Source organism: Amycolatopsis nivea (genome assembly GCF_004522235.1).
GTDB classification, from domain to species: domain Bacteria; phylum Actinomycetota; class Actinomycetes; order Mycobacteriales; family Pseudonocardiaceae; genus Amycolatopsis; species Amycolatopsis nivea.
Map to the genome: position 1 here is coordinate 112,994 of NZ_SDLT01000015.1, position 57,171 is coordinate 170,164.

The 57,171-nt window shown below is 70.5% G+C and carries 46 protein-coding genes (2 of these 46 only partly in view); 20 read left to right on the top strand and 26 right to left on the bottom strand.

From position 1 onward, the window contains the following. The 3 genes from EIZ44_RS19590 to def form a co-directional block, all read left to right on the top strand. Positions 1-367: the 3' end of a putative hexosyltransferase gene (locus EIZ44_RS19590; protein ID WP_134730298.1), read on the top strand. It extends 839 nt beyond the left edge of the window; only the last 367 of its 1,206 coding nucleotides appear in the window; its start codon lies beyond the left edge, outside the window; its stop codon occupies positions 365-367. 78 nt (positions 368-445) lie between these two features. Further along, positions 446-5,107 carry an ATP-dependent helicase gene (locus tag EIZ44_RS19595; RefSeq protein ID WP_134730300.1) on the top strand — a complete coding sequence of 1,554 codons (4,662 nt, stop codon included), beginning with the start codon at positions 446-448 and terminating at the stop codon, positions 5,105-5,107. Positions 5,108-5,266: 159 nt separating this feature from the next. Next, positions 5,267-5,767: a peptide deformylase gene (gene def / locus EIZ44_RS19600; protein ID WP_037809726.1), complete on the top strand. Its 501-nt coding sequence runs from the start codon at positions 5,267-5,269 to the stop codon at positions 5,765-5,767. On the opposite strand, the gene EIZ44_RS46090 is transcribed toward def, so the two are convergent. From EIZ44_RS46090 to EIZ44_RS45570, 4 genes are all read right to left on the bottom strand, one after another. Beyond that, complete coding sequence (locus EIZ44_RS46090; RefSeq protein WP_338081081.1) at positions 5,700-7,610, bottom strand: GNAT family N-acetyltransferase; 1,911 nt, start codon at positions 7,608-7,610, stop codon at positions 5,700-5,702. The two genes, def and EIZ44_RS46090, sit on opposite strands and share 68 nt — an antisense overlap. A 104-nt stretch (positions 7,611-7,714) precedes the next feature. After that, positions 7,715-8,431: a VOC family protein gene (locus EIZ44_RS19615; protein ID WP_134730302.1), complete on the bottom strand. Its 717-nt coding sequence runs from the start codon at positions 8,429-8,431 to the stop codon at positions 7,715-7,717. A gap of 168 nt (positions 8,432-8,599) precedes the next feature. Next, positions 8,600-9,364, bottom strand: a complete 765-nt coding sequence (locus EIZ44_RS19620; protein ID WP_134730304.1) for a maleylpyruvate isomerase family mycothiol-dependent enzyme — start codon at positions 9,362-9,364, stop codon at positions 8,600-8,602. Then, positions 9,354-9,902, bottom strand: a complete 549-nt coding sequence (locus EIZ44_RS45570; protein ID WP_134730306.1) for an SAV_6107 family HEPN domain-containing protein — start codon at positions 9,900-9,902, stop codon at positions 9,354-9,356. Before EIZ44_RS45570 ends, EIZ44_RS19620 begins: the two co-directional genes overlap by 11 nt. A 913-nt stretch (positions 9,903-10,815) precedes the next feature. On the opposite strand from EIZ44_RS45570, the gene EIZ44_RS19630 reads away from it, so the two are divergent. Beyond that, positions 10,816-11,340 (top strand): YbaK/EbsC family protein, encoded by a 525-nt coding sequence (locus EIZ44_RS19630; RefSeq protein ID WP_134730308.1) that lies wholly within the window; start codon positions 10,816-10,818, stop codon positions 11,338-11,340. Further along, on the top strand, positions 11,337-11,912 hold the full coding sequence (locus EIZ44_RS19635; RefSeq protein WP_037809718.1) for a GNAT family N-acetyltransferase: 576 nt from the start codon (positions 11,337-11,339) through the stop codon (positions 11,910-11,912). Before EIZ44_RS19630 ends, EIZ44_RS19635 begins: the two co-directional genes overlap by 4 nt. 92 nt (positions 11,913-12,004) lie before the next feature. On the opposite strand, the gene EIZ44_RS19640 is transcribed toward EIZ44_RS19635, so the two are convergent. From EIZ44_RS19640 to EIZ44_RS19660, 5 genes are all read right to left on the bottom strand, one after another. Further along, complete coding sequence (locus tag EIZ44_RS19640; RefSeq protein WP_205670084.1) at positions 12,005-12,994, bottom strand: DUF3558 family protein; 990 nt, start codon at positions 12,992-12,994, stop codon at positions 12,005-12,007. Between the two features lie 99 nt (positions 12,995-13,093). Next, the gene (locus EIZ44_RS19645) at positions 13,094-13,990 is read right to left on the bottom strand and encodes a DMT family transporter (protein ID WP_037809716.1); all 897 of its coding nucleotides are present in this window, start codon (positions 13,988-13,990) and stop codon (positions 13,094-13,096) included. Between the two features lie 203 nt (positions 13,991-14,193). Continuing rightward, positions 14,194-14,694 (bottom strand): GNAT family N-acetyltransferase, encoded by a 501-nt coding sequence (locus EIZ44_RS19650; protein WP_037809715.1) that lies wholly within the window; start codon positions 14,692-14,694, stop codon positions 14,194-14,196. Positions 14,695-14,745: 51 nt separating this feature from the next. After that, positions 14,746-16,425, bottom strand: coding sequence for a DUF885 domain-containing protein (locus EIZ44_RS19655; protein ID WP_205673232.1), 1,680 nt, complete (start codon positions 16,423-16,425; stop codon positions 14,746-14,748). Positions 16,426-16,467: 42 nt separating this feature from the next. Continuing rightward, a complete protein-coding gene (locus tag EIZ44_RS19660; RefSeq protein WP_037809712.1) occupies positions 16,468-17,352 on the bottom strand; it encodes a methylenetetrahydrofolate reductase in 885 nt (294 codons plus the stop codon). A gap of 204 nt (positions 17,353-17,556) precedes the next feature. Between EIZ44_RS19660 and merB the strand changes: the two genes are divergently transcribed. The 4 genes from merB to EIZ44_RS19680 all read left to right on the top strand — a co-directional run bounded on the left by merB (position 17,557) and on the right by EIZ44_RS19680 (position 21,762). Then, the gene (merB, locus tag EIZ44_RS19665) at positions 17,557-18,201 is read left to right on the top strand and encodes an organomercurial lyase (RefSeq protein ID WP_037809711.1); all 645 of its coding nucleotides are present in this window, start codon (positions 17,557-17,559) and stop codon (positions 18,199-18,201) included. A 71-nt stretch (positions 18,202-18,272) separates the two neighbouring features. Next, entirely contained in the window at positions 18,273-19,364 is a 1,092-nt protein-coding gene (locus EIZ44_RS19670) for a polyprenyl synthetase family protein (protein WP_043828988.1), read from the top strand. After that, a complete protein-coding gene (crtI, locus tag EIZ44_RS19675) occupies positions 19,364-20,839 on the top strand; it encodes a phytoene desaturase family protein (RefSeq protein WP_134730312.1) in 1,476 nt (491 codons plus the stop codon). Before EIZ44_RS19670 ends, crtI begins: the two co-directional genes overlap by 1 nt. Next, positions 20,836-21,762 carry a phytoene/squalene synthase family protein gene (locus EIZ44_RS19680; RefSeq protein WP_134730314.1) on the top strand — a complete coding sequence of 309 codons (927 nt, stop codon included), beginning with the start codon at positions 20,836-20,838 and terminating at the stop codon, positions 21,760-21,762. The genes crtI and EIZ44_RS19680 overlap by 4 nt, the downstream gene beginning before the upstream one ends. Here EIZ44_RS19680 and EIZ44_RS19685 read toward each other — a convergent pair. Beyond that, positions 21,734-22,162 carry a pyridoxamine 5'-phosphate oxidase family protein gene (locus tag EIZ44_RS19685; protein ID WP_134730316.1) on the bottom strand — a complete coding sequence of 143 codons (429 nt, stop codon included), beginning with the start codon at positions 22,160-22,162 and terminating at the stop codon, positions 21,734-21,736. The genes EIZ44_RS19680 and EIZ44_RS19685 overlap by 29 nt on opposite strands. Positions 22,163-22,167: 5 nt before the next feature. Then, positions 22,168-22,716 carry a CGNR zinc finger domain-containing protein gene (locus tag EIZ44_RS19690; protein ID WP_134730318.1) on the bottom strand — a complete coding sequence of 183 codons (549 nt, stop codon included), beginning with the start codon at positions 22,714-22,716 and terminating at the stop codon, positions 22,168-22,170. Between the two features lie 19 nt (positions 22,717-22,735). Between EIZ44_RS19690 and EIZ44_RS19695 the strand changes: the two genes are divergently transcribed. Next, a complete protein-coding gene (locus EIZ44_RS19695) occupies positions 22,736-23,890 on the top strand; it encodes an MFS transporter (protein WP_134730320.1) in 1,155 nt (384 codons plus the stop codon). Here EIZ44_RS19695 and EIZ44_RS19700 read toward each other — a convergent pair. From EIZ44_RS19700 to EIZ44_RS19710, 3 genes are all read right to left on the bottom strand, one after another. Then, positions 23,868-24,983 (bottom strand): S53 family peptidase, encoded by a 1,116-nt coding sequence (locus EIZ44_RS19700; RefSeq protein WP_134730322.1) that lies wholly within the window; start codon positions 24,981-24,983, stop codon positions 23,868-23,870. The genes EIZ44_RS19695 and EIZ44_RS19700 overlap by 23 nt on opposite strands. Beyond that, complete coding sequence (locus tag EIZ44_RS19705) at positions 24,980-27,148, bottom strand: hypothetical protein (RefSeq protein ID WP_134730324.1); 2,169 nt, start codon at positions 27,146-27,148, stop codon at positions 24,980-24,982. Before EIZ44_RS19705 ends, EIZ44_RS19700 begins: the two co-directional genes overlap by 4 nt. A 151-nt stretch (positions 27,149-27,299) precedes the next feature. Then, entirely contained in the window at positions 27,300-27,668 is a 369-nt protein-coding gene (locus EIZ44_RS19710) for an Rv2175c family DNA-binding protein (protein ID WP_037809697.1), read from the bottom strand. Positions 27,669-27,760: 92 nt separating this feature from the next. Here EIZ44_RS19710 and pknB point away from each other — a divergent pair, with 92 nt between their 5' ends. The 5 genes from pknB (at position 27,761) to EIZ44_RS19735 (ending at position 33,598) form a co-directional block, all read left to right on the top strand. Then, positions 27,761-29,779, top strand: a complete 2,019-nt coding sequence (gene pknB, locus EIZ44_RS19715; RefSeq protein WP_134730326.1) for a Stk1 family PASTA domain-containing Ser/Thr kinase — start codon at positions 27,761-27,763, stop codon at positions 29,777-29,779. After that, the gene (locus EIZ44_RS19720) at positions 29,776-29,985 is read left to right on the top strand and encodes an NfeD C-terminal domain-containing protein (protein ID WP_037809693.1); all 210 of its coding nucleotides are present in this window, start codon (positions 29,776-29,778) and stop codon (positions 29,983-29,985) included. Before pknB ends, EIZ44_RS19720 begins: the two co-directional genes overlap by 4 nt. A 66-nt stretch (positions 29,986-30,051) precedes the next feature. Beyond that, positions 30,052-31,527: an SPFH domain-containing protein gene (locus EIZ44_RS19725; protein WP_037809691.1), complete on the top strand. Its 1,476-nt coding sequence runs from the start codon at positions 30,052-30,054 to the stop codon at positions 31,525-31,527. After that, complete coding sequence (locus EIZ44_RS19730) at positions 31,527-32,222, top strand: hypothetical protein (protein WP_134730328.1); 696 nt, start codon at positions 31,527-31,529, stop codon at positions 32,220-32,222. The genes EIZ44_RS19725 and EIZ44_RS19730 overlap by 1 nt, the downstream gene beginning before the upstream one ends. 104 nt (positions 32,223-32,326) lie before the next feature. Beyond that, the gene (locus tag EIZ44_RS19735) at positions 32,327-33,598 is read left to right on the top strand and encodes a wax ester/triacylglycerol synthase domain-containing protein (protein ID WP_134730330.1); all 1,272 of its coding nucleotides are present in this window, start codon (positions 32,327-32,329) and stop codon (positions 33,596-33,598) included. Between the two features lie 45 nt (positions 33,599-33,643). Here EIZ44_RS19735 and EIZ44_RS19740 read toward each other — a convergent pair whose 3' ends face one another. Next, positions 33,644-35,035, bottom strand: a complete 1,392-nt coding sequence (locus tag EIZ44_RS19740) for a class II 3-deoxy-7-phosphoheptulonate synthase (RefSeq protein WP_037809686.1) — start codon at positions 35,033-35,035, stop codon at positions 33,644-33,646. Positions 35,036-35,087: 52 nt separating this feature from the next. Beyond that, positions 35,088-38,258 (bottom strand): ATP-binding protein, encoded by a 3,171-nt coding sequence (locus EIZ44_RS19745; RefSeq protein ID WP_134730332.1) that lies wholly within the window; start codon positions 38,256-38,258, stop codon positions 35,088-35,090. A gap of 133 nt (positions 38,259-38,391) precedes the next feature. On the opposite strand from EIZ44_RS19745, the gene EIZ44_RS19750 reads away from it, so the two are divergent. Then, the gene (locus EIZ44_RS19750; protein WP_134730334.1) at positions 38,392-39,279 is read left to right on the top strand and encodes an NADP-dependent oxidoreductase; all 888 of its coding nucleotides are present in this window, start codon (positions 38,392-38,394) and stop codon (positions 39,277-39,279) included. Here EIZ44_RS19750 and EIZ44_RS19755 read toward each other — a convergent pair. The 3 genes from EIZ44_RS19755 to gltB form a co-directional block, all read right to left on the bottom strand. Then, a complete protein-coding gene (locus EIZ44_RS19755; protein ID WP_134665847.1) occupies positions 39,276-39,647 on the bottom strand; it encodes a MerR family transcriptional regulator in 372 nt (123 codons plus the stop codon). The two genes, EIZ44_RS19750 and EIZ44_RS19755, sit on opposite strands and share 4 nt — an antisense overlap. Before the next feature lie 63 nt (positions 39,648-39,710). After that, entirely contained in the window at positions 39,711-41,219 is a 1,509-nt protein-coding gene (locus tag EIZ44_RS19760) for a glutamate synthase subunit beta (protein ID WP_134730336.1), read from the bottom strand. Next, positions 41,212-45,753 carry a glutamate synthase large subunit gene (gene gltB / locus EIZ44_RS19765; protein WP_134730338.1) on the bottom strand — a complete coding sequence of 1,514 codons (4,542 nt, stop codon included), beginning with the start codon at positions 45,751-45,753 and terminating at the stop codon, positions 41,212-41,214. The genes EIZ44_RS19760 and gltB overlap by 8 nt, the downstream gene beginning before the upstream one ends. Before the next feature lie 398 nt (positions 45,754-46,151). On the opposite strand from gltB, the gene EIZ44_RS19770 reads away from it, so the two are divergent. From EIZ44_RS19770 to EIZ44_RS19785, 3 genes are read left to right on the top strand one after another with little or no spacing between them, the layout of a single operon-like run. Continuing rightward, the gene (locus EIZ44_RS19770) at positions 46,152-46,493 is read left to right on the top strand and encodes a hypothetical protein (protein ID WP_037809678.1); all 342 of its coding nucleotides are present in this window, start codon (positions 46,152-46,154) and stop codon (positions 46,491-46,493) included. Between the two features lie 41 nt (positions 46,494-46,534). Next, complete coding sequence (locus tag EIZ44_RS44780) at positions 46,535-48,292, top strand: hypothetical protein (RefSeq protein ID WP_167754210.1); 1,758 nt, start codon at positions 46,535-46,537, stop codon at positions 48,290-48,292. A gap of 15 nt (positions 48,293-48,307) precedes the next feature. Further along, positions 48,308-49,108 carry a hypothetical protein gene (locus EIZ44_RS19785; RefSeq protein ID WP_134730342.1) on the top strand — a complete coding sequence of 267 codons (801 nt, stop codon included), beginning with the start codon at positions 48,308-48,310 and terminating at the stop codon, positions 49,106-49,108. 67 nt (positions 49,109-49,175) lie between these two features. On the opposite strand, the gene lgt is transcribed toward EIZ44_RS19785, so the two are convergent. From lgt to EIZ44_RS19805, 4 genes are all read right to left on the bottom strand, one after another. After that, entirely contained in the window at positions 49,176-50,192 is a 1,017-nt protein-coding gene (gene lgt / locus EIZ44_RS19790; RefSeq protein WP_134730344.1) for a prolipoprotein diacylglyceryl transferase, read from the bottom strand. Between the two features lie 68 nt (positions 50,193-50,260). Next, positions 50,261-51,451 carry a M20 metallopeptidase family protein gene (locus EIZ44_RS19795; RefSeq protein ID WP_037809673.1) on the bottom strand — a complete coding sequence of 397 codons (1,191 nt, stop codon included), beginning with the start codon at positions 51,449-51,451 and terminating at the stop codon, positions 50,261-50,263. Then, positions 51,448-52,584 carry an amidohydrolase family protein gene (locus EIZ44_RS19800; protein ID WP_134730346.1) on the bottom strand — a complete coding sequence of 379 codons (1,137 nt, stop codon included), beginning with the start codon at positions 52,582-52,584 and terminating at the stop codon, positions 51,448-51,450. The genes EIZ44_RS19795 and EIZ44_RS19800 overlap by 4 nt, the downstream gene beginning before the upstream one ends. Further along, positions 52,581-53,996: an APC family permease gene (locus EIZ44_RS19805; protein ID WP_134730348.1), complete on the bottom strand. Its 1,416-nt coding sequence runs from the start codon at positions 53,994-53,996 to the stop codon at positions 52,581-52,583. The genes EIZ44_RS19800 and EIZ44_RS19805 overlap by 4 nt, the downstream gene beginning before the upstream one ends. A gap of 171 nt (positions 53,997-54,167) precedes the next feature. Between EIZ44_RS19805 and EIZ44_RS19810 the strand changes: the two genes are divergently transcribed. Continuing rightward, on the top strand, positions 54,168-55,475 hold the full coding sequence (locus EIZ44_RS19810) for a type I glutamate--ammonia ligase (protein WP_205673235.1): 1,308 nt from the start codon (positions 54,168-54,170) through the stop codon (positions 55,473-55,475). A 6-nt stretch (positions 55,476-55,481) separates the two neighbouring features. Here the strand turns inward: EIZ44_RS19810 and EIZ44_RS19815 are convergent, their stop codons facing one another. The 3 genes from EIZ44_RS19815 to trpA all read right to left on the bottom strand — a co-directional run. Continuing rightward, positions 55,482-56,141: a peptidoglycan recognition protein family protein gene (locus EIZ44_RS19815; RefSeq protein ID WP_037809668.1), complete on the bottom strand. Its 660-nt coding sequence runs from the start codon at positions 56,139-56,141 to the stop codon at positions 55,482-55,484. A 48-nt stretch (positions 56,142-56,189) separates the two neighbouring features. Beyond that, complete coding sequence (locus EIZ44_RS19820; protein WP_037809666.1) at positions 56,190-56,741, bottom strand: Uma2 family endonuclease; 552 nt, start codon at positions 56,739-56,741, stop codon at positions 56,190-56,192. Between the two features lie 135 nt (positions 56,742-56,876). Further along, positions 56,877-57,171, bottom strand: partial view of a tryptophan synthase subunit alpha gene (gene trpA, locus EIZ44_RS19825; protein ID WP_037809663.1) — the 3' end only. It continues 497 nt past the right edge of the window; only the last 295 of its 792 coding nucleotides appear in the window; its start codon lies off the right edge, out of view — the gene reads right to left on this strand; its stop codon occupies positions 56,877-56,879.

Sequence of the window (57,171 nt, forward strand, 5' to 3'; positions counted from 1 at the left end):
CGCCGGGGCCGAAGCCTGGCAGTGGATCACGCAGACGCTTTTCACCTCGGGCAACGCGTGGGAAACGCTCGTCGTGCTGGTGATGGTCGCGGCGATCGCGCTCGCGGTCGTCTGCGTCACCGGCCGCCGGATGCCGTGGCCGCTGGCCGCGTACGCGGTGGGTGTCCTGGTGCTGGTCCTCTGCAGTGCCGGGCTGCCTGCCCTGAAGTCGAGGTTCGTGCTCCCCGACTTCGCGCTCCTGCTGCCCGTCGCGATGGGGCTGGCCGGTCGCAAGAAGTCCACGATGATCGCCGCGGCGACCGTGTTCGTGCTGGTCGGGGCCTGGTATTCGGCTTATTCGCTGACCGTGTGGAAGTACGCGATCTAAGCCGATCGGTCACCCACACGAGGGGATCCGGCACGGGGTCCGCTGCCGGGGCCCCGGAAATTGTCGGGGGCGCCGCGCATGATGGATCCCGTGGCAAACGACGTCCTCGACCTCTTCTCCCCGGCGACCAGCACCTGGTTCGCCGGAGCCTTCGCCGCCCCGACGGCCGCGCAGGAAGGGGCCTGGCGGGCCGCACACGCCGGGCAGCACGCCCTGGTCGTGGCGCCCACCGGGTCCGGCAAGACGCTGTCCGCGTTCCTGTGGGCACTCGACCGGCTGGCGGCGGAACCGCCGCCGGCGAACCCGCGCGAGCGGTGCCGGATCCTGTACGTCTCGCCGCTGAAGGCGCTGGCGGTCGACGTGCAGCGCAACCTGCGCGCGCCGCTGGCGGGCATCTCCCAGGCCGCGCACCGGCTCGGCCTGCCCGTGCCGGAGATCGAGGTCGGCATGCGCACCGGCGACACCACGGCGGCGGAGCGCCGGTCGTTCGGGAAAACCCCACCGGACGTGCTGGTCACCACGCCGGAGTCGCTGTTTCTCATCCTCACGTCCTCGGCGCGGGAATCGCTGAAGGGCGTCGAGACGGTCATCGTCGACGAGGTGCACGCCGTCGCGGGCGGCAAACGCGGCGCGCACCTGGCGTTGTCGCTGGAACGGCTCGACGCGCTGCTGCCCAAACCGGCTCAGCGCATCGGATTGTCGGCCACCGTGCGACCGGTCGACGAGGTCAGCGCGTTCCTCGCCGGCGGTCGTCCGGTCACGGTCGTGCAGCCGAAGCTCGCGAAGACGATCCAGGTCCGGGTGGAGGTGCCCGTCGAGGACATGGCGAACCTCGACGGCCCGGCGCCTTCGCCGCTGGAGCGGCTCGACGACCTCACGTCGCTGTCGCAGTTGCCGTCCGACGGCGGGATCGGCACCCAGGAAGAGGTGGCCGGCGCGGCGGTGCAGCGGCCGTCGATCTGGCCCGCGGTCGAGGAACGGGTGCTGGAGCTGATCCGCGCGCACCGCTCCACCATCGTGTTCGGCAACTCGCGGCGGCTCACCGAACGGCTCACCGCGCGGCTCAACGAACTCGCGTCCGAGCAGACCGGTCTGTCCCGGAGCGACGCGTTCCCGGCGGAGGCGGTCGGGCAGTCCGGCGTCACGACGGGTGCGGAGCCGGTCATCGCGCGGGCGCACCACGGGTCGATGTCCCGCGAGCAGCGCACCCATGTCGAAGAAGAACTGAAGTCCGGGCGGCTGCCGTGCGTGGTGGCCACGTCGTCGCTCGAACTCGGCATCGACATGGGCGCGGTGGACCTGGTCGTGCAGATCGAGGCTCCGCCCACGGTGGCCTCCGGGCTGCAGCGCGTCGGCCGGGCCGGGCACCAGGTCGGCGCGGTGTCGTCCGGCGTGATGTTCCCGAAGTTCCGCGGCGATCTGGTGTCGTGCGCCGTCGTCGCGGAGCGGATGGCGACCGGGGCGATCGAGGCGGTGCGGTACCCGCGCAACCCGCTCGACGTGCTGGCCCAGCACGTCGTCGCGATGGTGGCGCTCGAGCCGTGGACGGTGCCGGAGCTGGCGGCGCTCGTCCGGCGGGCGGCTCCGTTCAGCTCGCTGCCGGACGACGCGCTGCACGCGGTGCTCGACATGCTCGCCGGCCGTTACCCGAGCGAGGAGTTCGGCGAGCTGCGGGCGCGCATCACGTGGGACCGGGTCGGCGGCGAACTGCGCGGGCGGCCGGGTTCGCAGCGGCTGGCGGTCACGTCCGGCGGCACGATCCCCGACCGCGGGCTGTTCACCGTGATGACGCCGGGCGACGAGGGCAAACCCGGCTCGCGCGTGGGCGAGTTCGACGAGGAGATGGTGTACGAATCGCGGGTCGGCGACACGATCCTGCTCGGCACCTCGTCGTGGCGGATCACCGACATCACCCATGACCGGGTGATCGTCGTGCCCGCTCCGGGCCAGCCCGCCCGGATGCCGTTCTGGAAGGGCGACGCCGCCGGACGCCCGCTGGAACTGGGGCGGGCACTCGGCGCGTTCGTCCGCGAACTGTCCACTTCGGACACCGCAACGGCGCGGGACCGGGCCGCCGCGGCCGGGCTCGACCAGCGCGCCTGCGACAACCTGCTGGCGTATCTGGAAGAACAGAAGTCGGCGACCCGGCACGTGCCCAACGACCGCGTCATCCTGCTCGAGCGCTACCGCGACGAACTGGGCGACTGGCGGATCGTGCTGCACTCGCCGTTCGGCGCGCAGGTGAACGCTCCGTGGGCGCTCGCGATCGCCGCCCGGCTGCGGGAAAACCGCGGCGTCGACGCCCAGGTGGCGCACTCCGACGACGGCATCGTGCTGCGGCTGCCCGACGCGCTCGACGCCGACGGCGGCGAGGTCACCATCACCGCCGACGACGTCCTGCTGGATCCGGAGGAGGTCGAGCAGCTGATCGTGGCGGAGGTCGGCGGCTCGGCGGTCTTCGCGGCGCGGTTCCGGGAGTGCGCGGCACGCTCGCTCTTGCTGCCGCGCCGAGACCCGCGGCGGCGCACACCGTTGTGGCAGCAACGGCAACGGGCGTCGCAACTGTTGTCGGTGGCGGCGAAGTACGAGCGGTTCCCGGTCGTGCTGGAGGCGATGCGCGAGGTTCTGCAGGACGTCTACGACGTCGGCGGACTGCGGGAGCTGATGTCGGACGTCCGGGCGCGCAAGGTGCGGCTGGTCGAGGTGGAGACGCCCGCCGCGTCGCCGTTCGCCCGAAGCCTGTTGTTCGGGTACGTCGGTATGTTCCTGTACGAGACGGACGCTCCGCTGGCCGAACGGCGAGCCGCTGCGCTGTCGCTGGATTCCGCGCTGCTGGCCGAATTGCTGGGCACGGAAGCAATTCGCGAGCTGCTCGATCCGGAGGCCGTGGCCGAGGTCGAACGGTCGTTGCAGCGGCTCGAACCAGATAGGCACGCTCGGTCGGCGGAGGACGCGGCCGACCTGCTGCGGTTCCTCGGCGATCTGTCCATCGCCGAAGCCGCGGAACGCGGGATTCAGCCGGAGTGGCTGGAAGAACTCGCCTCGGCACGGCGTGCGATCCAGGTGCGCATCGGCGGCGAGGAGCGGTATCTGGCCATCGAGGACGCCGGGCGGGTGCGGGACGCGCTGGGCGTCGCGCTTCCGGTCGGCGTGCCCGAGGCGTTCACCGAGCCGGTGGCGGATCCGCTGGGCGACCTGCTCGGCCGCTATGCGCGGACCCGCGGCCCGTTCTCCGCGACGGCCGCGGCGGATCGGTTCGGGTTGGGTTCAGCGGTCGTCACCGGTGTGCTCGACCGGCTCACCGGTGAAGGCAGGCTGGTCCGCGGCGAGCTGAGTCCAGTCGGCCATCCGGAAACCCATGGCGTGGGCGTCGAATACTGCGACGCGGCCGTGCTGCGGCGGTTGCGGCGTGCGTCGCTCGCCCGGCTGCGGGCAGAGGTCGAGCCCGTGGAGCCGGCTGCGCTGGGCCGGTTCTTGCCCTCGTGGCACGGAATCGGCGCGCGGCTGCGGTCCGCGCCGACGGCCGACGACGTGCTGTCGGTGGTCGAACAGCTTGCCGGTGCGCCGTTGCCGGCGAGCGCGGTCGAATCGCTGATCCTGCCGAGCCGGTTGCCGGGCTACTCCCCCGCGCTGCTCGACGAACTCACCACCGCGGGCGAGGTCACGTGGGCAGGCTGCGGTTCGCTCTCCGGCGGGGACGGGTGGCTGGCGCTCGCTCCGTCGGACGTCGCGGATCTGCTGCTGCCCGAGGTCGAGGAGAATCCGCCGACGAGTCCGCTGCACGACGCCATCGTGACGGCGCTGGAAGGCGGAGCGTTGTTCTTCCGCCAGCTCGTCGACCGGGTCACGCCGGGTCTGGAGCAGTCGCCGGACGACGGTGCCGTGGTGGCCGCGCTGTGGGATCTGGTGTGGGCCGGGCTGGTCACCGGCGACACGCTCGCGCCGCTGCGCGCGCAGGTCGCCGGGCACGGCGCGCACAAACCCCGGCGGCAGGCGCCACGCGGCCGCTACGCCCGTATGCGCGCCGGCCGTCCGGCGATGCCGTCGCGCACCGGGCCGCCGACCGCGGCCGGCCGTTGGGCGCTGACCCCGCCTCGCGAAGCCGACCCGACCCGACGCGCACATGCCCGCACCGAGGCATTTCTGGAACGGCACGGCGTGCTCACCCGAGGCGCGCTCGACACCGAACGGGTCACCGGCGGGTTTTCCGGGATCTACAAGGTGCTGCGCGGCATGGAGGACACCGGGCAGGTCATCCGCGGCTATGTCGTCGAAGGTCTCGGTGCCGCACAGTTCGCCGCGAAGGGCGCGGTCGACCGGCTGCGGGCGCTCTCCAGCACCGCGCCCGCCTCAGCAGCCCGGAATGACAACGCGCGTGCCGTGGTGCTCGCCGCCGCGGATCCAGCACAGCCGTACGGCGCGGCTCTGTCCTGGCCTGCCGCGACAGGCGACACAAAACACCGCCCGGCGCGCAAAGCCGGAGCGCTGGCGGTGCTGGTCGACGGAATCCCAGCCCTGTACGTCGAACGCGGCGGCCGCTCGTTGCTGAGCTTCACCGAGGAACGCAGCTCACTGCAAGCCGCCGCTGCCGCGTTGTCGACCGCGGTTCGAGAAGGCTGGCTGGGTCAGTTGGCCGTCCAGCGCGCGGACGGAGAACACGCGCTGACCTCGGAGCTAGCCGAAATCCTGCAGGAAGCCGGCTTCCGCGCGACGCCGAAGGGACTCCGTTTGAGAGCTTGATCCTTGCCCCGTGCTGCTCGGCCAAGACGCGAGCGGGTTCGGCCTGTGGCTCGCCATGCGGGCGGTGCCGTCGGGCTTGCCTGGTGGACCCGCGTCGGCGAAGCAGGTGGTGTCACTAGACTTCTCGTGGCCCCTCGGTGGACAAAAGGACGTTCGATCATGGCGATGCGCGAGTTGCGCTACTTCGGTGACCCGGTGCTCAAGTCCGTGTGCGACCCGGTGACCACGTTCGACAGCAAGATCGAGGCGCTGGTGAAGGACCTCCTCGACAGCGTGCAGCCGGAGGGCCGGGCAGGGCTCGCCGCGCCGCAGATCGGGGTCGGGCTGCGGGTGTTCAGCTACGACGTCGGCGGGCTGACGGGGTACGTCATCAACCCGGAGATCGCCCACCTGTCCGAGGAAACGCACGAAATCGGCGAGGGCTGCCTGTCGGTGCCGGAACTGTGGTTCCCGACGGTCCGCGCGAAGCACGCCGTGGTGCGCGGCGTCGACCTGCGCAACGAGCCGATCGAGGTCGAGGGCGTCGACGTGCTGGCCCAGTGTCTCCAGCACGAAACCGACCACCTCGACGGCAAGCTCTACCTCGACCGGCTCACTCCCGACCGGAAGAAGCAGGCGCTGCGCGAGGCGCGGGGCAAAGACTGGTTCTGGAACCGCTGACCGTCCGCGGCGTCCGGTCGGCGACGAGCCGCAGCACCGTGCCGTCGTCCGGGCTGGTTTCGACCCGCAGTCCGGCGCGAACAGCGGTCCGGGACATCGCGTCGTTGCCCGGAAGACGGACCGCGGTCAATTCCGTGATCCCGTCGGCTCCGGCGAGGGCGACCAGCCGAGCGAGCAACGCCGTGCCGATTCCCTGGCGCTGCCATGCATCCTCGACGAGAAGCGATACCTCGGCCGTACCGTCGCGCTGGGAAATCAACTGCCCGAACCCGATCACGTCCCGGCCGCACACCGCGAGCAAGCTGGTTCCGCGCGGAGGCATGAGCAAGCGGTGCAGCCATTTCCGGGGAACCGTGCGCAGCCCTGTGTGGTAGCGGTTGAACAACGTCTTCGCCGAACAGCGAAGATGCACCGCACCGATCGCGTCGGTGTCGCGCGGAGTACCGAGGCGCAGAACGACCGCCGCCCCGTCCGGACGGTTGAGCACCGCCGGACCGGCCAGATTCTGCTCCGCCGCGGCGAGCAGTTCCAGGAAGGCTGCGGCCTGGGCAAGTTCGGGTTCAGCGAATGCCACCCATCGCCGCCGGGCGACAAACGCCTGCCCCTCCCCAAAGGCGAAAACGGCGCGGTGCCCGCCTTCGGTGCGCCCTGGGTTGGCCTCGCTCGTCGGGACGAGCGTCACGAGATCCGCGGACAACACCATTCGCAACATCGGAGCGCGGCAATCCGGATCAACGATCGCCCGCCGAGCGGCGACGAGCGCTGTCGCGGCTGAATCGCGAAGTCCTCGAACGGTAGTTTCGGCAATCGCCGCTCGCCCGACGGCATTGGCAATTGCTCCGGTGACCGGCGTGTCGTCGGCGGTGCTGGAAGTCGCTGCCGGAGTGGGCAATTCCCGGGCGTCGGCCCCGATGCACAACTCGCCCGCGATGGGAAGCGCAGTGGTCGCCGGAACACGGCGTGCTCCGGCATCGAGTGCAGAAGCAGTTTCTTGATCAATGGCCGTCGCGGCTGAAGGAGCGCGGAGTTCGCGCACGGAAGCCTCGGTGGGCAGCTTTCTGCCGGTGTGGGACGCAGATGCCGCCTGAGCATCGCGTTGCCCGGTGTCGGAGGTGGCCTCCCGATCAGCAGTTGCCGGTGCGTCGAGTGGCCATGAAGACGGCTCAACGCGTGCCACGGGAGCATCGAATCTTCCGACATCAGCTCTAGAAGTTGCCTGTTGATCAGTCGCTGCCGGAGCGTCGAGTGGCCCCTTCGCGGCGCGGGCTGCCGAAGCGTTGCGGCGTCCGGTATTGGTGCCAGAGGTCGTCTCCGTATCAACAGTTGCTGGGGCATCGAATGGCGGCGAAGAAGGCTTGAGGCGTGTCGCCGGGGCAGGGAGTTTTCGGATGTCAGCGGTTGTCGGCAGTTCGGGGGCTGGTGATTCCGCGATGGGGGTGAGGAGTTCTCGGGCGGCGTCGGCGATCGGATCCTCGGCGGCGAGCGTGGTGGCAGCTGAGGCGCGGACGTCGGGGATGGTGGTTTCGGTCATCCCCAGGCAATCGCCGCCTTCGTCGCGGAGGGCGTCTATCAGGAGGTGCTGGGGCAAACCTGCTGCTGGGCGCAGGACAAATTCGTCCAGGACGCCGCCGGGGGCTGGGTGTCTGGTCAGGCCGAGGATGCTGCATTCGAGGTCGGCCAGGCGGATTGCGAAGCGGGCCAGGGTGCCGGGGTGGGCGTCGGAGCGGACGCGTACTCGCCAGGCTTGTGCTGGCGCGAGGTTTTCGTTGGGGTGGCGGTGGTTTGACGGGTGCGCGGGGATTGTGTTCGCGAGAAGGGTGCGGGGTGTCGAGGGCATGTCCATGGACGTACGGTCGCCGACGTACGTAACCGGGGGCGTCTTGTGGTGTTTCGGGTCTGTCAGAGGGTGGCCGGGAATGTGTGATCTGCGGGAAACAATGGTGCGGGTCAGCTTGGGAACATGAGGCGGAATTCGTTGTCTTCCGGGTCGGTGAAGTCGGCCTGAGGGGCGTTGGGCTGAGCGGTACCGATTGGGCGGGCACCGGCGGCTTGGATGCGGTCGGTTTCAGCGGGGTCGTCGCCGGATAGGTCTAGGTGGAGGCGGTTTTTCCCGTGTTTCGGGGTGTTCACGCGCAGGAATTCGAGAGTGGGGCCGCGGCCGGTGGGGTTGCGCAGGGTGGTGATGGCGGGCTCGTCCGCGGTGATCGGCCACGCGGTGAGCGGGGACCAGAAGCGGGCCAGGCGCGCGGGGTCTTGTGCGTCGACGACGATCGCTGCGATGGCACCGGAATCGGCGTATTCCTCGCGAGGCTCGAGTACGCAGAACTCATTGTCTTCGGGGTCGGCCAGAACGATCCACGGGACGTTGCGCTGGCCGATGTCGATCGGGCGTGCTCCGGAAGAAACGGCTCGGGAGACTGTTTCGCGCTGGTTCTCGCCGGAGGTGCTGGAGAGGTCCAGGTGGAGGCGGTTTTTGGTGGTCTTCGGGCGGGAGGTCGCGGTGAAGACCAGGGTGAGGTCGCAGCCGTCGCCGGGTGGGGGCTGGATTGCTGCCTCGGCTGGGGATTTCGTGGTGAGTTGCCAGCCTAGGAGGTCGGACCAGAAGCGGGCCAGGCGTGCTGGTTCTTCGGCGGCGGTGACCAGGCTGGCCAGACGTGTTGCCATGTCGCCACGGTAGCGGGCAGGGCCGACAAAAACGGCGGGTCGCGGGGCGGGGAAAGAACTGTGCCGGCAAGCGCGGGGGTATCACGCTTGCCGGCACAGCCGGATCGCCACGGTGGTCGAGGAAACAGCGCAGAACCGGGAAGCTTCCCCGCTTTCGGTTCTCGAACGCTATCTGGTGGCCAGTCGCAGCAGGGCCCAGGTTTGGGCGGACAGCTCGTGGTCTCCGTCGGTGTGGACCATGGTCACCGGGACTCTCCCCCACAGCCAGAGGTACACGTTCGCGGGCGAGCCGGTGACGATCGCGTCCGCGGCGTCGGCTTCTCGGGGAGAGCAGCGCCAGGCCTCCGTTTCGCCGGGGCCTGCTCTCGCGATCCAGCTGTGGCCGCCGGTGTGGAAACCCACTGTGCCGTTTCGGGTTCCCGAGATGCCCATGGTGGTGAGCTTGTGTCCAAAGTAGAGAGTGAGGGCCTCGTCGACGCCGTCGGCGGCCAGGTCGTCGGGCACCGTCGAATCGCCGATTCCGGCTGCGTTCTCGGCGTCCACTCGGTGCACGAGGGTTTCGTGGAGCATGCGGCGGCGCCAGAAACCGTGGGTCGGGTCGGCGGACCACCAGGTGGTGGTCCGGGTGGCCGGGTCGTGGTTGGCCAGTTCGACTTCGAGTTCGGTGCGGGCGACGGAGTAGAAGTCGGCCACCGGCTGGCCGGGCAGGGGCTCGCGCCACGGTTCGGGGCGGCGGCCTTCGCGGATCCAGCCGAGGACCTGCCAGTAGACGGAGCCAACGTGCTTGAGCAGCTCGTTCAACGTCCAGCCGGGGGCGGTGGGCACCGGCGAATCGGGTGACGCCGAGTGCGCCACCTCCCCCAGCAGGTGCGCCTCCGCGGAGAACGCCTCGAGCAGCCGGCCGTGGTCGACCGTGCCGAGTTCACGCGACATGGGCTTCCCCGGACATCGGCAGGCCGTGCACGACCCGGCGGACCAGTTCGAGGAACTGGGCGGTCGCCTGCAGCAGACTCTCGGCCAGCTCGGCGGTGACGCGACCGCTGATGCCGGCTTCGGCGGCGGCCCGGGTTTCCGAGTGGTCGGCGAAGAACGCTGACCACTCGCGCAGCTCGGGGGCGACGGCGTCGAGCAGCACCCACCCGCTGGCCGGACGGCCCCGACCCCGGCGCGGACGGCCCCGGACGGCGAGCACCGCACCCGCACCGCGCAGGGCGGCCAGGTAGGCGCCGATGAAGCGTTCAGCTGGGTCGCGTTCGTTGTCCGCGTGGTCGAGTCCGCGGTTGGCCTGGGCGAGGAGGGTGACCGCCTCGGGCGGGGCCGGCGGACGCAGGGACAGCGGAAGTTGCGGCTGGACCTTGCCGCCGGAGCGGCGGGCGGACGGTTCGGAGGGCCGGACCGCGGCCCGGGTGCGGTGGACGACCTGCCTCGGGGGCGGGGCGCTGGGCACGGTGTTTTCGGGGACGTGGTGCACGGTGGGCTTGAGGGATGAGGGGCGTTCGGGATCGGGGGCCGGGGTGTTTTCCGATGCGAAGGGCAGTGCGGGGGTGGTTGCCGGAGCAGAGGGGTTGGCTACGGACGACGATGGCTCGGACGGCGAGTCGAGGCTCGGCTCCGCGGAAGCGGGCTGAGCGGGACCAGCCGCCGAAGCGGGTTCGTCGGAACCGGACGGCGAAGGGGACAAGGCGGGCGGCAAGCCAGACTCGGCCGCTGGAACACCAGACTGGCCAGAGTCGCTCACCGAAACGGACGACGCCGCAGAGTCGCTTCCCGGCGCGGGGGTCAGGCCCGGGCCAGTTTCCGAAGCAGCGGACCGGGCGGGGGTGGTTGCCGGAATGGTGGTGGCCTTCGCGGCGTCAGCTGCCGAAGCGGAGGACGCGGACTCGGACGACGAGCCGAAGCCCGGTTCCGCGGACGACGACTGAGCGGGACCAGCTGCCGAAGCGGCAGCACTGTTCTCCGCCGCGGGCCAAAGATCGAGGCCAGGCTGGGCAGCACCAGTCACCGGAGCGGCCGACGGAGCCGAACCAGCAGACACGACCCCCGAACCCGACCCATGAGCAGCACCGGCAGCACCTGGCCGTTCCACCGGCGCGCCGAACGTCAGCTGTTCGCCCACCGCGCCAGGTCGGTGTGCCTCGGGGGCACGGTCCGCGGGGGACACGACCGAGACGGACATGGCGACCCTCCTCCTGCTCGGGTGGGGCCGGCCGGAGGCCCGAGGTGCTTCCCCCACCCCGGGACCGGCCGGTGCGTTCCCACCGGGTATCGAACGTCTGTTCGATCTGTTTCCAGAGTAGCCGCGCCGGCGAGTCCGCTCAACCCCGCCGGTGGAATCCGGGCACGTGGTGCGGGACACGGCTGCACTGGCGTGGTCTCATAACCGGGTGAGCACCCACGACCATCCCGCTGTCGCCAAGGTCACCGCCGCGCTGGGCGAGGCCGGGCTGCACGCTGCCGCTGCCGGAGTGCGGGTGTTGCCCGCTGAAGTGCGCACTGCCGCGCAGGCCGCGGAGGCGCTCGGGGTGCCGGTCGGCGCTATCGCGAACAGTTTGGTCTTCCGGGGCCGCGCGGCTGACGGGGCCGAGGTCGCGGTGCTTGCCCTCACCTCGGGGGCGCATCGGGCCGAAGAGTCCCGGCTGGCGGAACTCGCCGGGGTCGCCGAAGCCGGCAAGGCGGACGCGGCGTTCGTCCGGGAGCACACGGGGCAGCCGATCGGGGGCGTCGCGCCGGTCGGGCATCCGGAGAGGCTCGTGACGCTCGTGGACACGGCGTTGCGCGGGTACTCCGAGGTGTGGGCCGCGGCGGGGCATCCGAAATCGGTCTTCCCGACGACGTTCGACGAACTCGTCACCCTCACCGGGGGCACCCCCGGCGATCTCGCGGGCGAAGGGGAGGATGGTCGACTGTGACCGCGATGTCCTCCTCCGGGTGCTCCCGGTACGTGCAGCTCTCCGCCGACGAGTTCCGGTCCCGGCTGCCGGAAGCGCTGGCGATCTACGTGAACGCCATGCGCTACCCCGAGGGCACGGCGGAGCAGCGCGCGCCCATGTGGCTCACGCACGCGTTGCGCGAGGGCTGGCGCTGCATGGCCGCCCTCGACGACAACGGCGTCCTGCTCGGCATCGCGTACGGCTACAAGGGCCGCGCCGGGCAGTGGTGGCACGAGCAGGTCCGGCACGGTCTCACCCGCCGCTCCGGAACGGCGGAAGCCGAACGCTGGCTGACGGACTACTTCGAGCTCACCGAGATCCACGTGCGCCCGGAGAACCAGGGCAAGCAGATCGGCGAGGACCTGCTGCGCCGGCTGCTCGACGGCGTGCCCAGCGCGAACGTCCTGCTCTCCACTCCGGAGGGCACCAGCCGGGCGTGGAAGCTGTACCGGCGCATGGGGTTCGTCGACGTTCTGCGCGACTACCAGTTCACCGGCGACCCGCGGCCGTTCGCGATTCTCGGGCGGGCGCTGCCGCTCGAAACGCAGTAGGACCGCCGCGCGCCCGATGTCGGACCGGGCGCACGGCGCGCTCGCCTACCGCGTTAACCGGCCCCCAGAAGGCCCGCGCGATTCGCGAGTGATCAGGCGTGGCCCAGCGACGGTGCCACTGTCTTGGCCACGGCGACCGCCTTCGTGCAGGCGGTGGCGGAGTCGAGTCCGCTGGTGGGCTCGCCGCTGAACTCCACGGAGACGATCTCGCCGTACCCGTGCGCTTCGTCGTCCTTCGGGGTTTCGATCTTGCGCCAGGTCGCGTCGCAGCTCACTACGCTGCTGTCCTCGTCCTTTTTCTGGATGGCCGTGACGCCGTTGCCAAGGTCGGCGGGCGGGCCGTCCTCGGCATCGGCGGGCAGGCCCTGGTAGAGGTGCACCGAGACCTGCGGGTAGTGGGTGTCGTCGCCGGACCAGAAGTCGCATTCGTGCAGGCTCTTGGGCTCCACAAAGGACTTCTGCCCCAACGCGGTCTCCACGGCCTGCTTGCCGGCCACCGCGCACGGGTCGGTGGTCAGCACGGAACCGGTTGCCTGCTTGTACTGCGGAGGAGCGCTGTGCAGGGCCTGCACGACCTTCGTCAGCGCCGCGCGGCCGGGCGCGCAGGCGTCGCCGCCCGGGGCCTTGGTCTGGAAGGTGATCCCCAGCGACTGTTCGAACGACGTCACGACCGAGACCCAGCACGACCCGGGCTTGTCGTCGTCGACGACCAGCGGCAGGCCTTCGAGCTTCTCGACCGGGTCCTTCGACATGATCAGCTGGTCGCCGACGCGCAGCACCAGTTCGACGGTCTTGCCGCCGGAGTCCTTGACGTTGACGCTGCACTCGCCCCATTCGGACGACGAAAGGCTCGACTGGTCCGGAGTGCCGAGGCCGCCGAGAGTCTTGGCGTCCAGCAGCGCGCACGGATCCACGGTCCGCAGGGCCGCCGCCTGGACCGCGGGGTCGGTGATCGGGGGTTTCGCACTGGCAGGCGGTGCGGTGCCTGCGGCCGAGCCACCGCCGCAGCCCGCGAGCAAGGCCAGCAGCGCCGCCCCCGTGACCAGCGCCGATGTTCGGAATATTCGGTTTTCGGTGAACATAGGCGGCACCGTAGCGGAATCCGTCACCCGTTCGTGGCGAAATCTCCAAGAATGCGGACAGTCCGTGAAAGTTGCGCAACCAGCAGCGCGCGGGCGTCGTCATCGGGGCTCCGGCCGCCAGTAGCCGACCGCGAGCGCCGCGACGAGCAGCACCGCACCGCCCCACGCGAACGCACTCAGCCGTTCGTGCAGGAAAATGACCGAAAGCACGGTCCCGGTAAGCGGTTCCAGCAGCGCGGACAGCGCGCCCAGCACTGGGTGGGCACCGCCGAGGCCGCGGAAGTACGCGGCATACGCGACAGCTGTCGGGACAACGCCGAAGTACCCGGCCAGCAGCAGCACGTCGGCGTGGGCGGGCAGGCTCATGCCGAACCACAGCGCGGCGGGGGTCAGCAGCAAACCGCCGGTCAGGCAGCCAAATGCCGTGGTAGCCAACGGTTCCAGGCCGGCGACGGGCTCCGCTGTGACGAGCGTCAGCACGGCGAAACCGGTCGCCGCGAGCAGCGCGAAGGCTAGGCCGCCGACCAATCGTGCGGGTGACGTCGCGGTCTCCGGCGACCACCGCAACAGCACCAGCCCCGCGACGGAACCGCCGACGGACACCAGCGTCCACAACCGCGGCGCGCGGCGGTGCTGTACCGCGGAGACCACCGTGAGCACAACGGGTGCGGCACCGATCGTGGTCATGGTCGCGACGCTGACCGAACTGAGCGCGACGGCAGCGAAGTAGCTGGTTTGGAAAAGTGCGAAGAGGGCGCCGACAAGGAGGAGACGACGCCAGGTTTCCTTGGCGGGAAGGCGAAGTCCGCCGGTGAGAGCGACGAAGGCGGCGCTCGCGGCGCCGCCGATGAGCAGGCGGTAGGCGGCGACGGCAAGCGGGTGCAGGCCGGCTTGCTGGCCGAGAAGCGACCCGGACAGGCCGCCGGTTCCCCAGAGCACGCCGGCGACGACTAGGGCGGCCGACGAGCGGGCGCGCGAAGGTACGGCAACAGACATTCGGAAGTGGGCTCCTGCGTCGAAGGAATCGGAAATCGACGACGCGGGGCAGCGTGTGCCGGCCGGTTCAGGACGTCATCCAATGGCCGCGGGCCCGGTTCGGGCGCACGCGGCGAAAACTGCCCCGCTCAGGAGGCTGGTGGTGGGATGACGACGAGGAGCCACTGCACGGGCGGGAGCTTAACCAGAGGCCGGGGAGCCGATCAACGGGTTTGTGGCGTGCGGCGCCAGCGGATCTCGCCGTCCTGCCACTCGTCGGTGGCCGTGAGCCCGACAGCGGCGGCGACCGCGGCGGAGGCCCGGTTCTCCGGGTGGATGTGGGCGACGATCGCGTCCACCGGCTGCCGGTCGAGCCACGCGACAAGCCCGCGCGCGGCTTCGGTGGCGATGCCCCGGCCCTGCCACGGAGTCCCCACCACCCAGGCGATTTCGGCGACCGAGCCGCTGACCGTCGCCTGGACAGTGCCCGCCAGGCCGGAATCGCGCGGCCGGATCACCCAGTTCAGCCAGGACACCGCCGGATCGGGCGAGCCCGCGGTCATCCGCTGGTAGCGCGAGCGGAGGGCGGCCAAGGAATCCGGAGCGCCGCCGATGTAGGTGTGCAGGGCCGGATCCGACAGCACGACGGCCATCTCCTCGGCGTGCGAGACGGACAGCGGCAGCAGGTCCAGCCGGGCCGTTTCGATGAGCTGAGCGGTAACCATGCGGGAAAGACACCCGGGCCGGTGCGGGAACACCGGCCCGGGAAAGCAGTCTCAGTCCAGCTGCGCCAGCTGCTCGCGCAGGGTGTCCAGTCCCATGCCGCCCATCTGGAGGGCCTTGGTGTGGAACTGCTTGATGTCGAACGCCGAACCCTGCCGCGCCCGGGCGTCGTCGCGCGCGGCCAGCCACAGGCGTTCGCCGAGCTTGTACGAGGGGGCCTGGCCCGGCCAGCCGAGGTAGCGGTCGATCTCGTCGCGGATGTGCGCCTGGTCGGTGATCGTGCGGGTCAGCATGAACTCCAGGCCCAGGTCCGGCGTCCAGCGCGCACCCTCGTGGAATCCGGTGCCCGCCGGGATTTCCAGCTCCAGGTGCATGCCGAGGTCGACCACGACGCGGGCGGCGCGGAACAGCTGCTCCGACAGCATGCCGAGCAGGTTGCCGTCGTCGGAGAGGTAGCCCAGTTCCTCCATGAGGCGTTCCGCGTACAGCGCCCAGCCCTCGCCGTGCGCCGAGATGAACGTCATCAGCCGCTGGTACTTCGTGAGCGTCTCGGCCTGGTTGACCGCCGTCGCGATCTGCAGGTGGTGGCCGGGGACGCCCTCGTGGTAGACCGTCGAAACCTCGCGCCACGTCGTGAAGTCGTTGCGGTCGGCGGGAAGCGACCACCACATCCGGCCGGGACGGCTGAAGTCCTCGCTCGGCCCGGTGTAGTACGCGCCGACGCCGCCGCCGGGCGGGGCGATCTTGCACTCCAGCGCCATCAGCCGGTCCGGGATGTCGAAGTGCTTGCCGCGCAACGACTTCAGCGCGTCGTCGGACAGCTGCTGCATCCAGGCCTCGAACTGCGGGCGACCCTGGATGCGGTAGCGCGCGTCGGCGTCGAGCACCGCCGCGGCTTCCGCGGGCGTCGAGCCGGGCTTGATGCGGTTCGCGACCGCGCGCATTTCCGTTTCCAGCCGCGAGAATTCGTGCCAGCCCCACTCGTAGGCCTCGCGCAGGTCCAGCTCCGCGCCGATGAAGTAGCGCGACCACAGCCGGTAGGTGTCCTCGCCGACGGCGTCCTTGACCGGGGCCTTCGGGGCCAGTTCGGCGCGCAGGAATCCGGCGAACTCCGCGAACGCCTCGTCCGCGGCCCGCGCGCCCGCGGCCAGGTCGGACTTCAGCGAATCGACGCCCGCGTCGGCGACCATGCTGGCGAAGAAACCGGGGCCGTCCTTGAGCCCGGCCCACGTCTCGCACTGCTCGGCGACCTTCGAGACCTGCCGCAGCGCGGAAACCCGCCCCTTGTCGGCCGAGGCCAGCAGCGCCGCGCGGACCCCGGCCAGCGCCTCGGGCACCTTCGGCAGCCGGGCCGCGACGTTCGCCCAGTCGTCCGGGGTGTCGGTCGGCATCAGGTCGAAGACCATCCGCAGGCCCTGCACCGGGCTCTCGATCACGTTGAGCGAGGCCGCGTCGAGACCCGCGTCGTGGATCTCCAGCTCGAGGCCGATCCGCTCGGTGAACACGGCCTTCGCGACCCGCTCCCCCGCGTCCGCCGGTTGCGCGGCGTTCACCGCGGCCAGCGCGCGCCGCGCCAGGTCCGCGCGGGCGTCGTGGCCCGCGGGCGAATAGTCGGTCAGCTGGTCGTCGTAGCCCGCGACGCCGAGCATGGTGGCCGCGACCGGGTCCACGGCCACGTAATCGTCGACGTACCGGTCGCAGATCTCCGGAACGCTCTGTTCGGTGGAAGCCATGTCCGGCACGCTACCGGCCGGAGGCGCCCCCAGCCCACGGAGTTACGCGCGGGCGGGCACCAGTCCGAGCCGGGTGACCACCTCGCGCGTCGCCTTGGACCGGTTGAAGGTGTAGAAGTGCAGGTCGGGCACGCCTTCGGCGATCAGTTTCTCGCACAGTTCGGTGACCCAGTCCAGGCCGGCCGCGCGGAACGCCTTGGGGTCGTCGGAGAACGGTTCGAGCCGGTCCAGCAGGCGCTGCGACGCGGGAGCGCCGGAGAGCTTGATCGTGGTGTGCAGCGTGCGCAGGGTGGTCAGCGGCATGATGCCGGGCAGCACGAGCGCGTCGCAGCCCGCGGCGGCGACCCGGTCGCGCAGCCGCAGGAAGTCCTCTGCCTCGAAAAACAGCTGCGCGATCGCGAAATCGGCTCCCGCGCGGAACTTGCGGACCAGGTGCTTCGTGTCCGATTCCAGGTCCGCCGAACGCGGGTGGCCGTACGGGAAGGCCGAGACGCCGACGCAGAAGTCGCCGAGCGAGCGGACCAGTTCGACCAGTTCCTCGGCGTAGGTGAGGCCCTCGGGGTGCGGCACCCAGTCGCCGTAGACGTCGCCGGGCGGGTCGCCGCGCAGCGCGAGGATGTTGCGCACGCCGACCGCCGCGTACCAGCCGATCACGTTCCGCAGTTCGGACACCGAATGGTCGACCGCCGTGAGGTGGGCCATCGGGCAGAGCGTGGTTTCGGTGGCGACGCGGGCGATGCTGCGGATGGTGCCGTCGCGGCTCGAACCACCCGCGCCGTAGGTGATCGACATGTACGCCGGGTCCAGCGGTTCCAGCTCGCGGATGGCCTTCCACAGGACGGCCTCGTCGGCCTCGTCGCGGGGCGGGAAGAACTCGACGGAGAACGCGGGCCCGTCCCCCCGCAGCCTTTCGATCACCGACGTCATGGAGGGAAATGGTAGTGGCTCGCTTCGGCCCGCGGCAGAGTTGACGGGTGGGCTTGGCCACGCGCGCGCCCACGCCAGGGACGTCCGTGAGGGGAACCCTGAGGGAATCTGATTCCCTCAGGGTTCCCCTCACGGACCGCAAAACCGTTCTGGCGGGCATCGACGCGCGTACCGTCAGGGGCGAACCCTGCGGGGAGGCGAGCCATGAGCAGTGAAGACGACCTGGCCTGGGACGACGACGTGCGCGTGGCGGTCTACCGCGCGTTCTCCACCCGCGGCCGCCCGCCCACCGCGCCCGAGCTGGCGGACGCCGCGCACGGGTCGCTCGCGGTGGCGAAACAGGCCCTGCACCGGATGGCCGACCCGAGATGGCTGTGGCTCGACGAATGCGAGCACGTGGCGCTGGCCGCGCCGTTCGCGGCGGTCCCGCTCGGGTTCGCGGTGATGGGCGAGCACACCATGTGGTGGGGCGGGTGCGCCTGGGATTCGTTCGCGATCCCGCATCTCGTCTCCGGCGAGCCCGAGGTGCTGGTGGCGACGCGCTGTCCCGGCTGCGGCGAACCGTCCGCGCTGGTCGTGCGGCGGGACCGGCCGCCGGGCGGCGCGCAGGTCGCGTACTTCCCGGCCCCGCCCGACCAGCTCGCGGGCGACCGGGCGAAGCAGCGGCTGTACTGCGCCGAATCCTGTGTGGACAGTCCGGGCGAGCTGCTCGGGCTCGACGCGCTGTGGCATCTCGCGAAGGACTGGTACGAGGGCTGTCTCGAACCCGGCTACCGGCCGCGCGGACCAGCCGAGGCGGCGGAGTACTTCGCGGCGAGCGGCCGTCCTGACGCGTTCCGGAGCGGCTGACCGCGTCTGGTGCGCCACATCCGGGGGCGCCCGGCGTGACCCCGGCCGCCCTCGTCCCGGAGGATGAGGGCATGGACGCGCCCGGATTCGACGCCGACCTCCCCGCGCACGTGGAGCGTGCGCTGGCCGATTTCCTCGGCCGGGCGGGGAGCGAGATCCTGCGCACCGAGCCGAGCGTCGCGGCCGGGATCGAGGCGCTGTCCGGTTTCGTGCTGGGCGGCGGCAAGCGGATCCGGCCGACGTTCGCCTGGTGGGGCTGGCGCGGCGCGGGCGGCGCGGCGTCCGGTCCGCTCGCCGAGGGCGCGCTGCAGGCGGTGGCGAGCCTGGAGCTGATCCAGGCGTGCGCGCTGATCCACGACGACCTCATCGACTCCTCCGACTCGCGCCGCGGCAAGCCCACCGTGCACGTGGCCGCCGAGAAGCTGCACGCCGACCGCGGCTGGCTCGGTACTCCGTCGGTCTTCGGGCTGGCCAGCGCGGTGCTGGTGGGAGACCTGGCGCTGGCCTGGGCCGACGACATGTTCGCCGACGCCCCGCTGCCCGCGGAGACGATCGCGGCGGCCCGCCCGGCCTGGCGCGCGATGCGCACCGAGGTGCTCGCCGGGCAGTACCTCGACGTCCGCACGCAGGCGGTCGGCGACGCTTCGCCCGAGGCCGCGCTGCGGATCGACCGGCTCAAGACCGCCGCGTACACCGTCCAGCGGCCGCTGCACCTCGGCGCCTCGCTCGCCGGGGCGGACGACCGGCTGATTGCCACGCTCCTGGAGTTCGGCGGCGACGTCGGCGTGGCATTCCAGCTGCGCGACGACCTGCTCGGCGTGTTCGGCGACCCGTCGGTCACCGGCAAGCCCGCCGGGGACGACCTGCGCGAGGGCAAGCGCACTCTGCTCGTGGCGCTCGGCCTGCAGCTCGCCGCGGAGAAGGGCGACCACGCCGCCGCCAAGGCGATCGCCGGCGCGATCGGGGCCGCCGACCTGACCAGCGGCACCGTGGACCAGGTGCGCGAGGCGCTGACCTCGGTCGGCGCGGTCGCCGCGGTGGAGCGTCAGATCGACGAGCTGACCGCGTCCGCGAACGCCGCGCTCGACCGCGCGCACCTGGCCGAGCCCGCTCCGTCGGCGCTCGCCGAGCTGATCCGGCTGGCTACCCAGCGGAAGTTCTGATGCGCACGGTGAACGGGCCCGCCGACCACGTCGTGGTCGTCGGCGCCGGGCTGGCCGGGCTCTCGGCGACGCTGCACCTGCTCGGCGCGGGACGGCGGGTGACGCTGCTGGAGCAGCAGAAGATGCCCGGCGGACGAGCCGGTCAGCAGGACTTCGGCGCGAACGCGGTCGACACCGGGGCCAGCGTGCTCACCATGCCGGAGCTGGTGGACGAAGCATTGCACGCGGTCGGCGAATCGCTGGCCGACACGGTGCCGCTGACCAGGCTCGATCCGGCGTATCGGGCCCGGTTCGCGGACGGCAGCACGCTCGCCGTGCACACCGACGGCGACGCGATGGAGGCCGAGATCCGGTCGTTCGCCGGTTCGGCCGAGGCGGACGGTTACCGGCGGCTGCGCCGGTGGCTGACTGACCTGTACGCGGCGCAGAAGGACCACTTCATCGGCGCGAACTTCGATTCGCCGCTCGATCTCGTCCGGCCGGAACTCGTGAAGCTCGCGGCGTTGGGCGGCTTCGGCCGGTTAGGACCGCGCGTCTCCAGCTTCTTGCGCGACGAGCGCGTACGGCGGCTCTTCTCCTTTCAGGCGCTGTACGCAGGTCTCGATCCGACGCGTGCGCTCGGCGCGTACGGCGTGATCGCGTACATGGACACTGTCGGCGGCGTGTACTACCCGCGCGGCGGCATGGGCGCGATCGCCCGCGCGATGTCTGACGCTGCGACGCGCGCCGGTGCCGAACTGCGCTTCGGTACGGAAGCTGCGTGGCTTGAGCGAGTGTCGTCCCGCGTACGCGCTGTACGCACGCGCTCGGGCGAGCGTATTGAGTGTGACGCCGTGGTGCTCGCGACAGAGCTTTCGGCGGCGTACCGGCTGATTGGCGCGCGTCCGCGGCGGGTGCTGCCGTTGACGTACTCGCCGTCCGCGTTCGTGCTGCACGGGCACGCGGACCGTTCGTGGCCGGAACTCGACCACCACACGATCTTCTTCGGCCAGGCGTGGGAACGGACCTTTGCCGAGATCGTCCGCGAGGGCAAGCTGATGAGCGATCCGTCGCTGCTGGTCACGCGTCCGACCGCGACGGAGCCGACGCTCGCCGGCGATGGCGGCGAAATCGTCTCCGTGCTCGCTCCGACCCCGAACCTCAACACCGGCCCGATCGACTGGGCGCGCGTCGGCCCGGCTTATCGCGAAGAACTGCTGCGTACGCTGGAAGCGCGCGGGCTCACCGGGTTCCGTAACGAGTACATTGTGGACGAACAGCTGACTCCGGCGGACTGGGCGGCGCGCGGGTTGGCCGCCGGGACGCCGTTCTCGCTCGCGCACACCTTCCGCCAGACCGGCCCGTTCCGGCCCGCGAACCTGGTGCGGGCGGCGGAAAACGTGGTGCTCGCCGGGTGCGGGACGACGCCGGGGGTCGGCATTCCGCCGGTGCTGATCTCCGGACGGCTCGCCGCGCAAAGGATCGCCGGCCGGTGAGCGAGCTCGACGCGGCCGGTATCGCCGAGCCCGCGCTGCGTGCTGCCTACACGACGTGCCGGCGCATCAACGCCCACCACGGCCGCACGTTTTTCCTTGCCACCCGGCTGCTTCCGGCGCGGGCCCGGCCAGCCGCGCACGCGCTGTACGGCTTCGCGCGGATGGCCGACGAACTGGTCGACAACCCCGAGCCCGGCACCGATCCGGCGGTCGCGCTGGACAAGGTCGCCGGGCTGGTGGACGAGGTTTACGACGGGCGGGCGCCGGCCGATCCGGTGCTGGCCGCCCTTGCCGATACGGTGCGCCGGTACGACATCGGTCGTCCGCTCATCGATGCGTTCCTGCATTCCATGCGGATGGACCTGACGGTCGCGGAATACGCGACTTACGCCGATCTCGGGGAGTACATCTACGGTTCGGCTTGCGTGATCGGGCTGCAGATGCTGCCGGTGTTCGGGACTGTCGCGCCGCTGGAGGAAGCCGCTCCGAGTGCGGCGGCGTTGGGAGAAGCGTTTCAGCTGACCAATTTCCTGCGGGATGTCGGCGAGGACCTCGATCGCGGGCGGTTGTATCTGCCTGCCGAGGAATTGGCGGCGTTCGGGGTGGACCGGGAGAGGCTGGTCGACGCGCGTCGCCAGGGCCGTGCCGATCCACGGGTGCGGGCCGCGCTCGCGGTGGCGGTTTCCCGGACGCGGGCGGTTTATCGGCGGGCGGAGGCAGGGATTTCGTTGCTGCGGCCGGAGTCTCGGCCGTGCGTGCGGACGTCGATCACCTTGTACGAAGGCATTCTGGACGAGATCGAAGCCATGGACTACGCCGTGCTGAACCGACGCGCGGTGGTGGGCAAGGGGCGACGGGTCGCGGTCGCGGTGCCTGCGCTGGTGCAGCGTGCGCTCAGTGCCAGGCCGGGGCGCCTTCGCTGACTTGGGCCGGTTCGGTGCTGGCGTCGTAGGAGCGCAGCCAATCCGGGGTCAGGCGGATGAGGGCGAATGAATCGTCGAGGGCGCGGGAGCCAGGGAACTGTTCCAGGTACATCTCGCCGGCGTCGCGACGGGAAGCGCCGGATTCGATAACCGCCTCGCCTTCGACCTGGACAGAGACCGTGTCCGTGCAGCCGATGACCGCGGCGGTGCGCGGGTTGGCGCGGAGGTTGGCCACTTTTCGGGCGGTGCGGTGGGTGTTGAACAGCAGCGAGCCGTCCGGGGTGACGGCGAAGCTGACCAGGGCCGCTTCGGGGTGGCCGTTCGCGGCGGTGGTCGCGACGACGCCTAGCGGGTTGGCTCGGACGAAGCTCGTGAAGTCCGCCAGGGACAGGATCTCCATGAACGTCAGGTTAGCCGGGCCCGGTGGGCAGCGACGCGTTCCCTTGTGGCGCAACGGGAAGAGCAGTACCGGCGCGGGCTGCCGCCGCCTAGGTGGGCGAAGGGCTTTCCGCACGACGGCGACGCGCACAGGCCGCCGGGGGCGCTTTGGCGGTCGGCTAGCAAGGTGGCCAAGGCCAGCGCGGAGGACGTGATCAGCCAGGTGCCCCACGGGCCGTCGTCGGATGCGTCGACGTGGAGGTGCCAGCCGAAGTTGTCGTCGTGTGCGGTCAGGCGCGGAGGTCCGGCGTAGGCGGTGAACAGCGCGTTCAACACCTCGGCGGCCGAAGCGGCGTCTGGTGCGGCGAAGACCTCCCGCAGTTCCAGCGCGGCGGCGCGTAGCTCGACCACTTCGCGTGCGGAAAGTTGGAGTTGCGGTTCTCCGTGCTCGACCAACACTGCGCCTACCGATTCCGGTGCAGGGTCCTCCGTCAGCAGCACATCGAGCAGCGCTACGGCACGGCGGACCGCGTCCCGGGCGGAGCGGCCCGCGAAATCCGGCTGCGTTCCAGGCATGCCTCACTGTAACATCTTGATGGTGACAAGCCGTTACAGATTCGCGGCGTATCTCACCGGGGCCACTGCCGCGCGCACTGGGGACGAGCTGTCCGGCCCGGCGGTGTTGCTGCTGGGCGTGGGTGCTTCGGGGGCCGTCGCGGGGTCGACGTTGCTGGCCGGGCTGACGATCGCGGCGGCGGTGGGCGGGCCGTTGCTGGGTGCGGTTCTGGACCGGTCGCGTACGCCAGGACGGATCCTGGCGGTCGGGTTGGTCGGGTATGCGGTGGGGCTGACGGCGATCACGGCGCTTTTCGGGCAGGTGCCGTTTGTGCTGGTGGTGACGATTGCGGTGGTGACCGGGTTGCTGGCGCCGGCGATCGGCGGCGGGTGGACCGCGCAGGTGCCCGCGCTCGTACCGACGGAGAAGCTCGGCAAGGCGAGCACGCTTGACGCGATGACGTTCACCGCGGCAGCGCTCGTGGGGCCAGGGCTGGCCGGCGTGCTCGCCGCGACCGCGGGGGCTCCGGTCGCAGTGGTCTTCGCGGGCGGGTTGATGCTGGTTGCGACGCCGTTCGCGTGGCGACTGCCCGGGAGTACCGAGAAACAGCCGTCGCGATTCTTTGCCGCGGCCACGGTTCTCGTGCGCAATCCCGCGTTGCGGCAGTCGACCGCGACCTCGACGTTGTCGTGCGTCGGGATCGGGATGGCGTTCGTCTGCTATCCGCTGGTCGGCGCGCAGCGGCTCGGCAGCGCGGGATACGGGACGTTGCTACTCGTCGGATTGTCAGTCGCGTCGTTGCTGGCGAACGCCGTCCTTTCGCGACGGTCGTATTCGCCGGACCGTGCGGTGCAGTTAAGCACCATCGCAATCGGAATCGGGCTCGCGGGGGCGGCGGTGGCGCCGAACGCAGTGCTGCTGGTGGTTGCGGTGGCGCTCACCGGGGTTGGCGAAGGACCGCAGTTGGCGTCGTTGTTCGCGGTGCGGCATCGGGAAGCGCCGCCGGAAATGCGGGCGCAGGTGTTCACCACCGCGGCGAGCATCAAGATCGCCGGAATTGCGCTGGGGAACGCGGTGGCCGGGCCGTTGGCTGCCTGCTCCCCCGCCGCTGGATTGGCCGCGGCGGCGGGGATGCAGGTGGTCGCGGCGGTCGCGCATCCGTTGTGGACGGTCAGAAAGCAGCTAGTCCGTTAGGGGTTCCGTTGCCGGTCGGTCCGTCGTATCCCGGGACGCCAGTGCACAGGTAGTCACCGCATTCCTCGAAGCCGACGTTGTTTCCGCTGACGACATCGTTGAGCTTCCCCGAATACAGCCGCGAAGCATCCGGATACTGGTCGTGGTGCCCGGCCAGCGCGATGACTCCGGCGATGAACGGCGCCGACGCGCTGGTCCCGCCGACCACACTCCAGCCGGACAGGACTGTGGTCTCGTAAACGGCGGGTCCGGTGGCGGGATCGGCTACCGCGGCGACGTCGGCGACGGTCCGGCCGGGACAGTTCGGATCCTTCTGCCACGACGGTTTCGCCACCCAAGCCGAACATCCGCTCGACGCACCGATCCACACCGATTCGGTCCAGCCGCGCGCGTTGTCCGCTTTGGACAGTGACGTGCCGCCGACCGCGACGACACTCGAGTACACCGCGGGCGCGTTGGGTGCGGCGAATCCGCCGTCACCGCTCGACGCGACGATCGCGACGCCGGGATGCTGATAATGCGCGGCGAAATCGCCGGACCAGTGGCTTTCGGGCGCGCCGTAGCTGTTCGACACGATCGTCGCGCCGAGTTTCACGGCGGTGTCCACGGAGGTGCCGAGTGCGTCGAAGGACGCGTCGTCTCCTTCTACCAGCAGGATTTTGCACTGGGCGCAGGCGGCGGAAGCCATGTCCAGGTCCAGCGCGGTCTCCACCGGCCAGTCGCCTTGCTGCGGCGGGAGGGGCGTGGCATCGCCGTGCTGGTTGACTTTGCGGAAGCAGCCGTTCGCCGTGGTACAGGGCGGGAGGCCGTAGGTTTGTCGATATACCGCCAGGTCTGCTTCGGCGGTCGGGGCGTCGCCAGCGTCGACGATGGCGATCGTTTCGGCAGCGCCGCCAGTGTCGGGCAGGCGGTATGCGGAACGCAGGTCAGCGGGGCTGTAGCCGGTGGCGCGCAAGGCAGTCCGACTGTCCACTTTGGCGTAACAGCGGGCGAATCCTGGCGCGGCGGGACCGCAGATGTCTCGTGGAGCAGCGGACGCGACGGACGGGATGAACGCGCCGAGGAGAATCAGCACAGCCAGGATGCGTTTCATCGCTGGGCCTTCCCGACGGTGTAGGCGTTGCTGATCGTTTGGGTGATCGCGTTGCCCGCCAGGTCCTGCGCGGTCACCTTCAACGAGGGCGAAGTCCCGGCCGGTGGATTCCGCCAGACCGCCACGTATTCGCCGAACAGTCCGAAGACCTGCGCGGGCTGCCAGGTGGCTCCGTTGTCGACGGACACCGAAACCGTCGCCGAGGTGATCGGCGAATGCGAACCGGCACCGCTGTACGCCGCGTGGCCGACGTGCAGTTCCAGCATCTGCACCGGCGAGGACGACGTCGTGGAGAGATCGGAATCCAACCGGTAGTCGACGGTCAGCGCACCTAGGATCCGGCACGGCTGCGTCGGGTCGCTGGCCCGGCAGCGATGCGGGGACGGCAGCGCGGTGCCCGCTGCCGGGTCGTATCGCAGGGTCAGTTCGGTGCGCAGCTTTCCGGCTTGGCTGACGCCCGGAATAGCGGTCCGGTCGACGTCCAGTACGCCGCGGAAGGTCGCGGGCGTCTTCGGCACGTCGACCGACACACCGTAGGTGCCGTCCTGGTCGAAGACCTGCTGATCGTCGCGGTACAGGGAGAAATGCAGCCGCGGAGCGTAGAACAACGGAAGTGCGGTGTGGTCCGGCACGCTGTCGCGCAATGCCGGAATCGCGACCGAAACGGTGCCGCCGGAGTAGCAGGCCTCGCAGAGCCGGTCTCGCTGCCACTGGCCGAGACCGGCGGAGAGCGGACCGCGGGACCAGTCGACGGTCGTGGTGCTGCCCGGCCGATAGGGGTGCGGATCGGCGGTCATCAGCTGGTACGACGAGCCTTTTTGCTCGTACTGCACCCATTCCCTCGTGTGCGTGGTGCCGAGGTAGTCGGTCAGCACCCCGGGAGCGGGGATGAAGAAGCCGCTCGCGCCGAGGCCGTGCCGCCGGATCACCGGGTCGACCGGACCGCTGTCGATCGCGACCGGCATCTTGTCCGCGGGATCGGCGTACATCCGGTCGCGGACCGTCGCGAGTTCACTGTCCTTTGTGGAGAACGACTGGTTCTCGGAGATGCCCTCGGTGGCGAAGGAAAGATCCACGCGGTACCGGTCTTCGGGCTTGGGTGCTTTGCCGCCCCATTGCACGACGTAGTGCAGCAAGCCCTGATCCGGCTTCGGCACCGGCCGCACGTACTGCTTGGTCTTGCCGCCCGCGATGCCGACGGCGAATCCGCGGCCGGTCGGGTCCTCGCGGAAGAAGTTGGTGGTGAGCAGGTCCTGCGTGGCCGACTTCGGCGCGGCCACCTTGACCTCGGCGGTCGCGTACTTCTCCTCGACGGTCAGGACCTGCACGTCCGGCGAGTCGCCGACGACGAAGCCCTCGACCCACGAGGTCCGCGTCGCAGTCACGCTGCCGCCGCTGTCGAAGTCGGAGAAGGTCGCGGACGCGGCGTAATGGCCCTCGGGAACCGCGATCCGGGTGACGCCGTCGACGTCGACGTGCCGCAGCAGCTTGGCCGAGGAATCGGTGTTGATCAGCGACACCATTCCGTTGACCGAGCGGCCCTGCAGATCGGCGAGGCGGAGTTCGAGGATCTTCATCGGGTAGCGCGGCTGCTGTTCGCGAGGCGCACCGGCCAGCCGGATCGTCGCGGGCAGCACGCTGCTGCCTGCCGGACGGCCGGCGGACGCGTCTTCGGCGAGGCGTCGGTGCAGGTCAGCGGTGAATTCGGCGGCGGAAACGAGGGTGCCGGTCGCCGTGTTCCCCGCGGACGAGGCGAGCGTGATGCCGGGCAGCGCCGCCGGGGCCGCACCCGCCGGGAAAGTGATCTCCAGCGGGGCGTTCCCGGACTGCATCCGCGCGAGCGCGGTGACGTCGAACAGCGATTTGTCCAGCTTTCCGAGAAACGGAACGGCGTCGCTCGGAATGACGTAACGGTCGCCACCATCGGCTTGATAGGACTGAAAAGTGGTGCGCGGCGGCGACGAAAGGGCGTAATTCGTACCGCCGTTCGGTCCCGGGAAAACCGTGACCCGGTCCCCCGTCACCAGCGTCACTTCCCGCGCTTGCGGTGCCGCCGCGAAGGGCGCGGTCTCAGCGGCCGCAGGCGGTGCCAGCAAAGCGGAACCGCCCAGCACCAGCACTGCCGACGCGAGCGCGCAGCGTCTTCCGGAAACCCGTCCTCCCATGCCCGATGCTCCTCTCCAGCATGCGGCCGAGCAGGATTTTCAGGACGGTTTCCGACGATGGACCAGACCAATTGACCGCGTCAACGAAAAACGCGGGTTCTGTCCGGAAGGGCAATTGTTGTCAGCCCGACCGGAGCAATGCGGGACGGGGCTAGAACGCCATCGCCTGCGCGCGCCGCTTCACCTCGGTGCCGTGGCTGGTGCGCAGCGCGTTGATCGGCGTGCTGCCCGGGAGCGTGTCGTCGGCGGTGAAGAGCCAGCGCAGCATCTCGGTGCGGCTGAACCCGGAGTCGGCGAGCACGGTGATCGTGCCGCCCAGCCCCTTGACGATGCCGTCCTTCACGAAGAAGTCGCCGGGCACGCAGAGTTCGCCTTTGCGCCGGACAGCGATCAGTTCGCCGTCCCGCAGCATCTGGCGCACCTTGTTGGCCGACACGCCCAATGCGGCCGCCACCTCCGGCAACGGCTTGACCGCGACTGCGGCGTCGAGGATGTCGTCGGCGACAGGAATCCCACTCACACGTGACACTGTGCCACATTCCCCCGTCCGGACCACTGCTACGCACGGGTGACCCGCCCCGGCACGCGCGGCCTTCCGTACGATTGCCCACCGTGACGCGCACCCAGCCCAGCCTCGTCGGCACCCTGCTCGAACGCCGGTACCGCGTTGACCAGCTGCTGGCCAGGGGCGGGATGTCGGCCGTCTACCGGGGCCTCGACACCCGCCTGGACCGGGCGGTGGCGATCAAGATCATGGATCCGCGGTTCGCCGACGACCGGTCGTTCGTCGACCGGTTCGTGCGCGAAGCGCGTTCGGCCGCCCAGCTGCATCACCCGAACGTGGTCGCCGTGCACGACCAGGGCTTCGACACCCCGGCCGGCCAGGACGCCGGTCTCGCCTTCCTGGTGATGGAGCTGGTCAACGGCGGCACGCTGCGCGACCTGCTGGACGAACAGGGCCAGCTGGACGTCTCGCTCGCGCTGAGCGTCGCGGAGCCGGTGCTGGCCGCGCTGGCCGCCGCGCACGCCGCCGGGCTGGTGCACCGCGACGTCAAGCCCGAGAACGTGCTCATCGGCCGCAGCGGGCAGCTGGCGGGCGGCGTGGTCAAGGTCGGCGACTTCGGCCTGGTCCGCGCGGTCGCCAGCGCGGGCACCACGAGCTCGAGCGTCATCCTGGGCACCGTCGGCTACCTGGCCCCCGAACAGGTCGCCACCGGCGACACCACGGCCCGCAGCGACGTCTACTCGGCGGGCATCCTGCTGTACGAGATGCTCACCGGCCGCCTGCCCTACACCGGCGACACCGCGATCTCGGTCGCCTACCGGCACGTGAACGACGACGTCCCGCGCCCGAGCGAGCTCCGGCCGGACCTGCCGCCGGCGCTCGACGACCTGGTCCTGCGCGCCACCCGCCGCGACCCGGAGCAGCGCCCAGCCGACGCGAACGAGTTCCTCGCGCAGTTGCAGGCCGCGCGCGCCGAACTGGGGCTGCAGCCGGTCGCGGTGCCGGTGCCCCCGCCGCCGGACGGCGACCGCGTGTCAGACGTCGAACGCACCCTCCCGAACATTCCGGCCGTCCAGCAGAACGTGCCGGTTGACCAGCAGACCATGCCGGTCTCCGGACCCCGCGGCACGCGCGCCCTGACCCGCGCCGTGCCCGCCGCGCCGCCGCCTCCGGTACCGCCGCGCGCCGGCCCCTCCGCCGCGCCGGACGAGCCGCGGAAGCCGCGGGACAAACGCAAGCTGATCGCGCTGGCGATCGCCGGGGTGCTCGTGCTCGGCGGGCTGATCGGCGCGTTCGCGTTCATCCTCAGCGATTCCAAGGTCACGACCACGACCGTGCCGAAGCTCGCCGGGCTGACCCAGGCCGAGGCGGGCGACCAGCTGCGCGCGGCGAAGCTGAACCCGCGCTACAGCCAGGAGTTCGACAACACGGTCGAGGCCTACAAGGTCATCAAGGTGGATCCGGCCCCGGGCACCACGCTCGACCAGGACGCCACCGTGTCCGTGGTGGTGTCCAAGGGCAAGCCGAAGGTGCCGAACATCCAGGTCGGCACCGCGCTCGACACGGCGACGAAGGCGATCCAGGAGCAGAAGCTCACCGTCGTCCAGGGCACGCCGGAGTACAGCGACACCGCGCCGCAGGGCACCGTCGTGAGCGTGAGCCCGGCGGCGGGCACCCCGGTGGACGTCGGCGGCCAGGTCACGCTGGTCCTGTCCAAGGGCCCGGAGCCGCTTCCGCCGGTCCCGGACGTGACCGGGCGGTCCAAGGACGAGGCGTTCCAGATCCTCAAGCAGGCCGGATTCCAGCCGCAGGACGGCGGCGAGGAGTTCTCGCAGACCGTGCCCGCCGGGGCGGTCACCCGCACCGACCCGGGCGCGGGCTCGCCGGGGACGAAGAAGGTCAAGGTCTACGTCTCGAACGCGGTGCAGGTCCCGGACGTCCGGTACCGCCCGTTCGACCAGGCCGCGGACGCGCTCGAGGCGGCCGGGCTCGAGGTCGACCGCAAGGGCGGCGACGGCAACGGCCACGGGCACGGCGGCTTCGACTTCGTCCTGCAGCAGGACCCGGCCCCGGGCACGTTCGTGCCGAAGGGCACCAAGGTCAAGATCCGGGGGTTCGGCGGATGATCGGCAGCCGCGGCCGGGTGACCGGCACCGTCGGCCCGGGGCTGATCGGCGAGGTGCTGCTCAGCGTCCGCGGCGGCACCGAGGCCTTCTACGCCTATCCGGCCGAGCCGGACACCACGTTCGCCGTGGGAACACCCGTTCTGGTGGTCGATTTCGAGCCCCCGCGCACGGTCTACGTGGAAAGGTGGCAACCGTTGCGCGCTTGACCGCGTCGCAGTGCTGACGGCGTCTGAGCGCCGTGCCAGCTGAATACGGAAAGTGCGGCGAGGGCTATGGAAATCTGGGTCATCGTGGTGATCGCGGTCGTGGCCGTGATCCTGCTGTTCGGGCTCCTGCGGATCCTGTACAAGGTCGCGGAGCCGAACGAGGCGCTCATCATCTCCGGCTGGGGCGTCCGGGTCGAGCGCACCGAGACCGCCGACAGCCTCGGGTTCAAGATCGTCACCGGCCGCGGCGTGAACGTGCTGCCGGGCTTCCAGACCGCGCGCAGGCTGTCGCTGGACACCCGAGGGGTGAACCTGCAGGTCTCGTGCGTGACGAAACAGGGTCTGCCGGTCACCGTGCGCGCGGTCGTGATCTACAAGGTCGGCGACGATTTCGCGTCGATCGCGAACGCCGCCCGCCGGTTCCTCGACCAGCAGAAGGGCATGAACGACACCATCCACGAGCTGTTCTCCGGCCACCTGCGGTCGATCGTGGGCGGGCTGACCATCGAGGAGATGATCCACAACCGCGACGCGCTGACCGGCGAGGTCCGCCAGTCGTCGGCCACCGAGATGATCAAGCTCGGGCTGATCGTGGACTCGCTGCAGATCCAGGAGATCGACGACGAGTCCGGCTACATCGTCAACCTCGGCAAGCCGCACGCGGCCGCGATCGCCGCCTCCGCGCGGATCGCCGAGGCGCAGCGCGACCAGGAGGCCACCGAGGCCGAGCAGATCGCCGCCGCGCGCAAGGCGGGCGCGATCCGGGAAAGCCAGATCCAGCAGGCCGGGTACCAGGCCGAGGTGGACCAGGCCAAGGCGAAGGCGAGCCAGTCCGGTCCGCTGGCCGAGGCGACCGCGCGCCAGGAGGTCGTGGTCCAGGAGACCAGGGCCGCCGAACTCGAGGCGGCGCTGTCCGAGCAGCGGCTGCAGTCGCAGGTCCGCAAGCCGGCCGACGCGAAGGCGTACGAAACGCGCACCACGGCGGACGCGGAACGCGACGCGCAAATCGCCCGTGCGCAGGCACAGGCGAAGGAAACCGAGCTGCGGGCCGGTGCGGACGCGACCCGGGTCAAGACCGCGGCGGACGCCGAAGCGCAGGCCACGAAGGCACGGGCGGAAGCCAGCGCGAGTGCGACGAAGGCCACTGGCGAGGCGGAAGCGGCGGCCGCCAAGGCGAAGGGTCTCGCGGACGCCGAAGCGGCGAAAGCCAAGGGTCTGGCCGAAGCCGAAGCGGCGAAAGCGAAGGGGCTCGCCGAGGCCGAGTCGATCAAGGCGCGCGCGGCCGCACTGGCGGAGAACCAGGAGGCTGTGGTAGCACAACAGCTGGCCGAGCGCTGGCCGGAGATCGTCGAAGCGGGCGCGCAGGCCTTCGGCAATGTCGACCACATGGTGGTCCTGAACGGCGCGGACGGGATGTCGGACATGTTCACCAAGGCGCTCTCCCTCGGCGGCACGGGCCTCGGCCTCGCCCGCCAGCTGATGGACGCCATGGGCCCCAAGCAGTCCGGTTCCGACGGCAGCGTCGCCCCTCGCGAGGACTGATGAGCTTCTTCACGGACGGTCCTCGCGAGCGCCCCCTGTTCCCGGTGCGGGAACGGGAGCTGTTCGGCTACGAGGGCCGTCCGTGGACGGGCCCGCCGGCCGACCACATCGTGCCCGCGCTGGTGCCGTGGGCGACGCCGCTGGGCCGGTCCGAGCGCACCATCGTGGCGCTGCGCGCGGTCGAGGTGTGGCCGGAGGCGATGACGCTGCGGATCGCGGTGTATTCGCGCGACCGCATGGACGGCGCGCCGCTGATCGGCCACCGGCGCGTCCCGGACTACAACTCGCTGCTGGTCGGCGTGCTGTTCCCGGACGGCGGACGGGCCAGTTCCGAAACGGTTTCGGTGCCGAGCGCGGGCGAACCGCACGAGCCGGTGCTGCGCGTCGAGGAAGGCAGCGGCTCGGAGTTCCGCTACGAGCATCCGGTGTTCGTGTGGCCGCTGCCCAGCGCCGGCCCGCTGAAGGTGATCGTGCAGTGGCTCGACCGCGAGATCGCCGAAACGCACACCAAACTCGACGGCGGACGGCTGCGTGCCGCCGCGCTCGAAGCCAGCGAACTGTGGCCCGGGTTGCCGAAGCGGCCGGGCAACGGTGTCGCGATGCGCCAGATCGCCGCCGAGGTCACCGAGGCGGGCGGCCCCGGGCCGACCGCCGGGCCCGGTCTGCCGCAGCGGCGGCGCTCCACTGGCGAGTGAAATTTCGCGGAATTAGCGTCCTCGCAACATCACGGCCGTGCGCCGGTCACACCCGGATAGTGTCGTTGCATTCGCCCTCGACGTCCGACGTTGGAAGGTGGACCATGGCGCCTGCCCCGCTCAGCTCGCTCGATGTCGCTTTTCTTTGCCTCTCCAAGGAAACCGCGCCGATGCAGATGGGCGCGGCGCTGGTTTTCGCGCCGGAGGAGGCGATCGATCCGGACCGGCTGACCGCGCTGCTCGCGCGCCGAGCGGCGGATATTCCGCCGCTGCGCCGGAAAATCCGCGCCGGACTGTTCCCGCCCGGCTCCGCGACGTGGGTGGACGACCCGGATTTCCGGGCAGTGCACCACATCCGGCACCACCGGCTCACGACGCTGTACGACCCGGACCCGCTGCCGGAATTCGCGGCGAGGTGGATCGCCGAACCGCTCGACCCGCATCGTCCGTTGTGGGAACTCGCTGTGGTGACCGGCTTTCCGGACGGGAGCTTCGCGGTGCTGCTCAAACTGCACCACGCGTTGACCGACGGGGCGGGCGCGTACGCCGTCGCGGCGGGGCTTCTGGACGGATTGCCGATCCCGGAGCGCGCACCGGTGATTCCGCAGCCGCGTTCGCCGCTCAGCGCGGCGTGGGAGACAGCGGGAATCGCGTCGTCGGTGGTCCGGGCGGCGCGTCCGCCGTGCCTGCCGCTGGCCGCACCCGCCACCGCCGAACGACGCCTCGGTTTCACCCGGTTGGCGTCGGCCGATCTTCGCCGGATCCGGCGAACGCACGGCGGCACCACCAACGACGTGGTGCTCGCGGTGCTTTCCGGCGCGTTGCGCGAATGGTTCGTCAACCGCGGCATTCGCGCGACGGGACGGTCGGTGCGCGCGCTGATTCCCGTGAGCGTGCGCGGGAGGGCGGCTGAGCAACGGGGCGGGAACAAGCTTTCCGGCTATTTGTGCGATCTGCCGATCGGATTGGACGATCCGGTGCGGCGGCTGGCCGAAGTGCGCGCCTCGATGGCACGCAACAAAGCCGCTGGCCCTGCTCGCGGAGCTGGGGCGTTTCCGCTGCTGGCTGACCGGATGCCCGCGGCGCTGCACCGGCTCGGGACGCGGACTGCGGGGTTGGCCGCGCCGTTGCTGTTCGACCTGGTGGTGACGACTGTTCCGGTGCCGCGCGCGCGGCACGCGCTCGATGGTGCGCCGTTGGCGGAGGTGTATCCGTTCGTGCCGTTGGCTCCGCGCCAGGCTGTGGGTATCGCGGTCGCGCCTTATCGCGACAGTGTCCACATCGGACTGCAGGCGAACGCGGACGCGGTGGCGGACCTCGGCTCGCTGCGCGACGCGGTGGCCAAGTCGGCGGCGGAACTGCTGGACGTTTCGTGAGTGGCTAGGCCGGTTCTCACCGGCCTAGCCACTCACCAGCTGTGCTCAGCCGCGCAGCATCTCCGCCACTAGGAAGGCCAGTTCCAGCGACTGCTGGGTGTTGAGCCGCGGGTCGCAGGCGGTCTCGTAGCGGCCGGAGAGGTCGACGTCGGAGATTTCCTGTGCGCCGCCGAGGCATTCGGTGACGTCTTCGCCGGTCAGCTCGACGTGGATGCCGCCGGGGTAGGTGCCGAGCTTGTGGTGCACCTCGAAGAAGCCCTGGACCTCGTCGACGATGCGGTCGAAGTGCCGGGTCTTGTAGCCGGTGGACGATTCGTGCGTGTTGCCGTGCATCGGGTCGCACTGCCAGATGACCTTGTGCCCGGACGATTCGACCTTCTCCACGATGGCGGGCAGCACCTCGCGGACCTTGCCGTTGCCCATCCGGGAGATCAGCGTGAGCCGCCCCGGTTCGTTGCGCGGGTCGAGGCGCTCGACGTACTCCAGGGCCTGTTCCGGCGTGGTCGTCGGGCCGATCTTGAGCCCGATCGGGTTCGACAGCAGTTCGGCGAACGCGATGTGCGCGCCGTCGAGCTGGCGGGTGCGCTCGCCGATCCACAGGAAGTGCGAGGACAGGTTGTACAGCTTCGGGTTCGCCGCGTCGGCCTGGTCCAGGCGCAGCATCGCGCGCTCGTAGTCGAGCAGCAGCGCCTCGTGGCTGGCGAAGATCTCGGTGTACTGCAGCGACGTGTCGGTGACGCCGCAGGCGTTCATGAACCGCAGGCCGCGGTCGATCTCGGCGGCGAGCGCCTCGTAGCGCTCCCCCGCCGGCGACGAGGACACGAAGTCCTTGTTCCAGTCGTGCACCTGGTGCAGGTCGGCCATGCCGGCCCCGGTGAGCGCGCGGACCAGGTTCATCGCCGCGCCCGCGTTCGCGTAGGCGCGGATCATCCGGCCCGGGTCCGGCACCCGCAGCTCCGGCTTGGCGACGAGCGAGTTGATGATGTCGCCGCGGTAGACCGGCAGCCCGAGCGCGTCGGTGCCGGACGAGCGCGGCTTCGCGTACTGGCCCGCGATCCGGCCGACCTTCACCACCGGCAGGCTGGCCCCGTAGGTGAGCACGACGGCCATCTGCAGCAGCGTGCGCAGGTTCGCCCGGATGTGCGGTTCGGTGTTGGACTCGAACGTCTCCGCGCAGTCCCCGCCCTGCAGCAGGAACGCCTCCCCGCGGGCCACCATGGCGAGCCGGCTCTTCAACCGGTCGATCTCGGCGGGCACGGTGATCGGCGGCACGCTCTCCAGCACGCCGCGCACCCGCTTGGCCAGCGCGGCGTCCGGCCACTCCGGCTGCTGCGCGGCGGGCAGCGACAAGGCGGTGTCGAGGCGGTCCCGCAGCTCAGGAGGCAACGGCGGCAGCTCGGGGAGAGTGTCTACGGGAACGTCGACTGTCCAGTTCACGCGTCTCAGGATAGGGTCTGCCGCCTTCGCCCGGGCCGGTGGGCGGCGAGGGTCACGCGTCCGGGGCGTCTTGGCGGTACAGGGCGCCGAATCGGTCGGCCACGTCCAGCAGACCTGCGAGTTCGGCTGTTTCAAGGGCTGGGACGATGACCGACCAGTGGTCGAGGCTGACCGCTTCGGCGAGGATCCGGCGGCGCTCGTCCGGCGGGGCGGCGGCGGAGATCTCGACCAGCAGACGGGCGCGGTCGTCCGCGGATTCGACGAGACGGGTCCGGGCGAGTGCGCGGGGCAGGTCGTGCTTGGCCAGTTCCGGCAGGAACGCCAGGGTGAGCCGGTCCCGTTCCTGATCGCTTTCGACGCTCTCGAAGACAGTCTCGGCCTGGTCCAGGTGCCCGGCCGCGGCCAGGCCGCGGACCAGGAGCCGCCGGGCAGACACCCGGAACGCCTCGTTCAGGTATCCGCACAGCTCGAGGGCCGCCGCGACCTCACCGCGCGCTGCCAGGTCCTCGATCGCGTCCTCGATCGCCAGCTCGGAGTTGTCCTCCTCGCGACCGGCGGCCACCAGTTCGACGACCTCGGCGGGTTCGCCCACCGCGGCCAGCATCACGATGGCCGCACGCCGGTCGAGCCGCACGAACTCCCGGTCCGGGGACTTCTCCGCCATCCCGCTCCGCACGTACTCCGCGACCCGGGACAGCGCGGCCCGGTCGCCGTCGGCCCGGAGCCTGCGGGCGAGCAGGACCACGGGTTCCCGCATCGCCGACCAGAATCCGACGCCGCGGATCAGCTTCTCGGCGATCAGCGGATCTCCCTTTTCCGCGAGAAGGCACGCCAGCGACTTGATTTCCCTCAGCCCCTGCCATTCCGAGCGCACCAGCGGAGCGAGCAGCTCGGCCCGGCGGACGTCGCCTGCCGCGACGACGGTTGTGCTCAGCGCACCGATCGCCGCTGCCGCCCGCGGATCGTCCGCCGCACGGCGGGTCATCGATTCGGCCCGCTCCGCCGCCTCGTGCGCGCGGGCGCGGTCCAGGGTCGCCAGCAGCGCATCCGCCAGGGACACGAACCGGTCCGCGTCGCTTTGCAGTTCGCGGGCCGACCGGCGGGTGGAGAGGTGGCGGGCAGCCCACTGGAAGGCCTGGTCGGGCTGGCCCGCGGCCACGAGTGCCTGGACGAACCGGTTCACCGCGTCGCGCCGGGCGAAGGGGTCGGTCATCGCATCGAGCATTGGGGGAATGTCCGCCAGCCTGCCCGCATCGGCCAGGAAATCGATCAGGACAGGCACCAACGTGTGCTCGCGGTGCGCCTCGGCGGATCTCGCGTCGACAGCTGCGACCGGGTCGTCCGCCGCGGCCAGTTCAGCGGTGACGTCGAGGCGGAACAGCACTCCGGACGCGCCGTGCTCCTGTGCGAAGGCGCGTGCCCGCTCGACTTCGCCCCGCTGGACGAGCCGCTGTGCGATCTCCGCGAACGCCTTGTCCCGGCTCATATCGCGAGTCATCGCACCGGCCAGTTCCGCGGCCACGGCCACGTCGTCGACAGCCTGCACCGCCAGTTCGCTCAGTGTCCGGTCCCTAAGGTCTTCGCGGGAAATCTCCCTGGCCAGCTGCCCGGCCCGGGAGAGGTCCGGTTCGGCGACGGCGGCGATCCGCCGGCGTTGATCCGCGCTGACCCGCACGGCGATCCGCACGGCCGCGTCAGGCTTCCCGCCGTACCCCAACGCGACCGCGGTTTCCGCGAGCAGGGAGTCGCGCAGCTCCGGATCGTGCTCGTCGTCGGCCAGCTGCTCGGCTCGCTCCGGCTGTCCGGCGCGGACCAGCTCACCGGACAGCTCGAGCAGTGCCCGCCTGCGCGAAACGGGATCGGTCATGGACTGCGCGAGCGCCACGGCGTGGTCGAACTGCCCCAGCGCGGCCCACACCGCGGGCAAGCGCACCGGCGTGATCTTGTTGCGGTCGCGGAAATTGTCCCGGTACGTGTCGAGCGTGACGAGCCGGACGAGGTCGGGATCGTCGGACGCGAGCAGAGCGGCGCGGGCGGCGTCCAGCTCCCCCATCGCGGCCAGGTCGCCGCCGGATACGTCCAGCAGGCGTTCGTGCCTCGCCGGGTCTCCGGCCAGGTCGACGAGAGCGGTCACGTCGCCGCTTTCCTGGACCAGCCGGAAGTAGCCGCGCAGCAGGAATTGGGGCGTGTCCGGCGGCCAGCCCGCCGACCGGTATCCGGCGGCCCATTCGTCGATCGCCGCGCGGTACCGGGACAGTTCGCCGCCGAGGGCTTCGACGGCCTCGCGTTGCAGATTCTCGTGGCCCAGCAGGAAAACCGCCGGGGCCTCGCGGGGTCGCCAATGCGCTGGGCGCCGGGTGAACGAACGACTCGCCACACTGTTCAGCACTCGTTCGACGTCGCGTGGGCGCCGCTGGGTCAGCTGCGCCAGGTCGTCGCTGCTGAGGCCGCCGCGAGCCGCGACGAGGAAACCCAGCAGGTCCTCTTGGTCGCGGAGCAGTGCGTCTAGCTCGTGCTCCATATCGGCCTTCGCCGCGACGGCTGCGGGCGAAGGCGCCAGGGAACGCTCGATTCCGGGAGCCCGCAACGGATGATCGCCGCGGACGTCGGGCGGGACTCCGGGGTTGAGGCGGCTCGCGACGATCACGCGGAGACCGTTTTCGGGGAACGGCAGCAGCGCGGCGATGCTGTGGCCGCCGGAGCTGGCGCCGCGATCCTCGTCCAGTCCGTCGACGACCAGCACCAAGCGCTCGCCGCGGTTTCGGCAGTATGCGGCGGCTTCGGCGAAGACCGCGTTGAGGTTTCGCGCCTCGGGGTCCTTCGCCGCGCCCAGGACTTCGGCCAGTTGCTCCTGGACGACGTCTACGAACGCCTCACGCGTGTCGTCGCCGAGCGAACGCGCCGTGACGAAGAAGGACACCACCCGCACTCCCTCGGGCGGCGAGAGGACGAACGAGGCCATCAGAGCCGACTTGCCGGTCCAGGGAGCCGCGCGCCACCACACGTACGCGGGAGCGTCGTCCGGGGCGGTGCAGAAGCGGGCGAGTTCAGCCAGTTCCGTTTCGCGGCCGACGAGCTGGTCCGGGGCTACCTGGCGCACCCATTGCCGGTAGCGGGACCGGGCGGGCGGAGCCGCGTGGACGACGACCGAGTCGGCGTGACCCACCTGCACGACCTTGCCCGTGACCGGGCCCAAGACCTGGTTCGTGATCCGTTCGTCCACCTGGGCGTCCCCCTCCGACGCGGTTCAGCTTCGCACGAACCGTGTCGGCCGGGTCACATTGGCTGGAAGGTGACACTGGTGTCAAGAAATAGCGTCGTTCCCGAACCGAGCCTGCCGCGGAAGGGACAAGCGAATGAGCACTGCCTTGGGATACCGGGCATTCGGCGCTGCCGACGTCCAGGAGTTCTTCGACCGGCCTGACCCGGTGCCCGGCCCCGCCGAGGTGCTGGTCCGGGTCGCGGCCGCGGGGGTGAATCCGCTCGATCATCTGCTGCGGTCCGGGCACGTCCCCGACCTGAACGGGCGCCTGCCGTTCCCTCAGGTCATCGGGATGGAAGCGGCGGGAACGGTGCTCGCCGCGGGAGAAGACGTGACCGGCCTCGACGTCGGCGACCGGGTCACCGGGTTCGCGCTGACCGGCGCGGGGACGTACGCGGAAACGACGCTGCTGCTCGGCGAGTCCACCGCTCGCATTCCCGACGCTCTCCCGTGGACCTGGGCGGCGACCATTCCCGTCGCGGGCACCACGACGCTGGACGTGCTCGACCAGCTCGATCTGCCGAAGGGCGCGTCGCTGCTGGTGAACGGGATCGGCGGGGGCGTCGGCATCGCGTTGGCGCAGCTGGCGCGGGACCGGGGGCTCGTCGTTACAGGCACGGGCAGCACGGCCAAGCGGCCCCTCGCGGCGAAGTACGGCGCTGCGTTCATCGACTACACGACGGAAAGCGTCGAGGGCAGTTTCGACGCCGTGGTCGACACAGTTGGCGGCCAGTCCCTTCGCGACGTCGCGCCGTTAGGGAAGAAGCTCGTCGCGGTCGGGGATGCGTCGGTGACCGAACTCGGCGGCGAATTCGTTCGTCGTCGGCTCGATCGGGCGAGTCTGGAACGCGTCGCTGAGCTGATGGCCGAAGGACGGCTCGATCCGAACATCACCGGGACCTATCCGCTCGCACGGGCTCATGAAGCGTTGGCGCTGGTCGAGTCCCGGCATGCCGCGGACAAGCTAGTCATCAGCATCTAGCACGAGACGGACTCGCCTTGCCGGTACCGAGTGTTCGCCTCGATCAGCACGTCCAGCGCGGCGCGGGCGTCGGCGAGGCGGGCGATGTCGGCGGTCAGCCGGTCGCGTTCGGACACCATGGTGGTGAAAGCGTCTTCGATGACGGCCGCGTCGTCGCTGTGCACGCAGGGCAGCAGCCGGGCGATCACCTTGCTGTGCAAGCCCGCGGCGAACAACCGGCGGATCAGTTCGACCCGTTCGACCTCGGTCGCCAGGTAATGCCGCTGCCCGCCCGCGGACCGGGTGCTGTGCACCAGGCCCTGCTGCTCGTAGTACCGCAGCGAGCGGGCGCTGACCCCGGTCTTCCGGGCTAATTCACCGATTCGCACGCTCTCCAGCGTAAAGAAACGGGCCCCGGCGCGCCGTTGCGCCGGGGCCCGAGCTCGAACCGATCACACCACCGCGAGCGGCAATGCGGTCGGGTGCACCGGAGCGGGAAGGTCCGAAGCGCCGGTCAGGAAGGTGTCCACCGCGGCCGCCACCGAGCGGCCTTCCGCGATGGCCCACACGACCAGCGACGCGCCGCGGTGGGCGTCGCCGCAGACGAAGACCCCGGGGGTTTCCGTCTGCCAGTCCGCGCCGCACGACAGGGTGCCGCGGCGGGTCAGGGTCAGGTCGAGGCCTTCCAGCAGCGGCATTTCCTCGACGCCTTCGAAGCCGATCGCCAGCAGGACCAGGTCCGCGGGCAGCGTTTCGACCGCGTCGTTCACCGGGATGACCTCGCGGCGGCCGGTTTCCGGGTCCTTCTGCACGCGGACTTCCTGCAGTTCCACGGCTTTGACGCGCCCGTTGCCGTCGTCGACGAACTGCTTGACCGCCACCGCGAACTTCCGCTCGCCCGCCTCCTCGTGCGCGGGGTAGGTGCGCAGGATGTAGGGCCAGGTCGGCCACGGCGAACGCTCGTCGTCGCGGATTTCCGGCGGCGTCGGGTACTGGTCGAGCTGCGTCACCGACAGCGCGCCCTGCCGGGTGGCGGTGCCGTAGGAGTCCGCGCCGGTGTCGCCGCCGCCGATGATCACGACGTGCTTGCCGTTCGCGTCGACCGGGGACGGCCCGTCGCCCTCCACGAACTTGTTGGCGGGCACCAGGTGTTCCATCGCCAGGTGGATGCCCTGCAGCGAACGGCCCGGCGTGGTGCGGTCGTCGCGGCCGCGCAGGGCGCCGACGGCGAGCACCACCGCGTCGTATTGCGCGCGCAGGTCTTCCACCGACAGGTCGACGCCGACCTCGCAGCCGGTGACGAACTTCGTGCCCTCCTTGCGCAGCTGCGCGAGCCGCCGGTCCAGGACCTTCTTCTCCATTTTGAACTCGGGAATCCCGTACCGCAGCAGGCCGCCGAGCCGGTCGTCCCGTTCGAACACGGTGACCTCGTGACCCGCGCGGGTCAGCTGCTGCGCCGCGGCGAGCCCGGCCGGGCCGGAGCCGACGACGGCCACCTTGCGGCCCGAGGACACCTCGGAGACCTGCGGCTGCACGTATCCGGCTTCCCACGACTGCGCCGCGATCGTCTCCTCGACGCGCTTGATCGCCACCGGCCCGCCGGACAGCGGCGAGATCGACAGCACGCAGCCCGCCTCGCACGGCGCGGGGCACAGCTTCCCGGTGAACTCCGGGAAATTGTTGGTGGCGTGCAAGCGATCGCTGGCCGCCGCCCAGTCGCCGCGGCGGACGAGGTCGTTCCATTCCGGGATCAGATTGCCCAGCGGACAGCCGGAACCGCCGGAGTGGCAGAACGGGATGCCGCAGTCCATGCAGCGCGACGCCTGCGTGCGCACCTGCTCGTTGCGCTCTTCGGGCGCGACGTCCGCGTAGACCTCGCCCCACGAGGAAAGCCGTTCCTCATAGGACTTCTTCTTCGGTTCTTGCCGTTCGTGCTTCAGAAAACCGGTGGGGTCAGCCACGAGCCGCCTCCATGATCGCTTCGTCGACATCGCGGCCGGCAGCGCGCGCTGCCTTCGCCGCATCGAGGACCCGCTGGTAGTCGCGCGGCATCACCTTGGTGAACGCCGCCGCGCGCCGGGTCCAGTCGCCCAGGAGCGACGCGGCCACGGCCGAGCGGGTGAGGTCGTGATGCTGCTGCACGATCTGCTTGAGCCAGGCCAGATCCTCCGGCGCGGGCGGAAGCAGGTCCACCATCTCCCGGTTGACCTTCGCCGGGTCCAGGTCGAGCACGTACGCGCTGCCGCCGGACATGCCGGCCGCCAGGTTCCGCCCGGTCGGGCCGAGCACCACCGCGCGGCCGCCGGTCATGTACTCGAACGCGTGGTCGCCCACGCCCTCGGCCACGACCGTCGCGCCGGAGTTGCGGACGCAGAACCGCTCGCCGACCTGCCCGCGCAGGAACAGCTCGCCCGACGTCGCGCCGTAGGCCAGCGTGTTGCCCGCGATCGTCTGCTGTTCGGCGGCGAAGCTCGCTTCCGGATGCGGGCGGACCACGATCCGGCCGCCGGACAGGCCCTTGCCGACGTAGTCGTTGGCGTCGCCGACCATTTCCAGCGTGATGCCGCGCGGCAGGAACGCGCCGAGCGACTGCCCGGCCGAACCGGTGAGCCGCACGTGGATCGTGCCCTCGGGCAGGCCCTCGCCGCCGTAGCGGCGGGTGATCTCCGAGCCCAGCAGCGTGCCGACGGTGCGGTTCACGTTGCGCACCGGCAGTTCCAGGCGCACCGGATGCGCGTCCTCCAGCGCCGCCTCGGCGAGCTGGATGAGCGTGCGGTCGAGTGCGTGCGCCAGGCCGTGGTCCTGCTCGCGCACGCGCCGCTTCGCACCGCCGTACGGCGTCTCCGCGGGCATCTCGAAGACCGGGCTGAGGTCGAGCCCGGAGGCCTTCCAGTGCTGCACGGCCTCGTCGGTGTCGAGCATCTCGGCGTGCCCGATCGCCTCGTCGAGCGTCCGGAATCCCAGCTGTGCCAGGGTTTCCCGCACCTCTTCGGCGACGAACTCGAAGTACCGCACCACGTGGTCGGCCTGTCCGGTGTAGCGCTTGCGCAGCTCCGGGCTCTGCGTGGCGACGCCGACCGGGCACGTGTCGAGGTGGCAGACGCGCATCATGATGCAGCCCGCGACCACCAGCGGCGCGGTCGCGAAGCCGTACTCCTCGGCGCCGAGCAGCGCCGCGATCACGACGTCGCGGCCGGTCTTCATCGCACCGTCGACCTGGACCGTGATCCGGTCGCGCAAACCGTTGAGCAGCAACGTCTGCTGCGTTTCGGCGAGCCCGATCTCCCACGGCGTGCCGGCGTGCTTGAGCGAGTTCATCGGCGACGCGCCGGTACCGCCGTCGTGCCCGGAAATGAGCACGACGTCCGCGTGCGCCTTGGACACGCCCGCCGCGACCGTGCCGACGCCCAGCGAGGACACCAGCTTCACGTGGATGCGGGCCTGCTCGTTGGCGTTCTTGAGGTCGTGGATCAGCTGCGCCAGGTCCTCGATGGAGTAGATGTCGTGGTGCGGCGGCGGGGAAATCAGCCCGACGCCCGGCGTCGAATGCCGCGTGCGGGCGATCCACGGGTACACCTTGTTCGGCGGCAGCTGCCCGCCTTCGCCCGGCTTCGCGCCCTGCGCCATCTTGATCTGGATGTCGTCGGCGTTGACGAGGTACTCGCTCGTGACGCCGAACCGGCCCGACGCGACCTGCTTGATCGCGCTGCGCCGCTGCGGGTCGTACAGCCGCTCCGGGTCTTCGCCGCCCTCGCCGGTGTTGGACCGGCCGCCGATGCGGTTCATCGCGATGGCGAGGGTTTCGTGCGCCTCGGCCGAAATCGAGCCGTACGACATCGCCCCGGTGTTGAACCGGCGCAGGATCGCCGACGCGGGTTCGACCTCGTCCAGCGGGATCGGCTCGCGCGCGCCGTCGCGGAACTTGAACAGCCCGCGCAGCGTGCCGCCCTCGCGGTAGAGCCGGTGCACCTCGTCGGTGTACTTGCGGTACACCTCGTCGCGCCCGGTCTTCGACGCGTGCTGCAGCAGGAACACCGTCTCCGGCGTGAACAGGTGCAGTTCGCCCTCGCGGCGGTACGCGTACTCGCCGCCGGTGTCGAGTCCACGATGGACCCGGTCGGTCGGGTTGTCCGGGTACGCCCGGCGGTGCCGCACCGCGACCTCCTCGGCGAGCACCTCCATCCCGACGCCGCCGAGCTTCGACGACGTTCCGGTGAAGTACTCGTCGAGCAGTTCCTGGCTCAGGCCAAGGGATTCGAAGACCTGCGCCGCGGTGTACGCGCCGACCGTCGAAATGCCCATCTTGGACATGATCTTCAAGACGCCCTTGACGAGCGCCTGCACGTAGCTGCGGATCGCCTTCGCCGGCTCGATGCCGGTGATCGCGCCCTGGCTGATCATGTCTTCGATGGTTTCGAAGGCCAGGTACGGGTTCACCGCCGCCGCGCCGTAGCCCAGCAGCAGCGCGATGTGGTGCACCTCGCGGGCGTCGCCGGTCTCCACGACCAGCGCGACGCGCAGCCGCTCCTTGGTGCGCACGAGATGGTGGTGCACCGCGGAAACCAGCAGCAGCGACGGGATCGGCGCCATCCGGTGGTCGGAATCGCGGTCGGACAGCACGAGCGTGCGCGCGCCCGCCGCGATCGCCTCGGACGCGTCGCGCCGCACCCGTTCGATCGCCGCCGCCAGCGCGTCCGCCCCGCCGTCCACTTCGTACAGTCCGGAAAGGACAGTGCAGGCGAAACCGGGCAGATCGCCGTCGTCGTTGATGTGGATGAGCTTGGCCAGCTCGTCGTTGTCGATCACCGGATACGGCAGGTTCAGGTGCCGGCACGACGCGGGCCCCGGCGCGAGCAGGTTGCGCTCCGGCCCCATGATCCGGCTCATCGACGTGACCAGCTCTTCGCGGATCGCGTCCAGCGGCGGGTTGGTCACCTGCGCGAAGTTCTGCTTGAAATAGTCGTACAGCAGCCGGGAGCGCTTGGAGAGCACCGCGACCGGGGTGTCCGACCCCATCGACCCGATCGGCTCGGCCCCGTTGGCGGCCATCGGCGCGAGCAGGATCTTCAGTTCTTCTTCGGTGTAGCCGAAAGCGAGCTGGCGGCGCAGCACCGAATCGTGGCTCTGCACGACGTGGTCGCGGTCGGGCAGCTCGGCGATCTTCAGCAGGCCGGCGTGCAGCCAGTCGCTGTACTGCTGCTTGCGCGCCAGCGCGGACTTGACCTCTTCGTCGTCCACGATCCGGCCCGCGGCGGTGTCCACGAGGAACATCCGGCCCGGCTGCAACCGGCCCTTCGCGACGACGTTTTCCGGTGCCACGTCGAGGACTCCGGCCTCGCTGGCGAGCACCACGCGGTCGTCGGCGGTGCGCCACCAGCGCGCCGGGCGCAGTCCGTTGCGGTCGAGCACCGCGCCGACGAGCGTGCCGTCGGTGAAGGTGACGCACGCCGGGCCGTCCCACGGCTCCATCAGACTGGCGTGGAACTGGTAGAAAGCGCGCCGTTCCGGATCCATCGAGGTGTGGTTCTCCCACGCCTCCGGGATCATCATCAGCACCGCGTGCGGCAGCGAGCGGCCCGCGAGGTGGAGCAGCTCCAGCACCTCGTCGAAGGACGCCGAGTCCGACGCGTCGGCCGAGCAGATCGGGTACAGCCGTGAAAGATCGCCCGGCAGCAGATCGGATTCGAGCAGCGCCTCGCGGGCGCGCATCCGGTTGCGGTTGCCGCGGATCGTGTTGATCTCGCCGTTGTGGGCCACGAACCGGAACGGGTGCGCGAGCGGCCACGACGGGAAAGTGTTGGTGGAGAACCGGGAGTGCACGAGCGCGATCGCGCTGGCGAGCCGGGAATCGCGCAGATCGGAGAAGAACCGCGGCAGCTGCTCGGGCGTGAGCATGCCTTTGTAGACGATCGTGCGCGCGGACAGCGACGGGAAGTACGTGCCGCAGCCGGAAGCGAGGCTCTCGTGCTCGACGCGCTTGCGCAGGCAGAAGGCCAGCCGGTCCAGCTCAAGGCCGGTTTCGCCGTGCGGGGACGACACGAACAGCATCGCGAAGCGCGGCATCACCGAACGCGCGGTGGGGCCGATGTCCGCGCCGTCGGCGTCCACCGGGACCTCGCGCCAGCCGAGGACGGCGAGCCCTTCCTCGGCCGCGATCCGTTCGGCGAGCCCGATCGCCTTGCGGCGCTGCTCGTCGTCGGAGGGCAGGAAAGCGATCCCGGCGGCGTAGGCGCCGGTGGGAGGCAACGGGAAACCCGCCTCGGCGCGCAGCAGTTCGTCGGGCAGCTGCAGCAGGATCCCGGCGCCGTCGCCGCTCGTCGGCTCGGCTCCCGCGGCTCCGCGGTGGTCGAGATTCGTGAGCGCGGCGAGACCGTCGGTGACGATGCCGTGCGTGCGGCGGCCCTGGACGTCGGCGACCATGGCGACGCCGCAGGAATCCTGCTCGGTGTCCGGGTCGTACAGACCCTGCTTGCCGGGGATGGCGGAGAAGATCATGGAAAAGGGACCTCCTTCGTCGTTTCGTGCGGTGGCCGGCGAACCGGCCGCGGGGAGCGCACGGGACGACGATGGCCCGCTTGTTAGCGCGACTTTAACACCTGGGAAACACCCCAGCAGCGCCTCGGAGCTCCCCGAACGGGGAAGAACGGTAACGATCCGGCAGCGCGGAACGACATAGTTCCGGATGGGTCCTGAGATGCTTCGGTCCGCGAAGCATAAGCCCCGGGGCCGCCTCGCGCACCCGGCACGTGACGAAGTCGATGCGCCCGCTTCGTCCCCTTCGCCCGATCTTCCCAGGTAATCGCACAAATTTCGGGGAACCGCCCACGCCCGGTGATCGTCGGTTGCCATAGTGTTCGGCAACCGAATAGCTCACGGGGAGGGCGGTTTCTTTCATGTCCGGCATAGAAGTCGACGTCGAGACGATGAACCAGTACGCCGAGGTGCTCGACAGCCTCCACGAGAAGATCAGCAAGATCAACGACTACATGCGCTCCACCGCGTGCGACACGTCCGGGTTCACCGGCCTGTTCGTGGTGCTGCAGCCAGTGGTGCAGCTGGTCGCGAACCTCTACGGCGGAACGCTCGACTTCGGCCACTCGCGGCTGACCTCGCTTTCGGACGGGGTCAAGCAGGCGGCGCAGGCCTACGCGCACCACGACGCCAATTCCGCGCAGCTGCTCCAGCAGTTCATCGACCAGTTCGACGGCATCGACTCCGGCCGCGGCGCGGCCTGATGCGCATCCGCACCGCACGGTTCTGACGAGGGGGAAAAGACATGGCACGGCACGGCGGAGGGCATGGCGGCGGCCACGGCGGCGGCCACCACTCCGGGGGATCGGGGACGACGCATCCGCCGTCCCATCCCGGCGGCAACCAGCCGCACCCCGGGAACCAGCCGCATCCGGGAAACCAGCCGCATCCCGGCAACCAGCCGCCTCCGGGCGGCCATCAGCCCACCCATCCGGGAGGGAACCAGCACCCCGGCACCGGCCCGGACGGACGCCGTCCGTCCGGAGGGGACGACGGGACGCATCCGAGCGGCACCGGGGGAAACTCCGGCAACGGCAACGGCCGGGACGGTCGCGACGGCCGGGATGGTCGTGATGGCCGGGACGGCCGCGACGGTCGAGATGGCCGCGACGGTCAGGACGGCGGCGACGGCCGGGATGGCCGGGACGGCGGCGGAGAAGGCGGCGACGAGCGGGGCCGCGACCGCGGCAACGAGGGCGGCGACGAAGGCGGCGGCCGGGGCGGCGACGAGGGCGGCTCCGGCAGCGAAGGCGGCGACGGGGGCGGCGAAGGCGGCGACGAGGGCGGTTCCGGCAGCGAGGGCGGTGAAGGCGGCGGCAACGGCGGCGAGGGCGGCACCGGTGCTTCGGGCGGCGAGCCCGGCGGAGTTCCCGGCGCCACCGGCGACTTCGACCGCGGCGATTCGATCGTCGAACTGCTGCAGCCGCCGGAAGACACCTCCGGCGAGGACATCCAGGCGCTGGTGAAGGACGCCGGCGTCGAGGTGATGGCCGTCGAGTGGGTGTACCAGAAGTTCACCGGCACCACGCTCACCCAGCAGTTCATCGAACCGCTCACCGGCGACTTCTCGAAGATGTCGGCCGACGCCGAGGCGTGGCGCAACATCTCCGAGGCGATGAAGGCGTTCTCCGAGGTGATGGTCGCCAACGAGAAGACCGTCAGCGATTCCTGGCACGGCATGGCTTCCTTGGAGCACAAGGCCTACGTGCAGGCCGGGTGGCGGGCCGGGCTCGCCGCCGAGGCCGGGATCGCGTCGCTGATCGCCAAGGGCTTCGACCTGCTGTCGGAAACGTCGCAGAAACTCGCGGCCAAGGCGCTCGACCTGCTGAAGAGCCTGATCGACCGGCTGCTGGTGATGGCCGCGGAGGCGTGCGTCCCGATCGCGGGCTGGATCGCCGACGCGATCACCGCGCTGTCCGAACTGCTCCCGCTGATCAACGCGCTGATCTCGATCATCGAGATGATCCAGGACATCATCACGAAGGTCCAGGACATCTGGAACTCGATCAAGGACATCGGGTCGCAGCTGCAGAAGATCAAGGACGTCGGCAGCATCGGCGATCTCGTCGACATCGCGAAGAACATCGGCGGCGACGTCGGCGACATCAAGGACAACGCCAAGGGCATCGGCCAGGACGCCAAGGACGCCGTGCAGGCGGGCAAGGACGGCGTCAACGAGTCGCGCGAGGCGCACGCGGAAAACCGGCGCTCGCGCGAAGGCGGAGACGACGAAGGCGACCGCACGTCCGGCGACGAGGGGAACGGCGACCGCCGCTCCGGCGACGAGGGCGACCGGTCGCAGGGTTCCGGCGAGCGCGGGCAGAACCAGCGGTCCGAACCGGACGGTCCGCAGCACCAGCCCCCGCAGAACCAGCAGCACCACCAGCCGCCCCAGCAACCGAGCCACCCGCCGTCCCAGCCGAACCACCCGCCCGCGAACCATCCGCCGTCCCATCCGCCCCGGCGCTCGGCGAGCGGCCGGATCCACGGCCGCATCGACTAAGGAGGAACTGCCGAGATGTCCTACCCCGTCACCGCGGACGATTCGTGGAAGACGCCCGAGCTGCGGGAGGCCGAGGCCGCGCTCGACCGGACGGTCCGCAAGTCCCAGCAGCTGCTGAAGGACCTGGAGAAGATCAAGCTCCGCCCGCTGCCCAAAACCGACACCCCGGAACGGATCGAGGCGATCAAGCGGGCCGCCTCGCGTCCGGACGCTCCCGCGCAGCTGCGGCTGATCAAGCGGAAGGTCGACGCGGGCGAATACTCGTGGGAGGACGTCGCCGCGGGCCGGGCCTTCGCCGACCCCGAGGTCCGCGCGCTCGCCGACGAGAAGCTCAGCGAGGCCAAGGACATCCTCGAGGAACTGGAGGAGGGCCAGAGCCCCGAGGAGATCCTCGAAGCGCGCACCGGCGGCGCCGGGAACCCGTTGTCGGACACCGGAAGGTCGACGTATCCGGACACGCCGGACAAGCCCGTCGGGTTCTCCGCCGCGGACCCGCTGGCGACCAGCGGCCGTCCGCAGTCCCCGCCTCCGCCCGCGCCGGAGCCCGCGGAGTACTCGAACGACAATCCGCTCGTCGACCGGACTCCGCCGCCCCCGCCCCCGGCGCCGGCTCCGGAGAAGGAAGCACCGCCCGCTCCGCCTCGGCATCGCGCCCCGGAACCGGAGCCGGAGGACGATTTCGCCGATCCGCTCGCGGATCGAGGCGACCGGCCGAAGCGGTCCGCACCGCAGCCGCCGCCGTCGTCGGGCCGCCGTGCCCGGCGTCAGGACTCCGGCAATGACGACGACTACTTCGGCGGTTCGTTCCTCAGCTGAACCCCGGTGCTGCGAAAAAAGAGGTCCCCGCCCAACCCGGGCGGGGACCTCTTTTTCGGCTCTGCGCCTAAGACTTCTCGGACTTGCCGTTCTCGGCTGGGGAAGACCCGGCGTCCACAGTGTCCTCCGCGGCCTTCTCGTCCGGTTCCGGCTTCTCCCCCGCGTCGCCCGATTCGGGCTCGACGGCGGCGTTCCGCTCGTCTCCCTTGCTGCGCAACGTCTCCGGGGCCTCGCGCGGACCGCGTTTGGCCGCGACGACGAAGTACGCCATCGCGCCGATGAACAGCAGGATCGAGGTCCACACGTTGACCCGCAGGCCGAGGATGTGGTTGGCGGTGTCGGTGCGCATCAGCTCGATCAAGCCGCGGCCGACGGTGTAGCCCGCGACGTACAGCGCGAACGCGCGGCCGTGGCCGAGCTTGAACTTGCGGTCCGCCCACACCACGAGCAGGGCGATCAGCAGGTTCCAGATCAGCTCGTACAGGAACGTCGGGTGCACCGGGCTTTCCGGCAGCGGGATGTGCCCGGTCGCGACGCCGCCGAGGGCGTCCGGGGCGCCGGTGGCCGGGTCGAAGCGCTGGTAGATCTCCAGGCCCCACGGCAGGTCGGTGTGCGCGCCGTACAGCTCCTGGTTGAAGTAGTTGCCGAGCCGCCCGATCGCCTGCGCGACGATGATGCCGGGCGCGATCGCGTCGGCCATCGCGGGCAGCGGGATCCCCCGGCGGCGGCAGGCGATCAGCGCGCCGACGGCGCCGAGCGCGACCGCGCCCCAGATGCCGAGCCCGCCGTCCCAGATGGCGAAGGCGTTCCAGGGGTTCTTGCCCTCGGTGAAGTACAGCTCCGGGTCGGTGATGACGTGGTAGAGCCGGCCGCCGACCAGGCCGAACGGCACCGCGAACACCGCGATGTCGAGCACCGTGCCCTTGGTGCCGCCCCGGGCCTCCCAGCGCCGCTCGCCCCACCAGATCGCGACGATGATGCCGGCGATGATGCAGAGCGCGTACGCCCGAATCGGGATCGGGCCCAGGTGCCAGACGCCTTGGTCGGGGCTCGGGATCGTGGCCAGGAATGCTGCGGAGTACACGCGGCCACCGTAGCGCGTCGGGCCCCGGTCGTGGTCCCGGTGCCGCGGAACCCTTAGTCAAGACCCGGTCACAGCCCGGTCACGGCCGCCTCCGGGTACTCCAGGTCCGAGGCCGCGGCCAGGTATCCGGCGAGCAGCGCGTCCGCGACCTGGCCGACCGCCGCGTCCTCGGGCAGGAACGTTTCGCCGTGCAGGCTGGGCGCGCCCGCGGTCTCGCCGAGTCCGACGAACAGCATCAGGCCGCGGACGCCGTCGCCGCAGTAATGCGCGAAATCGTCCGCGCCGAAAGACCGGAAATCCACGTCCACGTCCGCGCCGCCGCGTTCGAGCCAGGTCCGCGCGGCAGCGGCCAGCGCCGGATCGTTGACCAGGACCGGTTCGCACGGGCTGATCCGGAGGTCGGCAGTGCAGCCGTACGCGCGGGCGGTGGCGTGCACGACCTCGTCAAGCGCCTCCAGCGCACGTTCGCGGTCGCTCGCGCGCATCAGCCGCAGCGATCCGAACGCGGACGCCGAATTCGGCACGACATTCGCCGCGGTGCCCGCGCTGAGCCTGCCGATCGTGCAGACCGCACCGTGCATCGGGTCGATCCGGCGGCTCGCGATCTGCTGCAGGCTCACCACCAGTTGGCTGAGCGCCAGCACCGGGTCGCGCAGCAAATGCGGATACCCCGCGTGCCCGCCTTCGCCGTGCACCACGACCTCGAACTCGTCCGTGGACGCGTTCACCGGCCCCGGCGCGGCCGAAACGACGCCGTACGGCAGCCGCGGCTGGACGTGCGCGCCGATGACGGTGTCGATGCCGCGCTCCTCCAGAATGCCCGATTCGACCAGGTCAAGCGCGCCGGACGGGGACGTTTCCTCACGCGGCTGCAGGATCGCGTACAGCGGACGCGGGAGTTCGACGCGCCGCGCCGCTCGGCAGACCGCGGTCAAGGCGGCGAGGTGGACGTCGTGGCCGCAGGCGTGCATCAGGCCGGTTTTCGCGGCCCATTCGACGCCGGTGCGCTCTATTACCGGGAGCGCGTCGAGCTCGGCACGCAACGCTACGGCTGGGCCGGGGTGCGGTGCGGCGATCTCGATCAGCCGCCCAGTCTTCGCCACGCGCTCGCCTTCACCTAACGCGGCAGCCACGATCCGGGCAGTGTCGTCCTCGTCGCCGGACGCACGCGGGTCGGCGTGAATCCGGTGGCGCAACTCGACCGCAGCGGGCAGTTCCTCGGCCAACGCCGCTCGCCAAGCCTCGACCAGGTCCTTCATTTCCGCTCCAGCCGGTAAATCCGGGCCGCGTTCTCATGGCCAGCCAGGCGGGCCAGCCGGATGGCGTCTACTTCGGACAGTGCGTCGGCGGCGAGGGCGGTGCGGAGGAAGTCGGACAGTCCTTGCCGGAACAGCGCGGTGCCCAGGTGATACAGCTCGGCCAGGCCGAACGCGTCCGTGGAGAACAGCAGCTTCCCGAACGGGGCGAGTTCCAGCGTCTCGGCCAGGATCGCGGGGGCGCGGAAGCCCGCGTTGTGGGTGATGAGGCCTACGTCGACGAAGACGTGCTCGAAGACCTGCGCGAGGTAGGCGGCGTTGCGGTGGAACGGGTAGTTGTGCAGCAGCAGGATCGGGACGCCCGCGTCGCGGGTCGCGCGCAGCAAACCGGTGAGCCGCAAGGGATCGCAGCGGTGGAGGTCGACGTCGGAGTCTCCGTAGCCGACGTGGAACTGCACGGGCAGCCGCCGGTCGATACCGGCCCAGATCAGGTGGCGGTGCAGCACCTCGTCAGCCAGCCGGACCGGTTCGCCCGCCTCGATCCGGGACAGCCAGCGTCCGGCGGCGGCTTCGACCTCGGCCGGAGCCGGACGTTCCCCGGACAGCTCCAGCCCGACCCGGTACGCCGCGATCGACTTCACGCCTACCGTGGTGGCGGTGCGACGGTCGAGTTCGGCAGCGAAGTCCTCGGCGAAACCAGTGGCGCTGGTGCCCCGGATGACGTCTTCGGCGACCTGTTCGAGCCGGACGATGTCGTGCGCGCGGGCGTCGGCCAGTTCCGCGAAGTCTTGCGTGGCGGTGAGGGATTCGGGGAGGAAACCGCCGTCCAGCAAGTAATCCGTGCTGCCGGTGCTGCGAAGGAACCGCCGGTTGACTTCTTGCGCGCCCAGTTCGTCACGGCGCGCGAGATACTCGTCGGCCGGGGCGTGCTTCGGCAGGTCGAGGATCGGCGCACAGCGTTCGCGCACGGCGAGACCAATGAGCGAATCGAAGAGCGACGTCCCCAGCGGCGACACGGTGTCCGCCTCGGTCAGCATCCGCTCGAACCCGTCGCGGTCGACGCCGCCGGTGCGCACGCCGTGGCAGTGGTGATCGACCAGCGGCAGGTCCGCGACGAAATCCAGCAGATCGGTCATGCCTCTCCTTCAGCGAGCCTCTCCCCCACCCTACGGGCGAATCCGGGCGCCAACGCCACCACGACCACAGCCAGCACCAGCACCCCGCCCGCTACCACCGGGAACCATCGCGGCGGGCCCTCGGTCGGGTACGGCACGACGTTGACATACACGGTGTAGCCGAGCAGCACCAGTGCACCGATCGGGAACACCAGATGCCACCACGGCACGCGCATCCGTCGCCGGACGAACAACAGCAGGATCGCGCCGACTGTGGTGAGCAGGTAGATCACCAGCAACAGCAGGGTTCCGATGGATCCGGCCCAGGAGAAGGTGTCGTCCGCGGTCGCGCCGAAGAACACCGCGCACACCAAGATGATCAGTGCTGCCGCGAGTGCGACCACGGTCACCGCGACGGCAGGGATGCCCTTGGCGGAGATCCGGCCGATGCCGCGGCCGTCGAAGGCGTCGCGGCCGAGGGCGAACAGCAGGCGCGAGCCGCCGACCACGCAGGCTAGGCAGCAGCCGAACGCGCTGATCGCGGCACCTGCGCTGATGACGTCGCCGACCCACGGGCCGACGAAGCTGCTGCCCAGGTCGCCCAGCAGCGACGGGGAGTCGTGGAACGCGGTGGCGTTGCCGCCGAAGGCCATCATCTCGACGGCGGTCACGAGGACGAAGTAGGCGCCGCCGAAGATGGCCGTGCCGAGGATCGCGCGTGGGATGTTGCGACGCGGGTCTCGGGTTTCCTCGCCGAGCGTCGCGGCGGCCTCGAAACCGGCGAACGACAGGAAACCGAACACCGCGCCGAGGAAAATGCCGGAGATTCCGGTGTCCGGCACGAAAACCTGGAGGGTGAAGCGGCCGCTGGGGGCGTCGCCCGCGATCAAACGGACCAGGATGACCACGGTGACCAGCAGAATGAGCGCGATGGTCGCGCCCTCGACGGCGAGCAGCGTGCTGGTGCCGCGGCGGGCCGGGGCGACCGCGAGCAGCCAGCTGCCGACCAGCGCGACCGCGGTCAGCACGAACGGCCCCCACGACGGCGGATGCGGCCAGATCCCGACCTGCGTCAGGAACGCCGTGCCCAGCACGCCCGCGGCGGAACTGGTGACCACCGCGTAGAAGGTGTACGTGCCGAGAAGCCCGATCCCGGACACCACGCCCGCGCGCGGGCCGAGGGTCGCGCCGACGAAGGCGTAGACCGATCCGGCGTGCTGGTAGTGCCGGCAGAGCTGGACGAAGCCGTACGCGACCAGCAGCACTCCCGCCGCCGAAAGCAGGAACGCCAGCGGCACCGCGCGTCCGGCGGCCGCGGCTGTTTGCTGTGGATTGATGTTCGCGGCCATGCTGGGTGCCATGAGCGCGACGGACAACCCGACGGCCTGCCAGACTGACAGGGTGCGCCGCAATTCGGGACGGTCTCCGGACACGGATGCGCTCCTTTCCCCGCGGAGTACACAGTGAACATCCGAGGCGGCGCGGACAACCAGCGCCGACTGGCTGAACCTCGTCCGGTATCGAAGGAGCGCGCCTTGCCGTCCACCCCCTCGCACCTCGACCGCGACCGGCTCGCGGAACTCGGCGCTGCCGCCGCCGGCCGGATGAAGGAAGCGGGCGTCGAGCTCGTCGCGCTGAGTTTCGTGGACAACTCCGGGATTTCGCGGGTCAAAGCCGTCCCGGTGGCGAGGCTGGCGACGGTCGCGGCGTGGGGCGTCGGCGCGTCCAATTCGTTCGACTTCTTCCTCGGCACCGACAGCATCGCGAACGGCGAGCACTCCCTCGGACCGGTCGGCGACCTGCGGCTGCATCCCGACCTCGACGCGCTCACCGTCCTCGCCGCCCAACCCGGCTGGGCGTGGGCCCCGGCGTGGCGGTACGACCAGGACGGACAGCCGCACCCGCAGGACACCCGCGCGCTCGCCGCGACCGCCGTGGCCCAGCTCGCCGACCGCGGCCTGACCGCGCGGATGGCGTTCGAACTGGAGTGGATCGCGACCGACGCGGACGGGGTCCCGCTGCCCGGACCGGCTTACGGATACTCCCGGTTGAGCGCGAACCACGAGTACCTGCGTGCTCTTGTGTCCACTTTGGAGCGTTGCGGGGTGACAGTGGAGCAGATCCACCCGGAGTACGCGGCGGGCCAGTTCGAACTGTCGATCGCGGCGACGGATCCCTTGCGGGCAGCCGATTTAGCCGTGCTGACAAGGGAAACCATGCGGACGGTGACCGCCGCGCACGGGTTGCGCGCGTCGTTCACGCCGAAGTTCGAACCCGGCGGCGTCGGCAATGGCGGGCACGTGCATTTGAGTCTTTGGGACGGCGACCGGAATCTGTGCGCGGGCGGGACCGGCGCGTTCGGGTTGACCTCGACCGCGGAATCCTTCGGTGCGGGGATTTTCCGCCGATTGCCCGCGTTGCTGGCGGTGGGCGCGCCGTCGGTGGTCAGCTATCTGCGGCTGGAACCGCACCACTGGGCAGGCGTGTTTACCGCGTGGGGACTGGAAAACCGCGAAGCACCGCTGCGGCTGATCCGCGGCGCGGCCGGACAGCGCGACACGGCGGCGAATCTGGAGGTCAAGTGCTTCGACCTCACCGCGAACCCGTACCTGGTGGTGGCTGGCCTGCTTTTCGCCGGACTGGCGGGGATCGACGCCGAGGCGCGCCTGCCAGAACCGGTCAGCGTGGATCCAGGCTCGCTCTCCCCTGCTGACGCCGCCGCGGCCGGAGTCGCCCGGTTGCCGAAGTCGTTGTCGGAGGCGGTCGACGCGTTCGAGGCCGACGAGGTGCTGCGGACGGCGTTCGGACCCCAGCTGGCCACCACGTTGGCGGACGTGCGCCGCGCCGAGGTGGCCGAGCTGGGATCGCTGGAGCCCGCGGAATTGTGCCGGGCAATGCGTTTCCTGCACTGAACCCGCTCAACGAAGCAAGGCCGCCACCCGGGACTGCAATTCCGGCAGCATCGCGTACAGCTTGTCGCCCGGGCAATCCGTGTTGTAGAAGTCGCGGTGTCCCTTGATTTCCTTCACCGGGATGCCGTACTGACGGCATACGTACGCCACGAACACGACCAGCGAATCGAACTGTGCCTTCGGCGGGGCGACCTGCATGTAGGTGCCCTCGTTCTCGATGCCGATCGCGTTGTCGTTCTGGCCAGGGCAATGCGCCGCGCGGACGATCTTTTTGCCGCTGCGCAACGCATCCAGGCTGCCGTGGCGGCCTTCGAGGCGATAGCCGCCGCGGGAGACCGTGAAGTGCTGGCCGGTGTCGGACCAGCCGTTGTTATCGATGTGATCAGCTTGGTCGTCGCGCGCGACCTGAAACGCGTGCTCGAGCGAGTAGTCGGTGCTGTTGGGGCAGTCGATGTGGTGGATGAGCACGCGGTTGGCGGGATGGTCGAGCGTGGTGAGCGGATCCGCGGGCGGGCGCGCACCCCATTCGGCACAGCTGTAGATGCGCGGCGCGTCGGCGGCGTCCGCGAGACCGGGCAGCACGAGCCCCGCCGCCGCGGCAGCGCTCACGCCGGCCGCCCCGCGCAGGAACGTCCTCCGGGGAACTTGTCCGATGTCGAAAGCCATGCGCCGCACTGTGCGCGGACGGCGTACACGATGCGTACAACTGGCCGCTCAAGCCCGCAGATCCAGCTCCGCGGGAAACGGTTCGGCCAGGGTGAGCACCCCGCCTTCGCTCTTCGCGTGCGGCAGGTAGTCGCCGTCGGAAAGCGCGTAGACGGTGGCGGCTTCCTGCTCCGGATCGACGAGCAGGTAGTACGGGATGAGGGCTTCGGCGTAGAGGGCTTTCTTGAAGATCCGGTCCTGCACCCTGGTGGAGGGCGATTCGATCTCCGCGGCCAGCAACACCTCGGACGCCGGGTACCAGGTCGTCGCGACGTCCGGGCAGGTGACGATCACGAAGTCCGGGATCAGCAGCCGAGTTTCGCCGCAACGGACATTGACTCCGGGGAGCAGTTCAAGATCGTCCGGCAGCTTCGGCACCATCGCCAGCTGGAGCCGCTGTAGCAACCGCTGGTGCAATGAGGTCGGGGCGGGGCTCATGAGGAGCGCCCCGTCAACCGCCTCGATCCGGGTGCCGAGAAGCTGTTCTTCCGGCAGCGCAAGCACTTCCGAAAGCCACGGAGCAGCAGGTTGGCCGGTGTCGTGCTCAGCAGGTGCTGACATGCGAAGTCACCTCCACCCGCGCTTGATCTCTCGTGCCAAGTCCAGTCTGCCATAGCCGTCGCACTCCCCCTCGATTCTTCTGCATACCGAGAGAGTACGAACGACCACCGACAGTTTCCGGCGACCGACCCGTGATCAGGCCGGAGCGACCGCCTCGCGCACGCCCTTCGCCAGCTCCGCGGCCAGCTTCGCCACGCCGTCCGGACCGTCCGCCGCAGCCGTGACCAGTGCGGATCCGACGATCACCGCGTCCGCGAACCCGGCCACCTGGGCGGCCTGCTCGCGCGACCGAACCCCGAGCCCTACGCCGATCGGCAGCTCCGTGTGCGCACGGGTTCGCCGCACCAGGTCCTCCGCGTGCACACCCACCGCGTCGCGGGCGCCGGTCACGCCCATCACCGCGGTCGCGTACACGAAGCCCGACGAGGCC

Excerpts from the sequence above, each read along its gene's own strand:
- EIZ44_RS19660 (WP_037809712.1), bottom strand. The coding sequence starts at position 17,352 with ATGACGTCGGTGATCGAAAGGCTGCGGGGGGACGGGCCCGCGTTCTCC.
- def (WP_037809726.1), top strand. The coding sequence starts at position 5,267 with ATGGCGATGCGCGAGTTGCGCTACTTCGGTGACCCGGTGCTCAAGTCC.
- EIZ44_RS19800 (WP_134730346.1), bottom strand. The coding sequence starts at position 52,584 with ATGACCGATCTGCTGGATTTCGTCGCGGACCTGCCGCTGGTCGATCAC.
- EIZ44_RS46090 (WP_338081081.1), bottom strand. The coding sequence starts at position 7,610 with ATGGACATGCCCTCGACACCCCGCACCCTTCTCGCGAACACAATCCCC.
- gltB (WP_134730338.1), bottom strand. The coding sequence starts at position 45,753 with ATGATCTTCTCCGCCATCCCCGGCAAGCAGGGTCTGTACGACCCGGAC.
- EIZ44_RS19730 (WP_134730328.1), top strand. The coding sequence starts at position 31,527 with ATGAGCTTCTTCACGGACGGTCCTCGCGAGCGCCCCCTGTTCCCGGTG.
- EIZ44_RS19705 (WP_134730324.1), bottom strand. The coding sequence starts at position 27,148 with ATGGGAGGACGGGTTTCCGGAAGACGCTGCGCGCTCGCGTCGGCAGTG.
- EIZ44_RS19615 (WP_134730302.1), bottom strand. The coding sequence starts at position 8,431 with ATGGCAACACGTCTGGCCAGCCTGGTCACCGCCGCCGAAGAACCAGCA.
- EIZ44_RS19725 (WP_037809691.1), top strand. The coding sequence starts at position 30,052 with ATGGAAATCTGGGTCATCGTGGTGATCGCGGTCGTGGCCGTGATCCTG.
- EIZ44_RS19620 (WP_134730304.1), bottom strand. The coding sequence starts at position 9,364 with ATGTCGCGTGAACTCGGCACGGTCGACCACGGCCGGCTGCTCGAGGCG.
- EIZ44_RS19650 (WP_037809715.1), bottom strand. The coding sequence starts at position 14,694 with ATGGTTACCGCTCAGCTCATCGAAACGGCCCGGCTGGACCTGCTGCCG.
- EIZ44_RS19815 (WP_037809668.1), bottom strand. The coding sequence starts at position 56,141 with ATGGCTTTCGACATCGGACAAGTTCCCCGGAGGACGTTCCTGCGCGGG.
- EIZ44_RS19750 (WP_134730334.1), top strand. The coding sequence starts at position 38,392 with ATGAGCACTGCCTTGGGATACCGGGCATTCGGCGCTGCCGACGTCCAG.
- EIZ44_RS19820 (WP_037809666.1), bottom strand. The coding sequence starts at position 56,741 with ATGTCAGCACCTGCTGAGCACGACACCGGCCAACCTGCTGCTCCGTGG.
- EIZ44_RS19595 (WP_134730300.1), top strand. The coding sequence starts at position 446 with ATGATGGATCCCGTGGCAAACGACGTCCTCGACCTCTTCTCCCCGGCG.
- EIZ44_RS19655 (WP_205673232.1), bottom strand. The coding sequence starts at position 16,425 with ATGGCTTCCACCGAACAGAGCGTTCCGGAGATCTGCGACCGGTACGTC.
- EIZ44_RS19670 (WP_043828988.1), top strand. The coding sequence starts at position 18,273 with ATGGACGCGCCCGGATTCGACGCCGACCTCCCCGCGCACGTGGAGCGT.
- EIZ44_RS19690 (WP_134730318.1), bottom strand. The coding sequence starts at position 22,716 with ATGCCTGGAACGCAGCCGGATTTCGCGGGCCGCTCCGCCCGGGACGCG.
- EIZ44_RS19810 (WP_205673235.1), top strand. The coding sequence starts at position 54,168 with ATGAAGGAAGCGGGCGTCGAGCTCGTCGCGCTGAGTTTCGTGGACAAC.
- EIZ44_RS19685 (WP_134730316.1), bottom strand. The coding sequence starts at position 22,162 with ATGGAGATCCTGTCCCTGGCGGACTTCACGAGCTTCGTCCGAGCCAAC.
- EIZ44_RS19795 (WP_037809673.1), bottom strand. The coding sequence starts at position 51,451 with ATGAAGGACCTGGTCGAGGCTTGGCGAGCGGCGTTGGCCGAGGAACTG.
- EIZ44_RS44780 (WP_167754210.1), top strand. The coding sequence starts at position 46,535 with ATGGCACGGCACGGCGGAGGGCATGGCGGCGGCCACGGCGGCGGCCAC.
- merB (WP_037809711.1), top strand. The coding sequence starts at position 17,557 with ATGAGCAGTGAAGACGACCTGGCCTGGGACGACGACGTGCGCGTGGCG.
- EIZ44_RS19770 (WP_037809678.1), top strand. The coding sequence starts at position 46,152 with ATGTCCGGCATAGAAGTCGACGTCGAGACGATGAACCAGTACGCCGAG.
- EIZ44_RS19700 (WP_134730322.1), bottom strand. The coding sequence starts at position 24,983 with ATGAAACGCATCCTGGCTGTGCTGATTCTCCTCGGCGCGTTCATCCCG.
- EIZ44_RS19645 (WP_037809716.1), bottom strand. The coding sequence starts at position 13,990 with ATGTCTGTTGCCGTACCTTCGCGCGCCCGCTCGTCGGCCGCCCTAGTC.
- EIZ44_RS19735 (WP_134730330.1), top strand. The coding sequence starts at position 32,327 with ATGGCGCCTGCCCCGCTCAGCTCGCTCGATGTCGCTTTTCTTTGCCTC.
- EIZ44_RS19640 (WP_205670084.1), bottom strand. The coding sequence starts at position 12,994 with ATGTTCACCGAAAACCGAATATTCCGAACATCGGCGCTGGTCACGGGG.
- EIZ44_RS19785 (WP_134730342.1), top strand. The coding sequence starts at position 48,308 with ATGTCCTACCCCGTCACCGCGGACGATTCGTGGAAGACGCCCGAGCTG.
- crtI (WP_134730312.1), top strand. The coding sequence starts at position 19,364 with ATGCGCACGGTGAACGGGCCCGCCGACCACGTCGTGGTCGTCGGCGCC.
- EIZ44_RS19695 (WP_134730320.1), top strand. The coding sequence starts at position 22,736 with ATGGTGACAAGCCGTTACAGATTCGCGGCGTATCTCACCGGGGCCACT.
- EIZ44_RS19720 (WP_037809693.1), top strand. The coding sequence starts at position 29,776 with ATGATCGGCAGCCGCGGCCGGGTGACCGGCACCGTCGGCCCGGGGCTG.